The sequence below is a fragment of the Pseudoduganella aquatica genome (assembly GCF_009857595.1).
Taxonomy (GTDB): Bacteria; Pseudomonadota; Gammaproteobacteria; order Burkholderiales; family Burkholderiaceae_D; genus Rugamonas; species Rugamonas aquatica_A.
On record NZ_WWCU01000039.1, the window covers coordinates 1 to 57,073 of the forward strand.

Consider the following 57,073-nt stretch of genomic DNA (forward strand, 5'->3'; position numbering starts at 1 on the left):
ACATCGTCGGCTTCTATAACTGCAAGCGCATCAATTCAGCACTGGGCAATCTGCCGCCCGCCGTCTATGAACGGAAAATGGCAGTGCATGAACCTATCGTAGTGTCCGAAATTACTTGACCACCGCATTTTGCGTAGCCCAAGCGAGCTCAACGAGGTGGCCTCTCTCTATAAACGGACGATCCATGGCCATTAACCCTGCCCACTTCCATGCAGTGAACGTGGCGGACACATGCTCCGTTTGGAATATTCTGTCGTCTGAAACGCTACACTCCGCCGCAAAAAATGCCGGATGCTCCTTTTGCATTACAGATGTCGTCCGTTACGAGCTGCTTATCAAGCCCCGTTCCGAAGCGAAGGCGTCGGACATAGAGCTAAGAAAACGACTGGTGCGGGAGCAATCTCTGGGCGGATTTCCAAGCCACACTTGCAGCATTGACGACCTGCGCGTCGTCAGTTCGCTGGAGGGACGAAAGAAGCTTGGCAAAGGTGAACTATCCTCGATTGCCTTCGCGATGAGGATTCGCCAAGCCGTCATCACCGACGATGTGAAGGCTGCCAAGCTTGCTCGAGAATCGGGCCATGACCTCACCCAGACCACGCCCCACTTATTGGCTTGGCTGGATTTTAACGGCGCGCTCAGCGCTCCCGACAAAGTGGCGGTGCTGGCTCAACATGCTGATCTAAATGGCTCATTGGCCGGGCCATTCCAACGAGCGCTCGAGATGGCGAGCCAATGCAAAGCGAACGCTTCAACTACCGCGCCTACGCAGCCTCCGACGGCGCCGCCATCGCCCTAGACCGCTTTTGACGGCGCACCGCGCGTGCACCGCGCAATGGTGCGTCAGGTGTATCAGAAAAAACTCTCCGTATCCAATGGCTCTCGCTTCGCACGCGATTCCCGCTCCGTTGGCTGCCGACGCTTCGATCAGCTGGCAGATCGCGAGGAAGAAAGGCGTCGCCCTACACCTGTCCCTTTCGGATGGCCGCCTGCCTAACCGACTTCACCTTGTGCGCTTCCAGCCAGGCCAACAGGTCGCCTTTTTGATATAGACATTTTTGGTTGGCGCCGACCGTGCCTCTCGCGCCAAGCTGCACATACGTCGGCCCAGCTCCTTGCCGACGCAACGCTTCGAGCGCGCTGACCGAGCTTCGTAAGAACAACGCGGCCTCCCGCGTCGTCAACGGAGCGCTATCTGGTAGTCTGTGCAGGCGGTCCAGCGCCTCCCATGTCGTCGCCTCCATCTAAATCCAATCCAGCGCCTCTTCCATCATTCCTCGCCGCCGTCAATCCTCAAGATGGCCAAAAGTTCGTATCGCGAGCAGGCTGTGGATCACCCAGTTCGCCATGCTCAAGCCAAATCCATCGGAGCTCGCCAGTCCATGGGCAACCTTGTTTCGCAGATTGATCCCCTTGGGGCTGGTGTAGAGCGCTCGCATGTGCAATCGGAACTTCGGGTCCGCCTTCGCTTTGAAGACCTCGTTCATCAGCAGCGCGCCCATGCCGATGGACTCAAACCCTCCTTCTCGGGGATTATGCTTCATCGGGGACTCGCCGAACGCCCTTAGCATTTCGCGCAAACCCGCCTCCACCTGAGGCACGAGCACATGCGTGGCCTTGACGAAATCTCCCGCAAACCACGCCTCCACTCCAGCCTTGAGCAATCCAAGCGAGCTTTCAGGGAACAGCGGGCTTTGGCTCAGGAACGCCAGCAGCCCGTCGGCATCGACCTGCCAGCGCGCCTTGAGCCGTTGAAGCGCTTGATGAAGCCATGGGCTGGACGCGCCGATATAATTCGCCGCCATGTTGACGATCCGGCCCGGCATGTCGTCCTTGACCGAGCCGATAGTCGCCGCCGTAAACCCGTTGTCGTCCATGATTGCGATCGAGATGTTGGCGTGGATCGGCGCATTGGCGGCGTTTTCTTCCACTTGCTTCCGCATGTCCTCTGGCTTGGACATCAAATGGACGGCAATGCGCGCGGCCGCAAGTCTCGCCGAACCCGCTGTCAACGCGTCAAGCCATCGCTCCATCTCTTCCGCTGACACGTTGATCTCGGCAGAAGCAAGCTTCAAGGATTGCCTTGCCTCCTCCGATCGCTCGATGATGGCGGCGTCAACGCGGGAAGCGTCCTCGGCCAAGTTGCTCTGTCGGTAGCGGACGCTGAGGTCTTCAAGCCAAGCGGTCGCCGTCATGGCGTTGCTTTGTTTAGCAAACGTTTCAAAAGCCATCCCCGCCTTTTTTAGCGCGGCCACGCCCTGCTCCGGCTTACGCTCCTTGGCTCCCCACCTGGCTATTCTGTCGGCCGCCTGCAGCGCCTGATGCGGATCGAAGCGCTGACGATCCGATAGGTCGGCGCACACGGCCAACGACTCCTCAAGCCAGCCCAGCAACTCGGCCCGCTCAGCGTCCGCCAGCGTCAACCCCTTGCGGTCGAACGCGAAGTCATCGATCAACCACCACTGGCCCATCTGCCCTGCTGCTCGATTTGTCCGGTTGAAAGCGAAGGCCGCGAGCTTAGCGCGCTCAATCCGCGCGGCATCCTTGACGGATATCGCCAACCCCAACGCGCGGTCCAAGCACCGCCAGGCCTCAAGCAGCCTCAAGGGCTCCGCCGGATCAAGGAGCCTGAGAGAGTCCAAGTAGGCGTCAATTGCCCTCTGCGCCAGCTCGCGCGGCAACGCGATCGACGGCTCGGTCGGGCGCGCCCTATTCCATATCCTGCCGATTTCCCAAGCCAAATCCGCGTAGCGCGCCTGTAGCATAGGATGAGGGCTCTGCTCCGAACGGGCCTTCCAATATTCGATGACCTCGCGATCGATCTGTTCGGCGTCGGGGAAATGTTGCTCCGCTCCATTGGCGTCTAGCCCAGACGAGACGGGGCCAAAATAGGATTCCCAAGGGCCGCGATCCCCCGGCCTTGTGGCGACGAATCGGTGCCCGACGATCTCGGCCGCGCATCCGCGCCGCTCGTCTTCCGTCAACGAGGGCTCGCCAGGAACAAGCCTCTCAAGCTCCACGGAAAACGGGCGCAGCGCCAAATACCCAGATGTCGCCTCGACCTCGGCGATGCGACTCCGAATCGCGGGCAAAACAGATACCGGCATAGCTTTGCTGCCTTAGCAAACAGACGTCGATTCGCCACTTTAACGCAGAGTTGCCAGCGCGGCTATCGCCAACGTCCGGGACATTACCAACCGGAGCAGCCTAGAGCCCTCACGCCCGATTGCCAGCCACAGCAGGCTTCGTTGTTAACGGGTATAATGGCGCTCGCTTCCGCATTACAGTCTTTGGAGGTGTGGGCGGTTCGAACCCGCCGCTGCTGAGGTCTGCCATCTTGTGCATGATTTGCTTTGTTCTGTCGATCCCTCTGGATCAATTTGGACTTATTTTCAACGCAATTCTTAACTTTATGGGAGGCTTTACTATGGATACAAACACCATTTCAGCAGTTACACTCGTCTTATCGAAGTCATTGACCAGCGCCATTTGCGCTATCACGGCAGGCCTCGCAGCGAACGGTATTAGCCCTCACCTATAAAAAGCCCCGATTCGAATCGGGGCTTTTTTTCATTCTGCGGCTTGGATTTTCCCGACTGAGCCGCCCCAAGCCATCTCGTGGGAAGCTATTCCTTCTCGGGCGCCATATTGGTGTAGCGCGAGGTCGTCTGCCCTTCCTTGTGGTGCACCGTCCTGATCCCGCCCTCCTCGATCATGTCTCACTACCCATTTCTTCAAGTCTACACGTTCTTTCATCAATGGGACCTGCCACCATCTTGAGCAGGCATGTTGGCCTGCGCGGAAACGGTTTAGATGGTATATTTCTACCTTGAAAGATCCCGCGTATTTCGAGAGGTGGCTGTGAATATATTTCTGATCGATAGAAACATAGTAAGCGATATAAGAAAATACAATAAAGGCGGAAGGGATCACGATTTTAAATTGGCGTTATCTATTGATAAGTCCACCAATTTTGTGAGTCCACTTATGTCGATCATTGAGGGAAGCCTGAAGCAGCCTCAATCAATGACAAACATGCATGACGCACTTTCTGATGAAACGAACGAGATAGGTAAATTTTACAAGCAAGCAAAAACAGATGCGTTATTTTTGCAAAAAAATTCTTTTCAAATGATTGAGGCGTTTTCTGAAAAAACAAAAGACGACGTCGCCCAATATGCTCCACTAGTAAAATTCTTACAGAGAAAATTAGCTGATCCCGTTCCTCACGAACAAGCAAAAAAGGTCCGAACTGAAATATTGGATTTTGTTGTAGATAACTTTTACTACCCTGGCCACCCTATTGTCGTTTGCGGACTAGCTTGCCTGCACGGCAACATTGGAGCGCAAAAGGTATTAAAGCCGAACGCATCACCTCCCGATGGAGTTGAAAAGCATGCTTACAATGCCTTGCTTGATCTATTGCTTATTTCTCAATTAGCTTATATTCGCAGTCAACATCGAAACTCCCAAAATGTCAGATTTCTAACCCGAGACAAAGGTTTGCAAGATTTTCTTAGTCAAATGAAAGTCTCAGTGAAAAAGAAAATAGTGGATCACAGAGCTGACGTTGAGACCGTATCATACGATTGCACGTATCACATCAATCTTTTTCCGAATATTTTAAATGACAATAAAAAATATAGCATCCTCCTAGATGAAATTTCCATCTTGCAGAGGAAAATTCAATTAGCTAGACCAGTTTTGCGGCCTCTCGCCCGCTCTGTTAAAAATACTATTTCTTTCAAATTCAAAAAATAATAATGCATGGGGAATATATCGATGTGACGATCACGTATTCTCCCATGCATCTTTTTGATACACAATATTGGCACAGAGACCTATTTTGCTTACTCCTTCTCCGGTGCCATGTTGGTGTAGCGCGACGTCGTCTGCCCGTCCTTGTGGTGCACCGTCCAACGCAGCTCTTGCTCCGTCCTGATCCCGCCCGCCTCGATCATGTCGTTCTGGCGCACCCGGTCGATCGTGCGTTTCTCCAAATTCGACACGCTCCGCGCCCCGATCATGTCCGCGATCACCACCGACGACGAGGTGATGGTCTTCAGCACCCTTGAAATGAACGAGCGGCGCGTGTCGTGCATGTGGATGTCCTCCAGCTTCGCGCGCTCCAGCACGCGGCGGAAGTTGGTCTTGAAGCCCTCGATCTTGTAATGAAACACCCGCTCGTCCGTGACAGGGATCGCCTTGAACGCCTCCACGGCCTCGGGCAGCAGGATCACCAGGCGATCCTCGTCCGCCTTGGTTTGGTCCGGGTCAAGATTGATCACCCCGCGCTTGAGGTCCACCTGGCTCCACAGCAGCCCCAGCACCTCGGCCCTGCGCATGCCGGTGGACAGCGCCACGGCGAACACCAGCGGCATCTCCGGGTTCCGGCACCGACGCAGCTCCGTCAACAACGCCTCCTCCTCGGCCTCGGTGATCACCCGGCGGCGGCGCTTCTCCCCGCCCTTCAGCTTGCTCTTGTCGGCCAGGATGAAAGGGTTGTGGCCCGCCAGCCGCTTCCACGCCTTGTTGTCCGTGTAGCGCAGCTTGTTCACCACCGATTGCAGCGCGTAGACCTCCCGCTTCACCGTGCTCTTCGCCCGCCCCTTCCCCAATCTCGCGCTGATGTATTCCGTCGTATCTTGCTCCGTCAGCTCGTCGATATAGAAGTCGCCTATCTCCTTGAGCTCGCGCCCTTTCGCGAACTCCCCCAGCGTCGCCAGCGGCCCGCTCGGCGCGGAGAAGCTCAGCTTGTAGCTGGGGATCAAGACGCGGCGACATCCCATCAGCCGCGCTCTCGCCGCCTTGGCAGTTTGCCGCTCTTTGTCCACCTTCGAGTCCAGGCCCGGCTGCACGTAGGCCTTGATGTAGCTGTCGATGGCGTGGCCCAGGGAGCAGCGGCCCTCCTTGATGAACTCCACCGCCAGCCGCTCGACCTCGGACACCATGAGCGACGCGCGGTCCTTGCCCTGCGCGATCAGCAGCCGGCCTTGGGGCGTCTTGGTGTCTTCAAGGAACAGTTTGGCCCGCTCAAGCTCTTCGAAGGAGCGATCGACGACGAACTCGCCGCGCTCTACGCGCACTCGATAACGGATGGATTTGGATTTGTCGGCGTTTTTCCAGTCGATGACCCGGATGCCGCGAGGAATGGATGATGCCATGATGGCCTTTGGCGTTGGTGGAATCGTTTGTCGAATTCCCCTATTTTTGCGCCAAAAGCCCGGCTGGGCGTTGCTTCGAACCACTGCCGGCTAGCGCCAAGCCTTTGATTCCAAACAAAAATTCTGGTGGGAAGTGCAAGTTTCGAACTTGCGACCCCTGCAGTGTGAATGCAGTGCTCTACCCCTGAGCTAACCTCCCGTTGAGTGCGAGCATTATAGCGCACCGATTACATTTGTAAAAGGGCCCGCTCGAAAATTCTTACGCAGCCGGCAGGGCAAGCGCCGCGCGCCAGATGCAGCTGCCTTTCACCGCCTTGTCCAGGCCGTTGAGCGTGTCCTCGTGCGCGGCCAGTTCGTCGTCGCTGGCGGGCAGCACGATGATGTCGGCCAGCGGCACCGGCTCCAGCAGCACGCCGCCCACTTGCACTTCCTCTTCCACGTCCATGCCCAGGCTGTTCTGGCCGCGCGTCATGGACAGGTAGACGTCCGCCAGCAGCTCAGCATCCAGTAGCGCGCCGTGTAGCTTGCGGTGGGCGTTGGAGATGCCGAAGAAGTCGCACAGCGCGTCCAGCGAGTTGCGCTTGCCTGGACGCATTTCCTTGGCCACCGCCAGCGTGTCGATCACGCCGCTGATGTGGCCCTCGAGCGGCGGCATGTTCAGCAGCCGGTATTCGTGGTTCAGGAAGCCCATGTCGAAGGGCGCGTTGTGGATCACCAGCTCGGCGCCCTGGATATAGTCGTGGAAGCGCTGCGCAATCTCGCGGAATTTGGGCTTGTCGCTCAGGAACTCGGTGGTCAGGCCGTGCACGTTCAGCGCGCCCTCTTCCGAATCCCGCTCCGGGTTGATGTAGACGTGGAAGTTATTCCCGGTCAGCATGCGGTTGACCAGCTCGACGCAGCCGATTTCAATAACGCGGTTGCCCAGTTTGGGGTTGATGCCGGTGGTTTCAGTATCGAGTACGATTTGACGCATGGATTTCTTCAGGAAAGACTAAGAGCAAGCCGGGCAGTATAGCAAAGCCCGGCCACAGGGGCCGGGTTTGCCCGCCCCTTATTTGCGGACCGAGTCCACGCCCTTGTTGGCCAGCTGGTCGGCCCGCTCGTTGCCCGGATGGCCGTTGTGGCCGCGCACCCAGCGCCAGTCCACCTTGTGCACGGACTGCGCCTGGTCCAGCGCCTGCCACAGGTCGGCGTTCTTGACCGGTTCCTTGGCCGAGGTCATCCAGTTGCGCTTTTTCCAGCCGTGTATCCACTCGCTGATACCTTTTTGCACGTACTGGCTGTCGGTGTGCAGCACCACGTCGCAGGGGCGCTTGAGCGCGTTCAGCGATTCGATCACGGCGCGCAATTCCATGCGGTTATTGGTCGTATTCAGTTCGCCGCCAAACATTTCCTTCTCGGCGCCGTCGGCGCGCAGCCACGCCCCCCAGCCACCTGTGCCGGGATTGCCCTTGCATGCGCCGTCGGTAAAAATCTCAACCTTATCCATCCTGCTGTTCCCGCCTTTTGTTCGTTGCCGGCACGCCCGCCGGGGCGGTGGCCGTTTTTTTGGTCCATGCCGGACCGATCAGGTGCATGCCTTTAACGCGCTTGACCGCCTGCACCATGTACACCGCGCCCAGATACGGCCACGAGCGCGACCCCACCTTGTCCATGAAGGCGTAGCGCTGCAGCCATTTTTCGGTGCGGCAAGCGGGCGCGTAGCAGCCAAAATGGCTTTGCGTGGCGCCCAGATTCAATAATTTTAACCAGTCTTTCAGGCGCAGCATAGAGATGAATTCGCCATCGCGCGGCAGGAAATGGTTGCCGGTGATGCGCGCCGTCACTTGCCGCAAGCCCCACAAGCTGGCAGGATTGAAGCCGCAGATGATGAGCTGGCCTTCCGGCCGCAGCACCCGCTCCACTTCGCGCAGCACCTGGTGCGGTTCGGCGGCGAACTCCAGCACGTGCGGCAGCACCACCAGGTCCAGGCTTTGCGAGGCGAACGGCAGCTCGGCGTAGTCCAGCGTGACGGCCACCTGGCGCAGCTCGCTGCCGTCGGCCATGCGCAGCGGACGCGGGCGGGTATCGGCCAGCCATTTGCGCGGCATGCGGTTGGCGGCCAAGGCGTCGATTTGCGGCAGGCCGATCTGCACGGCGTTGAAGCCGAAGATGTCTGCCGTGAGCTCATCAAGGCGCGCCTGCTCCCAGGCGCGCACGTAGGCGCCCGGCGGCGTTTGCAGCCAGCCGTCCAGCGCTATAATGGATTTTTCGGATGCCGCGCTATCCATGCCGCTCTTTCCCTATGACTACTGCCCGCAAGCTTGCCGTCCTCACCGTTCCCGCCTTCAATGACAATTATCTGTGGTTAATCCATGACGGCGTCCACGCCGCCGTGGTGGACCCCGGCGATGCGCAACCCATCCTGGCCGCACTCAAGGCGCACGGACTGGCGCTTACCGCCATTCTACTCACCCATCACCATGCTGACCACACGGGCGGCGTCCCCGCATTATTGCAGCATTACGCCGTGCCCGTGTTCGGGCCGCGCAATGACGGCATCGCCGCTGTGACCCAGCCGCTGGCCGAGGGCGACACGGTGGCTGTGCCGGGGCTGGATTTGCAGCTGTCCGTGCTGGAAGTGCCGGGGCACACGCTGGGCCACATCGCCTATGTACGCTCCGGCGACGAGCCCTGGCTGTTCTGCGGCGACACCTTGTTCGCGGGCGGCTGCGGCCGCCTGTTCGAGGGCACGCCGGCGCAGATGGTGGACTCGCTGAACAAGCTGGCCGCCCTGCCCGCAGCCACCAAGGTGTTTTGCGCGCATGAATACACTTTGTCGAACCTGCGCTTTGCCAGCGCGGTGGAGCCGGGCAACACGGCGCTGCAGGCGCGCGTGGAGGCGGACACGGCCAAGCGCGAGCAAGGCGTGCCCACCGTGCCCAGCACCGTGGGCATGGAGCGCGAAACCAATCCCTTCCTGCGGTATGCCGAGCCGCAGATTGCAGCTCAACTGGTGGCGGCGGGGAAATTGCAAGGCGGCGAAGCGCCGGTGGCCGTGTTCGCGGCTCTGCGGCAGTGGAAAAACTCTTTCTAAGCGAGGCAGGATGAAGCACGTCACATGCTATTTCGACCCCATCAGCCCGTTCGCGTGGCTGGCCACCAAGGAAATCGGCCGCATTGAAGCGGCGGGATGCACGGTGGAGTTCGTGCCGGTGCTATTTGCGGCCATGCTCAATGCGCACGGGCAGAAAGGCCCGGCCGAGATTCCGGCCAAGCGCGTACACACCTTCCGCGATGTGATGCGGCTGGCGGCGGCCAAGGGCTTGCCTTTCGTGGGGCCGCCGGGGCATCCCTTCAATCCGTTGCCGGCCTTGCGCATCAGTACCGCGATTGGCGATGCGGCGGCGCGCAAGCGTTTTGTGCTGGCCATGTATGCGGCCTGCTGGGAGCGCGGGGCCGATGTGTCGGATATGGCGGTGCTGGCCGGGCTGGCCGACGGGTGCGGCCTGGATGGGGACGCGCTGGCGCAGGCTGCGGTGTCGCCGGAGGTGAAGCAGGCGCTGGCGGCTGCGACTGAACAGGCGATTGCGGCGGGCGTGTTTGGCGTGCCGACGTTTGCGTTTGAGGGGGAGTTTTTCTGGGGTGCGGACCGGATTGATTCGCTGCTGTGGCGCCTGGCGGGCAACCATATTGACGAAGTTGCGCTGCAGGCGTTTTTGGATAGGCCGGCGCTGGCGCAGCGCAGGGCTGCTTGACGCTAGCAGCCTGCATTGGCGGGTTACGCTGCGCTAACCCGCCCCCCGCAATTGCACGATGCACGATGCACGAATGATGCGTAGGGCGGATTAGCGGTGGAGCCGCGTAACCCGCCAGCTCGCTTAGATTTCTTCGTACAGCGGCAAGGTCAGGAACTCTGCAAACGCGGTGGACGTCGACATCTCTTCAAAGATCTCGGCGGCGCGCTCGTAGTTCATGCTGCTGCCGTCCGGCGCCGACGCCTTCACCTTCGGCAGTTCCTCGGTAATCATCGCGCGCACCATCTCGGCGGTCACTTTGCGGCCGTCTTCCAGCGTGCCCTTGGACGAACGGATCCATTGCCACACTTGTGAACGGCTGATCTCGGCGGTGGCCGCATCTTCCATCAGGTTGTGGATAGGCACGCAGCCATTGCCGCCCAGCCAGCTGCCCAGGTAGTGGATGCCCACGTTGATGTTGTAGCGCAGGCCCGCTTCGGTGATCGGCGCTTCCGGCTGGAAGTTCAACAGGTCGGCGGCAGTCACTTCCACGTCGGGACGCAGCTTGCCAATCTGGTTAGGCGCGTCGCCCAGCACTTTCTTGAACTCGCCCATGGCCAGGTCCACCAGGCCAGGGTGCGCCACCCAGCCGCCGTCGTAGCCGTCGGTCGCGTCGCGCGCCTTGTCATTGCGCACGCCGCCCATGGCCACGTCGTTCTTTTCCGGATCGTTCTTGATCGGGATCAACGCGGCCATGCCGCCAATGGCCGGCGCGTTGCGCTTGTGGCAGGTCTTCAGCAGCAGCAGCGCGTAGGAGCGCATGAACGGCGCCGTCATGGTCACTTTGGCGCGGTCCGCCAGGCAGAAGTCCTTGTCCAGCTTGAATTTCTTGATGCAGGAGAAGATGTAGTCCCAGCGGCCGGCGTTCAGGCCCGAGCTGTGCTCGCGCAGTTCGTACAGGATCTCGTCCATTTCAAACGCGGCCAGGATGGTTTCGATCAGCACCGTGGCCTTGATGGTGCCTTGCGGCAGGCCCAGTTCGTTCTGCGTCATCACGAAGATGTCGTTCCACAGGCGCGCTTCCAGGTGCGATTCCATCTTCGGCAGGTAGAAGTACGGACCGGCGCCGCGCGCCAGCTGCTCCTTGGCGTTGTGGATCATGAACAGCGCGAAATCGAAAATGCCGCCCGAGATGCGCTTGCCGTCCACCAGCACGTGCTTTTCATCCAGGTGCCAGCCGCGCGGACGCACCACCAAGGTGGCGGTCTTGTCGTTCAGCTTGTACGATTTGCCGTTCTGCTCCAGCGAGATGGTCCGGCGCACCGCGTCCATCATATTGACCTGGCCGCTGATCTGGTTGTCCCAGTTCGGCGTGTTCGAGTCTTCGAAGTCGGTCATATAGCTGTCGGCGCCGGAGTTCAGCGCGTTGATGACCATCTTGCGCTCCACCGGCCCGGTGATTTCCACGCGGCGGCATTCCAGCGCTTTCGGAATCGGCGCAATGGTCCAGTCGCCGGCGCGGATGTGCGCGGTTTCCTTCAGGAAGTCCGGACGCTCGCCTTCATCCAGGCGCTTGGCACGCGCCACGCGGATCGCCAGCAGTTCCTGGCGGCGCGGCTCGAACTCGCGCGACAGCTTGGCCACCAGGGCCAGCGCAGCGGGAGTCAGTACGGTTTCGTAGCCGGGCTTGATGGCGCCGGTAATTTCCATGCCTGCTGGCAGAGTGAGGGTGGCTTGCGTCATGAGATCTCCGATGGTGGTAGGTGTGAATGCCTCAGTATAGGCGCTAGGCGTCTTGCTGTTTTTTCCAGTATATTCACTAAATAGTTATGCAAACAAGACTAAAAATCACTTCATCTATGCGTTTTTTGCACAAGTGAAGAAAAAACAGAGGCTGGAACATCGATGGGACAATTCAGGCAGATCTCCACTTTTGTGGACGTGGTGGCCAAGGGCAGCTTGTCGGCCGCAGCGCGCGCGGAAGGCATAGCGCCCGCCGTTATTGGGCGCAGGCTGGATGCGCTGGAACAAAGGCTGGGTGTGAAACTGCTGCAGCGCACCACCCGCAAGCTGGCGCTGACCAATGAAGGCGCGGCGTTTCTGGAGGACTGCCAGCGCATCCTCACCGAGCTGGAAGATGCCGAAGCGGCGGTGGCGGAACGCAGCGCGCGCGCAACAGGTCACTTGCTGGTGTCCGCGCCGGCCGGGTTTGGGCGGCAGCACGTGGCGCCGCTGCTGCCCTCCTTCCTGTCCGAACACCGCGACGTGCGCGCCACGCTGAACCTGAACGACCGGGTGGTGGACATTATCGGCGAAGGGGTGGATGTGGCGATCCGCATCGCCTCGTTGTCGGATTCCAGCCTGGTGGGCGTGAAGCTCGCCGACAACCAGCGCGTGCTGGTGGCAACGCCTACCTATCTGAAGCGGCACGGCACGCCGCGCTCGCTGGACGACCTTAACAAGCACAACTGCCTCGCCATCAGCAGCGACGGTTCGCAGCGCGGCTGGACGTTCCGGCACGAGGGCAAGATCGTTACGCTGAAAGTGAGCGGAAATATGGGCTGCAACGACGGCGCGGTGCTGCACGACTGGGTGCTGGCCGGCAGAGGGCTGGCGTGGCGTTCGATGTGGGAGGTGGGCGGCGATATCGAGGCCGGACGGCTGCGCACCGTGCTTGACGAGTATGCGGCGCCGGGGAATGATATTTATGCGGTGTTCGCGCAGCGCAACCATCTGCCGCTGCGGATCAGGGCCTTCGTGGACTTCCTGCGCCGTACCTACGCGCAGCCTGGTTACTGGCGCAACGGCAGGGGTCTGACCCCAGGGGTCTGACCCCAGAAGCCACCAAACGTACAGACGAAAAAAAATCCTCGGAAACCGAGGATTTCTTCATCTCGTAAGATTCAGCGTATTACAGTGGCTGAATGTTCGAAGCTTGCTTGCCTTTAGGGCCGGCGGTTACTTCAAACGAAACGCGCTGGTTCTCTTGCAGCGATTTGAAGCCAGCCGATTGGATAGCCGAGAAGTGAGCGAACAGATCTTCGCCGCCTTCGTCAGGGGTAATGAAGCCAAAACCCTTCGAATCATTGAACCATTTTACGATACCAGTTGCCATTACAATTCCTATTTCAGTTAAGTTGGGCTTGCGCCCGTGATATCGTTTGAAGCAAGTAAGAAATGACAGACAAACTGCACTACTCTTGAATCTAACGATCCCGCATTATACCGAATAAAACGAAAAAATCTCGTTTTCACGAAAATAAATGCAAGGATGTGACTTCGGTGGTGTAGCCATCTAGCCAGATCTCCCCGAGCACAAATTCGCGCGGCATAAGTGTCACTATAGACAAGATCCGGAGATCGCGCTTGAGGAAAATCAAACGAGCGCGAAGAAACTTCGGTTTCAGGCCTCGAAAACCGGCGCTTTAGGATCTCGCGCCGCCCAGGCCAGGTAGCGCTCGACTTGCGCCGCCAGCGCCGCCCAGCCGGTCAGCTCGTCAGGACGTTTCCCCAGCAACGGCAAGAGCTCCTGCTCCAAGCGGCGCGCTTCGGCGCCAAACGCGGCGTAGCCGAATGTCGCCGCCGAGCCCGCTACACCGTGCAGCAAAGCGTGCAGTTTTTCCAGCGCGGCGGCATCCGCGTCGGCGTTGCGGCAAAGAGACAAGGCAGCATTAATCGCTTGCAGCGTGGCGGGTATGCCCGCAGCGTACTTGTCGCCCAGCGCGGCCAGCCGCGCACGGAAGTTCGGATCCACCAGGGTCGCCACGCTCTGCCCTCTCCTTCTTACTTGGTGCCGAAGATGCGGTCGCCCGCATCGCCCAGGCCGGGCACGATGTAGGCGTGCTCGTTCAGGTGGCTGTCCAGCGAGGCGCAGTAGATCTTCACGCCGGGATGGGCCTTCTGGAACACTTCAACGCCTTCGGGCGCGGCCACCAGGGCCAGGAAGATAATCTGCTCGTCCGACACGCCGCGCTTTTTCAGCACGTCCACCGCGTGCACGGCGGAATTGCCGGTGGCAACCATCGGGTCGCACAGGATGAAAGTACGCTCGACCAGGTCCGGCAGGCGCACCAGGTATTCCACAGGCTGGTGGGTGTCCGGATCGCGGAACACGCCGATGTGGCCGACGCGGGCCGATGGAACCAGGCTCAGCAGGCCATCGCTCATGCCGATGCCGGCGCGCAGGATGGGGACAATGGCCAGCTTGCGGCCGGCGATAACGGGCGCAGCTATGGTCATCAGCGGGGTTTCGATCTCGCGGGTGCCCAGCGGCAGGTCGCGGGTGATCTCGTAGCCCATCAGCAGGGTGATCTCTTTCAGCAGCTCGCGGAAGGTGCGGGTAGAGGTCGCCTTGTCGCGCATATGGCTCAGCTTGTGCTGGATCAGCGGATGGTCGGTGATGAACAAATTGGGGAAGCGCGGGTCTTGTTTCATGGGGTGCTCATATCTAATCAGTTATAGGCCGCATTATCCCAGCCATCCGGCCCCGGTGGAAAGCTTTTGGACAAAATATTCCAGCCCCCGCCGGATGCCCGTTTTTGCGGCAACTTTGCCCATCTGCTACTCTGTAAAAGGGCTTTTTCGAGCCGCCCCAGGGCTTTTTTGCAAAACATGCATAGATGTTGTCATTTTTCATGTTTTTCGCGCGCCAACAGTGATACATTTCGTTTTGGTTTTGCAACAATAGTTCTGAAAGATAGACTGACACAATGCTATCCAGTGCCCCATCATTGCCCCTGCGCGCCAGCCACAACGAGATGGACAGCCTCATAGAGGAGGCTGGCGATGTCGTTTTCCGGCTCAATTTGCAAGGCGTAGTGCTCTTTGCCAGCAAACGCGCGCAAACGCTGGCGGGCCTGGAACTGGATGGCAAGCCCCTGGCCAACGTCACCAGCGAGACGGACCTGCCGGCGCTGAAGGCGGCGCTGACGGAACTGGTTCAGTCGGCCACGGCAGGGTGCGTGGAACTGCGCCTGAAGGGCGAACAAAACGAAGTCTGGTTCGAGCTGCGCCTGTCCGTGTACGGCCAGGGCGGCGCCGCGCCGGGCATCCTGGTGGTGGGCCGCGACCTCACCGCCCAGCAAGCCACCGAAGAACGCCTGCGCCACATGGCCACCCATGACGCGCTGACCGAACTGCCCAACCGTTTGCTGCTGTCCGACCGCATCCGCATGACCATCGCCCAGGCGCGCCGTTCCGGCCAGGGCTTCTCGGTGGCGACGGTGGGCATAGACGGCTTCAAGAAAGTCAACGATGGCCTGGGCCACCCGGTGGGCGACGCGGTGCTGCGCATGGCAGCCGCGCGCCTGCGCAAGACCCTGCGCGACTCGGACACCCTGGCCCGCGTCGGCGGCGACGAGTTCGTGGCCGTGCTGCCCGGCACCGCCACCGAAGCCCAGATCAAGCTGGTCACGGGCCGCTTGCTGGCCACGCTGCAGGCGCCGTTTGAAATCGACAGCCACACCATCTACCTCGGCGCCTCGGTCGGCGTGTCGGTCTATCCGCAGCACGCCGAAGACGAAGTGCGGCTGGTGGCCCTGGCCGACGCCGCCATGTCGCGCGCCAAGGAAACCGGCAAGGCGCGCTGCGTGGTCTACAGCGCCCGCCTCAGCGGCCCGCCCGAGCACGACATTTCGCTGGAAGCGGCCATGTTCCAGGCCGTGCGCGAAGGCGAATTCATGCTGTACTACCAGCCCATCGTGGACGCCCGCACGCGCGAGATCGAAGGCTTTGAAACGCTGATGCGCTGGAAGCACCCTACCCTGGGCATGGTGCCGCCGGTGCGCTTTATTCCGATCGCTGAAACCAACGGCCTGATCAACCTGCTCGGCGCCTGGGCGCTGAAGGCGGCCTGCGTGCAGCTCAAGCAGTTCGAGGAGGTTGCCAAGCGGCCATTGTATATTTCTGTTAACATTAGCCCTCGGCAATTCCGCAACGACAAATTCCTCGACGTACTGGACGACGCAATGGCGTTCTCCGGCCTCCCAGGTGAGCAATTGGTACTAGAAATTACAGAAGGCACGCTGATGATCGATCCGGCCCACGCCGAAACGATCCTGACCCGGATGGCGGAGCGCAAGGCGCGCATCGCCATTGACGACTTTGGCACCGGCTACTCCTCGCTGGCCTACCTGAAGCGCTTCCCCATCTCCGTGCTGAAAATCGACCGCGCCTTCATCCGCGACCTGCCCGGCTCGCAGAAGGATGGCGCCATCTGCAACGCCGTGCTGGACCTGGCCAAGCACCTGGACCTGTCCGTGGTGGCCGAGGGCGTGGAAACCGAAGAGCAACTGGCCCATTTGCAGGAGCGCGGCTGCCAGTACATCCAGGGCTACCTCACCGGCAAGCCGATGGCTGCCCACGTGGCCATGGCGGCCCTGCGCGAGCGCACTTACGCCAATCTCGTGCCGCAGGAGACGCGGCTGGATTCCAGGCCGGATCCGAGGCAGGTGCAGGCATGAACCAGGCGCAGACAGCCGACGGCGCCAAGACCCTGTCCCTGCTGTGGGACCGCACCCGCATGCAGGGCGACATGCCCGGCTTCGCCAAGGCGATTTCCGCCATCCTCGGCGCCATGCGCGGCGAGGACGAGAGCGATTTCAACATGACGCAGACGGTGCTGTCGGACCCGGTCCTGACGCAGAAGGTACTGCGCCTGGCCAACAGCGGCATGTATTCGGCCTTCGGCCAGCACGTCAACACCGTCAGCAAGGCGGTGCTGGTGCTGGGCACGGAGGCCATCGGCCACCTGGCGCTGGGCCTGAAGCTGATTGAAGAACTGTCCGCCACCTCGACCGACTCGGTGGCCGGCTCCTCCTGCGCCCATATTGAAATGGAAAAGGCCGTGCTGGCCGGCATGGTGGCGCAGCAGGTGGCCACCAGCGCCAACAGCCGCCACGCGGAAGAAGCCGTGGTGTGCTCGCTGCTGCACACGCTGGGCCGCATGATGATCACCTTCTACATGCCCGAGCGCTGGAGCGAAATGCAGAAGCTGGCCGGCATCGACAAGGAGAACGACGCCGCCATGCAGGTGCTGGGCTTGAGCATGGAAGACGTGGGCAGCGCGGCAGCAGCCCACTGGGGCCTGCCGAAAAATCTGATCAGCGGCATGCGCAGCGTGGCGCCGCCCGAAGATGGCCAGGAAGTCAGCCACGCCGACTGGATCGCCGGCCTGTCCACCATGTCGGCCCGCTGCGCGGACGCGCTGTGGCACGACGACGAAGCCGGCGCGGAGGAAGTCAAGCGCATCACCGAAAGCTACTCCGGCATGCTGGGCGTGGACGCCGAAAAAATGAGCGCGGCCATAGAACGGGCCAAGGAAGTGGCGGCCAATGACTTGTCCATCGCGCCGCTGTCCAAGCCGGCCGAACGCCGCGCCAAGGCCCTGGCCAAGACGCGCCAGCGCGCCGCCGGCAACAACATCCTGCTCAGCGGCCTGGCCGATATGCGCGACCTGGTCGACTCGGCCAGCCCGGGGCAAATGGTCTCCATCGCGCTCGAGACGGTGTACAAGGGACTGGACTTCTCGCGCGCCGTCGCCTTTGTGCGCAACCACCGTGAGGGCCGCTACGCCGCCAAGATGTGCTTCGGTGAAGGCGTCAAGGACAAGCTGGGCGAAATGGTGTTCAACGAAGCCTATGAACCCAACGTCTTCCACGCCGCACTCAATAGCGACCGCGTGATCTTCATTGAAAACGCGCGCGATCCTAAATTCGCCACCAAGCTGCCGGCCTGGTGGAAGTCCACCCTGTCCGAAGCGCGCAGCTTCGTCATCCTGCCGCTGCAATCGAACTCGCAGCCGGCCGGCTTTATCTACGGCGACTGGGACGAATCCTTCCCGCCCATCCAGCTCAGCCAGACCGAATTCAGCCTGCTCAACGACATGCGCGCCCTGGTCGTCAAGGCGGTGGAGCGCCGCTTGCACTTGGAGACGGTGGGCAACCGGGTCGCGTAAAGTGTCGAAAAACTTTACACGTTACAGAATAAAGATGCCCCATGACACAATTACTTGCCTATAAGTAACTGCATTTACGCAACTTTCTCGTCGGGCAAGCCTCCTGGCTTGCATCTTGCTTGTTATGCCGCACTGCATCGCGCACGCCACCCTGACCCCATCCTATCCACCACCGGGCGGCGTTACCTTTTCCGGCGCCGGCACCCAGGGCGCCACCGGCGGCCGCACCAACACCTACAGCGGCTTCAACACCAGCGCGTTCGGCCAACTGTATTGGGGCGCCAGCACGGCGTCCCTGCCAGGCGCTGCGCTGGACGGCTCGGTCGACCCGCTGACCTTCAGCAGCATCAACGGCACCACCGCCACCTGGACCGGCGTCACGAACTGGTACGACCAGCAAAATGGCGTCACCGGCACCGTGCAGATGCGCCTGTTGATCGACATCGGCGGCCTGGGCGCCACCCCATGGCTGCTCGCCAGCGCCATTGCCGACATGAATGCGGCCGCCGGCGCCGTGGTCAACGTCAGTTCGGCAGCCAGCTTCACCGCCAACCTGCAATTCCAGGCCAACACCGGTTCGGGCTTCCAGGCTATCAACAATATCAGCGTACTGCAGGGCAACACCCGCACCAGCTTCGGCGGCGCGTTCTACGCAACCCCGGCACAGACCAGCAACGTTCCTGAGCCTGGCTCGCTGGCCTTGGCCTCCCTGGGCCTGGGTGCGCTGGCCCTGATCCGCCGCCGCAAGGCAGCAGCAAACTAAGCGCCGCTGCTTCCGCTGGCGGCCTGGCCCTGCCTCTGCCAGCGGAACGACAGCCCCGCCGCAACGGCCGCGCATGCGGCCAGCGCGGCGGCCACGTAGTAGATCGATTCCGCCCCCAGCCTTTCCCAGCACTGCGACAAGCCCAGTCCGCCCAGCGTGCCGCCCACCCCATACGAAATGCTGATGTACAGCGCCTGTCCGCGCGCCTGCAGCGGCCCGGCGAACCAGCGCTGCATGGCCAGTACGGACGATGAATGGTGCAGCGCAAACGTGGCAGCGTGCAGCAGCTGGGCCAGCACCAGCAGCGCCAGCCAGTGCGCGCCGGTACCTATCATGATGAAGCGCACCACGGCCGCCGCGAACGCCAGCATCAGCATGCGCTGCGCGCCCCAGCGCTTGAGCAGCGGCGCCTGGAAATAAAACAGCAGCACCTCCGCCACCACACCCGTCGACCACATGGCCCCGATCACCGTCTTGCTGTAGCCGGCCCGCTCGAGGTAGAGCGAATAAAAGGTGTACAGCGACGTATGGGCGGACACCATCAGCGCGGTGGACGCGAAGAAGGCCAGCACCTCGCGCTGGCGCAGCACGGCCAGCAGCGCCGGGCGCGGCCCCGCGTGCTGCATGCGCGGCACCTCGCGCATGCGGAAAGCCGCCACTATCACGCACACCAGCAGCGCGCCCGCAGCCCAGGGCAAGGCGCGCGTGCCCCAGTAGTCCAAGGCGTAGGCGGTCAGCATGGTGGCGATGATGAAGCCGATGGAACCCCACAGGCGGATGCGGCCATAGTGCGTCAGGTCGCCGCGCATTTCGGACAGCATCAGGGCCTCGCAGATCGGGCCTTGCGCGCTGGTGAACAGGTTGAGCAGCACCATGGCCGCAAAGAAGTGCGCGAAGGTGGAGCCGATGAAGAAGCCGGAGAAGGCCGTGAGCGCCGCCAGGCCGGTCATGCGCAGCACCACCACGCGGCGCTCGGTGTGGTCGGCCACCCAGCCCCACAGGTTGGGGCCGAAGATGCGCAGCACCTGGATCAGCGACATCAGCACGCCGATCTGCGCCACCGTCAAGCCCTTGTCCGCGAAGAACAGGCTGGCGTAAGTGGAGAAAGTGCCCGCGTGGGCGTAGTAGAAAAACAGGAAGGAGCCGAAGCTGAAAAACTGTGTGGGCATATAGGGGACTGCAGACTGCTGGGGTCAGACCCATCGGGTCCGACCCCTGACCTTGCCTCAGATTCCGCGCGCGATATCCGGCGTGGCCACGCGCACGTCGCCGCACTGGGCGCGGTGCATCAGGGCGTGGTCCATCAGCACCAGCGCCAGCATGGCTTCGGCGATCGGCGTTGCACGTATGCCTACGCAGGGATCATGGCGGCCGAAGGTCTCCACCATGACGGGATTGCCTTCCTTGTCGATGGAGCGGCGCGGCGTGCGGATCGACGACGTGGGCTTGATGGCGATCGACACCGTGATGTCCTGCCCGGTCGAAATGCCGCCCAGCACACCGCCGGCGTTATTGCCGATGAAGCCTCCCGGCGTCAGCTCGTCGCCGTGCTCGGTGCCGCGCTGCGCCACCGACTTGAAGCCCGCGCCTATCTCCACGCCCTTCACGGCGTTAATGCCCATCATGGCGTAGGCGATGTCGGCGTCCAGCTTGTCGTAGATCGGCTGGCCCAGGCCCACGGGCACGTTCTGCGCCACCACGTCGATGCGCGCGCCGATGGAGTCGCCGTCCTTGCGCAGCGCATCCATCGCGTCCTCCATGCGGGCGATCAGCGCCGCGTCGCCGCTGGCGGCGAAGAAGGGATTGTTCGGCACATGCTCCCAGCCCTCGAACGGCACCGGAATGTCGCCCAGCTGGCTCATGCAGCCCTTGAACACCGTGCCGTACTGCTGCTGCAGCCATTTCTTGGCCACCGCCGCCGCGCCCACGATGGGCGCCGTCAGACGCGCCGACGAGCGGCCGCCGCCGCGCGGGTCGCGCACGCCGTACTTGTGCCAGTAGGTGTAGTCCGCATGGCCAGGGCGGAAGCTTTCGGTGATGTTGCCGTAGTCCTTGCTGCGCTGGTCCTCATTGCGGATCAGCAGCGCAATCGGGGTGCCGGTGGTCACGCCCTGGTACACGCCGGACAGGATCTCCACCCGGTCCGGTTCCTGGCGTTGGGTTACGTGGCGCGAGGTGCCGGGCTTGCGGCGGTCCAGCTCGGGCTGGATATCGGCTTCGCTCAGCGCCAGGCCCGGAGGGCAGCCGTCAATTACGCAACCGATCGCAATACCATGCGATTCGCCGAAAGTGCTTACAGAAAACAGCTTGCCAAAGGAGTTGCCGGACATAGGTAGAAGTATGAGTGGACTGAGGGAATCCTTCAATTCTACCAGTCCCCCGCCTTGCCCGTGGCAATCATGCCAAAACAGTACGTAAAAGTACTAAAACTTGCAATATATAAATCCAAATTTAACAATGCGCTTGCTATAACGATAAAATGTCGTTATTGGTACTAGGAAAGTACTGAAATGATCGTTCTCTTTAACAATTCGCTATATACTTGAACCAAGAACACCGAGATATCTGGAGAAGCGACACATGCCCGCACCGATCACGCCCCTTGACCAAAACAAGGACGATCAAGACGATCTGGTATTCTTAGAAGAACATCCGGCCGAGCCGGCGGCGCACCCCACCCGCGAGGTCTGGCGCGTGATGATTATCGACGACGACGAAGACGTCCACTCGACCACCACCTTCGCGCTCGGCAATCTGGACATGCAGCAGCGGCCGCTGGAATTCGTGCACGCCTACTCCGCCAGCCAGGCCCGCGAAATGCTCAAGCATGAGCAGGACATCGCCGTCATCCTGCTCGACGTGGTGATGGAACAGGACGACGCCGGCCTGCACCTGGTGCGCTACATCCGCGAAACGCTGAAACTGGCCGACGTGCGCATCATCCTGCGCACCGGCCAACCCGGCTACGCGCCGGAAATCGACGCCATCCGCGACTACGACATCAACGACTACAAGACCAAGTCCGAGCTGACCCGCATCAAGCTGTTTACCACCGTCACGGCGGCGATACGCTCCTACGAACAAATCCGCAAGATCAGCAACAGCCGGCGCGGCCTGGACCAGATCGTCCACGCCAGCACGGAGCTGATGTCGCTGCACGGCGTGCACAACTTCGCCGCCGGCGTGCTGGCGCAGATCGCCTCGCTGCTGCACCAGCCGGCGCACGGCGTGCTGTGCGTGCAGGAATGCCCGGACAGCGGCTGCCACGAACTGATGGCCATGGCCGCCGCCGGCAGTTTCTCCCACCTGGACGGCCTGCAGGTCACCAGCGCCAACGACCAGCGCGTCTCCGAGGCCATGGAACACACGCTGGACGAACGCCGCAACCACTACGGCAATGGCGCCATCACGCTGTACTTCGCGGGCAAGGCCAGCCGCGCCTTCGTGGCGTATTTGCTGGTGGACCGTCCCATCAGCGAGATCGAGGAGAGGCTGCTGGAAGTTTTTTGCAGCAACGTGGCCGTGGGCCTGGACAACGTGGAGCTGGTGTCGCACCTGCACAATGCGGCCTTCTACGACCAGCTCTCCAAGCTGCCCAACCGCACCCGCCTGGTCGAAATCCTGGACGCGGCGCTGGCCGGTCCGGCCAAGCAGGACGCCAGCCTGGCGCTGGTGGACCTGGACCATTTCGCCGAAACCAACGACGCCCTCGGCCACCAGTTCGGCGACTTGCTGCTGCTGGCCGTGGCAGACCGCCTGCAAACCAGCCTGGGCCAGCAGCTCACGGTGGCGCGCATCGGCGGCGACATCTTCTGCGTGCTGGGCGACGCCGCGCAAGTGAATCCGGCCATGATACTGGCGCTGTTCCAGGTGCCGTTCAGCATAGACGGCCAGGACGTGCAGCTGTCCGCCACGCTGGGCCTGGTGCGCCTGGGCGAGCATGACGGCACCGGCGCCGACGCGCTGAAAGACGCCGACATCGCCCTCAAGCGCGCAAAGACCCAGCAGCGCGCCGGCCACTTCTACTTCTCGCGCAGCATGGGCGTGGAGATCCGCGAGCGGGTGCGCATGATGCATGCGCTGCGCACCGGCTTCAGCCAGAACCAGCTGTTCGTGGTGTACCAGCCGCAGATCGACCTGGCCACGCGCCGCCCGGTCGGCGCCGAGGCGCTGCTGCGCTGGCAAACGCCGGACGGCAAGTTCATCTCGCCGGACCGCTTCATTCCGATTGCCGAGTATTCCGGCCTGATTATCGACCTGGGCGAGTGGGTCATGCGCACCGCCTGCCGCGAACTGGTGACGCTGCGCGCCGCCGGCCACGACAACTTCACCATGTCGATCAACGTATCGCAGGTGCAGTTCCGCCATCCCTACTTCCTCGAAATGCTGCGCCGCGCGCTGGCCGACACCGGCGCGCCGCCGGAGTTCGTGGAGCTGGAGATTACCGAGTCCATGGCGATGGAAGAACCGGACCTGCTGATCAAGATGCTGGGCCAGATCAAGCAGACCGGCGTCAGCATCGCGATAGACGATTTCGGCACCGGCTTCTCGTCGCTGTCTTATCTGCAGCGGTTGCAGATCGACCGGCTGAAGATAGACCGGGCCTTCGTCACCGAGATCACCGGCTCGGCGCGCGGCAGCAGCATCGCCGAGATGGTGATACAGCTGGGCCGCAACCTCGGCCTGGCGGTGATTGCGGAGGGCGTGGAAGACGAACGCCAGGCGCAGATCCTGCAAGCGCTGGGCTGCCCGCTCGCGCAAGGCTTCCTGTTCGCCCGCCCGATGACGGCGGACGCCCTCAACGGCTGGCTTAGCAACGACGCGCTGGAAGGCGTCGCGTAACGCTGGCGGGTTACGGCTACGCCTAACCCGCCCTAAGCCTTCCCGCCAGCCAGCAAAGTACCCATTCACGTAGGGCGGGTTAGGCGGCACGCCGTAACCCGCCAAACCGCGGCGCAAACAAAAAAACGCTATCCGAAGATAGCGTTTTTTGTTTGCGGAGCCGGTTTAGTCCGCCGGCTGTTCTTCCTCGGCCGGCCAATCGCGGATGTAGGCTTTCAGCATGCGGTTCTCGAAGCTCTGCTGCTCCAGCACCGCGCGCGCCACGTCGTAAAACGAGATCACGCCCAGCAGGGTTTTCGCGTTCATCACCGGCAGATAGCGCGCGTGCTTCTCCAGCATGATGCGGCGCACTTCGTTCACTTCGGTATCCGGCGTCACGGTGATCGGGTGGTCCTCCATGTGCTTGCGCACCGTGCCGCCGCCCACCGAGCCCTTGTTCTCATGCAGCGCCTTGAGCACTTCGCGGAAGGTCAGCATGCCGACCAGATCGCCGAACTCCATCACCACCAGCGAACCGATATCCTTTTCCGCCATCGTCGTGGCGGCGTCGGCCAGCGGCTGATCAGGCGTGATGGTGTAGAGGATATTGCCTTTAACTTGCAGAATTTCGGAGACTTTCATTTTGGGCCGTCCTGTCCGTGTGAATGGGGTTTTGTAGTTATTGTAAGCCTTACTGCGAATGTAGCGTATGCCCGGCAAAAAATCCAGCATTGCGCAATATCAAATATTGCACGCTGTTGCTGCCAGCCGAATCGCGGTAGGATCTTGCCACGTCAATAACCATAACGAGACATTCATGAGCGGTCCCCACTACCCTGGCTTCGATACGCTTGCCTTGCACGCTGGCGCCGCGCCCGACCCGGCCACCGGCGCACGTGCAACCCCCATCCACTTCACCTCCTCCTTCGCCTTCCGCGACTCGGACCACGCCGCCGCCCTGTTCAATATGGAGCGCGCCGGCCATGTTTATTCGCGCATTTCCAATCCCACCAACGCCGTGCTGGAAGAGCGCATCGCCGCGCTGGAAGGCGGCGTGGCGGGCATCGCCACCGCCAGCGGGCAGGCCGCCATGCACCTCGGCCTGGCCACCATCGCCGGCGCCGGATCGCACATCGTCGCGTCGCGGGCGCTGTACGGCGGCTCGCACAACCTGCTGGGCTACACGCTGAAGCGCTTCGGCATCGCCACCACCTTTGTCGACCCGCGCGACATCGACGCCTGGCGCGCCGCCATCCGCCCCGAGACCAAGGTGCTGTTCGCCGAAACGCTGGGCAATCCGGGCCTGGACGTGCTGAACGTGCCCGCCGTGGCCGCGCTGGCGCACGAGCACCATCTGCCGCTGATGGTAGACTCCACTTTCACCACGCCATATTTGCTCAAGCCCTTCGACCACGGCGCCGACCTGGTGTTCCACTCCGCCACCAAGTTCCTGTGCGGGCACGGCACCGCCATCGGCGGCCTGCTGGTGGACGGCGGCACATTCGACTGGCAGGCCGCCTACGACCAGACCGGCCGCTTTGCCGAACTGTGCGAGCCGTATGACGGCTTCCACGGCATGGTGTTCGCCGAAGAGTCCACCGTGGCGCCGTTTGCGCTGCGCGCGCGGCGCGAGGGCCTGCGCGACTTCGGCGCCGTCATGAGTCCGCACAACGCCTTCGCCGTGCTGCAGGGCATAGAGACGCTGGGCCTGCGCATGGAACGCCACGTCGCCAACACGCGCAAGGTGGTGGAATTCCTGCTGGCGCATCCGGCGGTGGAATCGGTGTCCTATCCCGAGCTGGAATCGCATCCGGACTACGAGCTGGCCAAGACCCTGCTGCCCAAAGGCTGCGGCGCCGTGTTCACCTTCACCATCAAGGGCGACCGCGCCGCCGGCCGCCGCTTTGCCGACAGCCTGGCCGTGTTCTCGCACCTGGCCAATGTGGGCGACGCCAAGTCGCTGGTGATACATCCGGCGTCCACCACGCACTTCCGCGTGCCTGCCGAGCAGTTGGCTGCATCCGGCATTGCCGAAGGCACCATGCGCCTCTCCGTCGGCCTGGAGGACGCGGACGACCTGATCGAAGACCTGGCGCGCGGCCTCAAGCTGTCGCAGAAAGGAGGCTGAGATGCTGTTCGACATTGATGGCGCGGCCGCGTACTGCTACACCGGCGGAAAAACCTTCGACCCCGCCCTGCCCACGGTGGTTTTCATCCACGGCGCGCAGAACGACCATTCCGTGTGGGCGCTGCAAAGCCGCTACCTGGCGCACCACGGCTACGGCGTGCTGGCGGTTGACCTGCCCGGCCATGGCCGCAGCAAGGACGAGGCAAAGCGCAGCGTGGAGGAGATGGCGGACTGGCTGCTGGCGGTGCTGGACGCGGCCGGCGTGGTGCAGGCCGCCCTGGTGGGCCACAGCATGGGCTCCTTGATTGCGCTGGAACTGTCGCAGCGCGCGCCGGAACGGGTTGCCAAACTGGCCCTGCTGGGAACGGCCTATCCGATGAAGGTGTCCGACGCGCTGCTGAACACCTCGCGCGCCAATGAGCAGGCGGCGATCGACATGGTCAACATCTACTCGCACTCCAGCATGGCGCAGAAACCATCTTGTCCCGGTCCAGGCTTTTCCGTCATGGGCGGTGCGCAGCGGCTGATGCAGCGCATGTCGGCACTGAATCCGGAGCAGCTGTTCTATACCGACTTCCATGCCTGCAACGCCTACGCCAACGGCGAAGCGGCCGCGCAGGCGGTGCGCTGCCCCACCCTGTTCATCCTGGGGTCCAAGGACATGATGACGCCGGCCAAGGCCACCAAGCTGCTGACCACCGCGATCCCGCATGGCCGGGTGGTGCAGGTCGATGCGGGCCATTCCATGATGGCGGAGCAGCCCGACGCCGTACTGGACGCGCTGATAGCCTTCCTGCGCTAACGGCAAGCCCGCTGGGGCAGCCCGTGGATGAAATCTATGGCCGCCCCGGCCACGGCCGGCGCCAGCGGCAGGGCCGGATTTGAGTAGGAGGCCATCTGCTGGCCCATATCAGCCGGCACCCGCTTGAGCACGTGGTTCACGCCATCCGCCAGCACCAGGCGGCTTGCCGGATTCGCCTTGTGCAGCAGCGTGGCCTGTTCGGCGCCAACCTGGATATCGGTCGTGCCCTGTACGATCAGCGCAGGCATGCGCAACTTGGCGAATTCCTGGGACGGCACATATTTGAACCACGAAATCATATAGGGCTGCACGCTAGGACGGTAGATGGCCTGCAGCTCCGTCGGCAGCGTAGCCGGGCGCTTGCCGCTTTCAAGCGCAGACAGAATCCGGTCGTTGGCCTGCGCCAGCTCGGCGGGCAGCTTCGAGTCGAGCTGGCGGCGCAGCAGCAGTGACGCGCGCTCCGCAGGGCCGGACAGCGAGATAAACCCGTCCGCCTTCGCCGCGCGCGCGGCCAGCATGCCGATCAGCGAGCCTTCGCTGTGGCCTATCACCGTGACGGATGAGTAGCGCCCTTCCTGCCTGAGCTGATGCACCCAGGCGGCGGCGTCGCCGCTATAGGTCTCAAAGCGCAGCTGCGCCTCGCTGGCTGCGGCGCGGGCGCTGGCGCCGATGCCGCGCTTGTCATAGCGCACACTGGCAATGCCCGCTTCCGCCAGCGCCTGGGCCAGCATCTTCAGGCTGTTATTCGCGCCGGGCGCCAGCTTGCTGTTGCCGTCGCGGTCCGTCGGCCCGGACCCGGCAATGATCAGTGCAACCGGCGCGCAGCCAAGCGGCAGCGGCACCATCAGCGTGCCTTGCACGTCGCCGCTGGGCGTGGACAGCGTGGCGGCACGCGGCAGAGCCGTATATTCCGCCGCCGTGCAAACCGATGCCAGGCCGAGCGCAGCGCCTGCCAACATGATGAGTTTTCCTTGCACGCGCAGTCTCCTGTGGTTCCAGGCCCGATCCTCGGGCCGCGATAATTATGGCCGCGACAAATCTATGCCGTACAGCGCCAGCCCCTTGCCTGCGCCGTCGTCGGCCTGCAGCTGCGTTATATTGTCCAGCCCCGCCGCGCGCGCCAGCTCAAGCTTGCCGGGCGCGGAATGGAACACCACCGGCCCCTTGGTCCGCACGGCGGCAAAGCGCCAGCTGCGCGCGGCGCCGTGGGTGGCGCGCAGCAGCGTCTTCGTGCGCTGGATGTAGGCGATCAGCACATCCCGGTTGGCGTCCGGCGCCGAGAAGATGGTGCTGCGAGCGTCCACGCCGGGGAAGGAGCCGCCGCCGGACGCGCGGTAGTTATTGGTCGCCACCAGGAATTCCTGGCCCGGCTGGACCGGCTTGCCCTTGTAGCTCAGGCCCTGTATGCGGCTGCCTTGCGGCTGCGTCACGTCGATGCGGTAGCTTACGTCCGGGCTGCTCAGCATGTCGAAGTTATAGCCCGCAAAGCCGGGATTCACCAGCTCCTGCGGCGCGGCCTTGTCAGGGTCTATCGTGTTGAAACGGCTGGCCGCTTTTTCCAGCCAGGCTTTCAGGCCCGCGCCGTCCACTTTGACGCCGGACAGCGTGTTCGGATACAGATACAGGTCGGCAGCGTTGTTCAGGGCGATGGCGCCCAGCTTCACATCGGTGTAGTCGCCCGGCCCGGCAGCGCCAGACTTGAACGGCGCGGAGACCGACAGCACCGGCAGCTGCGCGTACTGCGGCAGATTGGCGCGCACGTAGCCGGCAAGGTAGGCTGCCTGCGCTTCGTTCACCGCCTGCACGGCGCTCACGTCGCCCACGTCCGCAAAATAGGAAGTCATGGGGAAATCGGTCGTACCCAGCGGCGTTTGCACATAGCGGATGGTGGCCGCATGCTCGGCCGCCACCAGCGGGGCGATGGCCGGGTCGGGCTCCACGTAGCGCTTCGCGCCGGTGTTGGCTGCACTGGCCGTGCTGCGGGCCTCCACCGTGGTGCTGGCCTTGTCCAGCACCCAGCGCTGCCCCTCGCGCTGCAAGTGCAGGCCGATCACGCCGAGATGCTTGCCCCACAGGCTGGCCATCACGGCCGGCACGCCATGCACCGTGCCCTTTACCTTGTCCACGCCGGGCAGGCTGAATGGCGCGGACGTGCTGGCCGCGTTCGGGAAGGCTTCGTGCGCGTGCCCCAGCAGCATGGCGTCTATGCCAGGCACTTGGGCCAGGTACAGGCCCGCATTCTCCATCTGCGGCGTGTACGGCGCGCCGTCCAGGCCGCCGTGCAGGATGGCCACCACGATGTCGGCGCCCAGCGCGCGCATCTGCGGCACGTATTTGAGGGCAGATTCGCGCACGCCTTCCGCGTACACGCGCCCTTCCAGCCAGCGCTTGTCCCAGCCCAGTATGCCCGGCGGCGTGAAACCGATCAGGCCCACTTTGAGCACCGCCTGCACCGGCTTGCCGTCCGTGCCGGTGGCGCTGATGCGCTTGTCGATAATGGTGTAAGGCTGGAACAGCGGCTGCTTCGTCTTGCTGCTGTAGATATTGGCCAGCACCAGCGGGAAGGCAGCACCGGCGCAGCGAGGCGCGCCCGGGTCCAGTCCGTCCACGTCAAAACGCGCGCCCGTCACCTGGCTCAGATAAGGCAGGCCGTAGTTGAAATCATGGTTGCCCAGGCCGCCGCCCTCCACGCCCAGCAGGTTCAAGGCTTTGTAGACCGCCAGCGTTTCACCGCAGGACAGCGGCGCGGCCAGCGCCTGGTAGTCCGCAAGCGCCGTGCCCTGGATGGTGTCGCCGTTATCGAGCAGCATGCTGTTCGGGAATTCCGCACGCGCCTGGCGGATCAGCGTTGCGGTGCGCTCCAGGCCCAGCGACGCATCGGGCGCCAGCTTGTAATAGTCGTAGCTCAGCACATTGGCGTGCAGGTCGGAGGTTTCGAGCAGCGCCAGCGTGGCCCGCGTGCCGTCCGGAACTGCCGGTAGGCCGGCGTCCAGCGTACTGCATCCAGCCAGGGCGGTCAGGAACAATGGGAGGGAAGACCGGCGCAAAAAGGACATCTTGATATAGGGCAAAGTATTCGGACGGGCCATCATACGCTGCGGACACCCCTGCCGCAATCCCTGCCAAGTCAAGGAATATCGCTGGTAAAAATGCGATGTGCGGAAATGCGACGATGTTAAAAAGAAATGTATTGATGACAATTTATCGGGCGTATGATCTCAGCGGTGACCAGGGCATTTCCGGCTATTAATTTGCTAGGGAAGACATCGACATGTACACGATACGCTCCGTTTTACTCGCCGCCGCGCTGTTCTGCGCCTCCCCGCTGCCGCATGCCACCGAACTTATCCAGAACGGCAATTTTGAAGGCGCCGACAAGAGCATGTGGCTGCTGTCCGGCGATTCCTTCTACCAGCTGTACGCCCTGGACACGAGCGGCACGCCGCTCGCCAACCCGGCCAACAATGTTTTCGCGGATGGCAATTACCTGTCGCCCGGCGTCATAGGCCAAAAGATCAACACGCTGGCGACGGCGACCTATACGCTGAGCTTCGACTTCCAGCGCTACAGCCTCCCGAACGACCCGGTGCAAACCGTCTTCCAAGTCAAGTTCAACGGCGTATCGCTCATGCTGGAAAGCGACATCACGTCCGACTGGCTGCACGTTGTCATCCCCAACCTCACGGCCGCGACCGGCGAGTCCCTGCTGGAGTTCTACAACCTGAACGCCAGCTACTACAACCAGCTCGACAACATCTCGCTGTTTGAAACCCGCGACGGCACGCCAACCGACCCGACCGGTCCTGGCACCGTGCCGGAACCGGCCACGCTCGCCATTCTGGCAGCAGGACTGGCACTGATGGCCGGCGTCCGCCGCCGCGCATCGCGCCCATAAGCAAACCACCCTCGGGAGGCACCCATGTCCAACCCCTATCTCGGAGAAATCCGTCTGGTATCGTTCAACTTCGCGGCCAAGGGATGGGCCAGATGCGAAGGCCAGCTGCTGTCCATCGCGCAGAACCAGGCTCTATTTTCACTGCTGGGCACGACGTATGGCGGCAACGGCCAGACCACCTTCGCCCTGCCCGACCTGCGCGGACGCGTTCCGATGCACATGCACAGCAACTACCCCCAGGGCATGGCCGCCGGCTCCACCGTCAGCACCCTGACTGCGGCGGAAATGCCGGCCCACACCCACGCCGCCATGGCCTCACCCACGGTAAGCCATTCGGCTGACCCGGCCGGACGCGTGCTGGGCTCCGTTGAGGCCGGCGCGCTCAACATCTACCGCCCTGCCGACGGTAGCGCCGCCTTGCATCCGAGCACCCTCAGCAATGCAGGCGGCTCGCAGCCGCACACGAATATGCAGCCCTACCTGACGATGACCTTCATGATCGCGATGGCGGGCATCTTCCCTTCACGCGATTGACGCCAACCAACCGGAGCGCATCATGGGTCAACCCTATATAGGCGAAGTTCGCATGTTCGGCGGCAATTTCGCTCCACGCGGCTGGGCTTTCTGCAATGGCAGCCTGGTGCCGATAGCCGAATACGACGCCCTGTTCAACCTGATCGGCACCACCTATGGCGGCGACGGCCAAACCACCTTCGGCCTGCCCGACTTGCGCGGACGCGCGCCCATGCACCAGGGCACGCAGCAGGGCAACACCTACCAGATGGGAGAATCCGGCGGGGTGGAGCAGGTCACCCTGACGGTGGCGCAGATCCCCAACCACTCGCACAGTGTGGGCGCGAGCAGCGCCGCGCCCGCTGCCGCAGGCGCCGGCGTGGACCTGCTGGGTGCGGTCGCCTATGTGCCGTCCTCGCCCACGCCCAAGCCTAAGATGTACGCCCCGCCGGGCGCCACCGTGGCCATGGCGAGCGCTGCCATCGCCCCCGCCGGCGGCAGCCAGCCGCACAACAATATGGCGCCCTTCCTGGCGGTCAATTTCATTATCTGCCTGGAAGGCATCTTCCCGTCACAGTTCTGAGGAGCATGCCATGTCCGATCAATTCGTCGCAGAAATCCGCATGTTCAGTGGCAATTTCGCGCCTACCGGCTGGGCCATGTGCAACGGCCAGTTACTGCCGATCTCGCAGAATACCGCCCTGTTCTCCCTGCTCGGCACCACCTATGGCGGCGATGGACGCACCACTTTCGCCCTGCCCGACCTGACGCAGCGCATACCCATCCATCCGGGCCAGGGGCCGGGCCTGAGCGAGCGTTTCCTGGGCGAGGCAGGTGGGGAAGCGGCGGTGACGCTGACCATCAGCCAGTTGCCGGGACACAGCCATGCGATGCAAGCCTCGTCCGCTGCGGCAACCCTGAACGCGCCGGGCGGCAACCTGCTGGCAAAACCGGTCGTGCCGAGCCCGCCTTATCACGATCCGGTCAGCCTGGCGGCCATGCCGCCTGGACTGATAGGCACGGTGGGGACTGGTGTGCCGCACAACAATCTGCAGCCCTTCCTGGTCGTCAATTTCATTATTGCGCTGCAGGGCATCTTCCCGCCGCGCAGTTGACGCCCCATGGACAGCGCCACGCTGGCCTTGCGCCCCGCCACCGACGGCGACCAGCCCTTTCTGCTGGCGCTGCTGGCAAGCACGCGGCCGGAACTGTCGCTGCTGGACGAAATCCAGCGCACCATGCTGCTGCAGATGCAGTTCAGCGCACAGCGCTCGCACTACCGGCAGCAGTATCCGCATGCCGAACACAGCATAGTGATGGCCGGCGGCGAGCCTGCCGGGCAGATGCTGGTGGCCCGCTCCGATGCCGAACTCAGGCTGGTGGACGTCAGCCTGCTCCCGGCTTGCCGGGGCCGGGGCGTGGGCTGCCAGCTACTGGCGGCCTTGCAGCAGCAGGCTGCGCAGGCGGGACTGCCGCTGCGCCTGCAAGTGCTGCACAATAATTCAGCCCGCCGGCTCTATCTCCGGATGGGCTTTGTACCGGGACTATCCGAAGGCGTGCACGAAACCATGGAATGGCGCGCCGCTGTCAACTTCATAGGGGAACCGACATGAAACGCCGTACCTTCATCGTGGCAAGCGGCAGCCTGCTGGGCGCAGCCAGCCTGGGCCGGGCCGCCACCTTGGCCGGCGGTCTGCCGGCCGCAAGTTCCGTCCGCATGGCGGCTTTCAGCGGGCTGGAAGGCGCGAGTTTCAGCGCCACCCAAAACCGCCGCAGCACCGAACTGCGCCTGGTCTCGGTCAAACAGGCGGCCTCGTCGCCGGGCATCGAGCAATTTTCCCTGGTATTTAGCGCCGGCGCCCCGCTGGCCAGCGGGCTGTACGAGGTTGAACAGGCCGCTACCGGCACGGTCGCCATGTACCTGGAAGCGGCCGGCGAATCGCCCCAGGGCCAGCTCTGCCGGGCCGATTTCAGCCTGCTGGCGTAAAACTGCGGCAGGGGACGCCGCGGCGGGCCGCGACACTGGTCAACTGGGGTATAATCGAAGGTTTGATTACACCACTAAAAGACTAGAAGATCATGGAAGCCGAACGCATCAACGCCCTCTCCGCCCTGCTCGCCGATCTGACGACCCGCGAAGCCGAACTTCGGAGGTATCTTTGACTTCACTGTCAAAGAAGAGAAGCTCGAACAAGTAAACGAAGAACTGGAAGACCCCACCGTCTGGAATGACCCGAAACGCGCCCAGGATCTGGGCCGCGAGAAGAAGGCGCTGGAAGCCATCGTCCATACGCTGACCAAGGCCGACGCCGACCTGAAGGACATGGCCGACCTGTTCGCCATGGCCAAGGAAGAAGGCGACGACGACACGTTGGAAGCGGTCATCACGGACACCGAGGAAATCAAGACCGTCATCGAAGGCATGGAATTCCGCCGGATGTTCAACAATCCGATGGACCCGAACAACTGCTTTATCGACATCCAGGCCGGCGCCGGCGGCACCGAGGCCCAGGACTGGGCGTCCATGCTGCTGCGCCAGTACCTGCGCTATTGCGAGCGCAAGGGCTTCAAGGTCGAGGTCATGGAACAGTCCGACGGCGAGGTGGCCGGCATCAAGACCGCCACCCTGAAGGTCGAGGGCGACCACGCCTACGGCTACCTGCGCACGGAAACCGGCGTGCACCGCCTGGTGCGCAAGTCCCCGTTCGACTCGGCCAACGGCCGCCATACCTCGTTCACGTCGCTGTTCGTGTACCCGGAAGTGGATGATTCGATCGACATCGAGATCAACCCGGCCGACCTGCGCATCGACACCTACCGCGCGTCCGGCGCCGGCGGCCAGCACATCAACAAGACCGACTCCGCAGTGCGCCTGACGCACGGCCCGTCCGGGATTGTGGTGCAGTGCCAGAACGACCGCTCACAGCACCGCAACAAGGCCGAGGCGATGGACATGCTGAAGGCCAAGCTGTACGAACTGGAACTGCGCAAGCGCATGAGCGAGCAGCAGAAGCTGGAAGACTCCAAGACCGACGTGGGCTGGGGCCACCAGATCCGCTCCTACGTGCTGGACCAGTCCCGCATCAAGGACTTGCGCACCGGTTTCGAAACGGGCAACACCAAGGGCGTGCTGGACGGCGACCTGGACGAGTTCATCTCCGCATCCCTCAAGCAAGGCGTCTAATGGCACAAGCTCAGCGCGCGTTCATCTTCGACATGGACGGCACCATCGTGGACAACATGGCCTTCCACACCAAGTCGTGGCTGGCCTTCTTTGAACGGCGCGGCCGCGCGCTGGACGCGGACGCCTTTTTCCGCGACACGGCCGGCCGCCAGGGCCATGAGATCATGCGCCTGTACATGGGCGACCACCTGACCAAGGAAGCCAGCGCCGAGCTGGACGCCGAGAAGGAAGCGCTGTACCGCGAGCTGTACGGCCCGCACCTGGAAACCGTGCCCGGTTTCGACCAGCTGATCGCCACCGCCCAGGCGGACGGCGTGGCGCTGGCCGTGGCCACCGCCGCGCCGAACGACAACATCGTCTTCACGCTGGACGGCCTGGACCTGCGCAAGCACTTCAAGGCCGTGGTGGGCGCGGCCGACGTGGCGCGCGGCAAGCCGAATCCGGACGTGTTCCTGCTGGCCGCCGAGCGCTGCGGCGTGGCGCCCGAGCACTGCATCGTGTTCGAGGACGCGCCGCTGGGCGTGGAAGCGGCGCGCCGCGCCGGCATGCGCGCGGTGGTGCTGACCACCACCCTGCCGGCCGAAGCGTTTGCCGAATTCGACAACGTGATCTGCGTGGCGCGCGACTTCAGCGAGCTCAATATCGCCGAGCTGTTTGCAGCCGAAATTAATTAATCTACCAAATACAATCATGACTACGGATATCCAAGAACAAGCAGCCGCCCCGCAAGACGAGAACAAAATCATCGCCGAGCGCCGCGCCAAGCTGGCCGCCATCCGCGAACAGGGCGTCGCCTTCCCGAACGACTTCAAGCCGCAGCACAAAGCCGCCGACCTGCACATCCAGTACGGCGAGAAGACCCGTGAGGAACTGGAAGCCAATCCGGTGACCGTGGTGCTGGCAGGCCGCATGATGCTGAAACGCGAAGCCGGCAAGAAAGCCGCCTTCGCCACGCTGCAGGACGCCTCCGGCGCCAAGGCCGACGGCCGCATCCAGATCTACGCCACGCTGGACCTGACCGGCGAAGCCGCCATGGCCGCCCTGCACCACTACGACCTGGGCGACATCCTGGGCGTGACCGGCACCCTGTTCAAGACCAAGACCGACGAACTGACCATCAAGGTCACCGAGCTGCGCCTGATCACCAAGTCGCTGCGCCCGCTGCCGGACAAATTCCACGGCCTGGCCGACCAGGAAACCAAGTACCGCCAGCGCTACGTGGACCTGATCATGAGCGAAGAGACGCGCCGCACCTTCAAGGCCCGTACCGCCGCCATGTCCTCGATCCGCCGCTTCATGGAGAAGAACGACTTCATGGAAGTGGAAACGCCGATGCTGCACACCATTCCAGGCGGCGCCGCAGCCAAGCCTTTCATCACCCACCACAACGCGCTGGACATGCAGATGTTCCTGCGCATTGCGCCCGAGCTGTACCTGAAGCGCCTGGTGGTGGGCGGTTTCGACCGCGTGTTCGAGATCAACCGCAACTTCCGCAACGAAGGCGTGTCGATCCGTCACAACCCTGAATTCACGATGATGGAGTTCTACGCGGCCTACACCGACTACAAGTGGCTGATGGACTTCACCGAAGCCGTCATCCGCCAGGCCGCCATCGACGCGCACGGCACCGCCACCCTGACCTACGGCGGCCGCGAGCTGGACCTGGCCAAGCCATTCCACCGCCTGACCATCGTGGAAGCAATCAACAAGTACGCGCCGGGCTATACCGACGCGCAGCTGAACGACGCGGAGTTCATCAAGGCGGAACTGAAGAAGTTCGGCGTGAAGCCGCACGCGCACTCGGGCCTGGGCGCGCTGCAGCTGGCGCTGTTCGAAGAAACCGCCGAGTCGCAGCTGTGGGAACCAACCTACATCATCGACTATCCGGTTGAAGTGTCGCCGCTGGCGCGCGCTTCGGACACCCGCGAAGGCATCACCGAGCGCTTCGAGCTGTTCATGGTGGGCCGCGAGATCGCCAACGGCTTCTCGGAGCTGAACGATGCGGAAGACCAGTCGGCGCGCTTCCTGGCGCAGGTTGCTGCCAAGGAAGCGGGCGACGACGAAGCCATGTTCTACGACGCGGACTACATCCGCGCGCTGGAATACGGCATGCCGCCGGCCGGCGGCTGCGGCATCGGCATCGACCGCCTGATGATGATCATCACCGACTCGCCGAACATCCGCGACGTGCTGCTGTTCCCGCACTTGCGCAAGGAAGAGTAATCGCGTAGCGATTACGAACACTTTTGGCTTTTGTAAGAAGCCGCCCGGCAAGCAAGCCCGGCGGCTTTTTTTACGCCTGCTTGCGCTGCCTCAGCAGGCGGCCGGGTTCGCTTGACGCCCTGCGGGGCACGGCGCAGCATCAGGGAATGAACGGGCCGCCCTCACGAGAAGAAGTCGATACCAAGCTGGACAATGTTCGCATGTCCGCCGAGGTCTTTTTCGCCCGTATGGACGCACGTTGCGCAAGGATGGAGGCAGCCTTCGAACTGCACCTGCGGGAAATGGACTTGAAACTCGCCAAGATCACGGAAGAGTTTGCAGCTAAACTGGACGCAAAAATCGCTGCCCTCTACAAGGCAATGATCATCACCGCCATCACCTCCACGCTCACCATCATTCTCGGCGTGGGCGCCATCAACGCGACGGTGTTCACCGGCATGCTGGCTGCGCTGGACAAGGGCGAGGAACTAGGCACCATGTACACCAAGCTGGGCCAGCGCATGCTGGAGCAGGATGCGCAGTTCAACCGGATGATGCTGAAGCAGCGCGAGGACTTTGCGCGCATGGAAGCCAAGCTGGAGGCCCACATCGCTGAAGAAAAGGCCGAGCGCGCGCGCCAGCAAAGCCAGCGCGCGCCCCGGCGTTAGAGCACTACTGGACGATGCGGTAGCAAGGCGTGTAGGCCTTGCCCGCCAGTTTCATGCGGCTCTGCGCCACAAAGGACGCCAGCAGCGAGTCCATCGGCCCCATGATGGCCGGGTCGCCGTGGATCTCGAAGTGGCCGAATTTCTCGATGGCGCGTATGCCCTCGTCCTTCACATTGCCCGCCACCACGCCCGAGAACGCCCGGCGCAGATTCGCCGCCAGCAAGTGCGTGGGCTGGTTCTTGTGCAGGCTCAGGTTGCGCATATTCTCATGCGTGGGCGCGAACGGCTTCTGGAACTCCTGGTCGATTTTCAGCGCCCAGTTGAAATAGTAAGCGTCGCTGCGCGCCTTGCGGAACTCGCGCACTTCCTTGATGCCGGCCTGCATTTCGCGCGCCACCAGTTCCGGGTCGTCCACGATGATCTTGTAGCGCTTCTGCGCCTCGGGTCCCAGCGTGTCGGCGATGAACTGGTTGATCTGCACGAAATACTCGCGCGACGTTTCCGGGCCGGTGAACACCAGCGGGAACGGGATTTCCGCGTTCTCCGGGTGCAGCAATATGCCCAGGATGTACAGGATCTCCTCGGCCGTGCCGGCGCCGCCGGGGAACACCACGATGCCGTGGCCGGTGCGCACAAAGGCCTCCAGCCGCTTCTCGATGTCCGGCATGATGATCAGGTCGTTCACGATGGGGTTGGGCGACTCGGCCGCGATAATGCCCGGCTCCGAGATCCCCAGGTAGCGCCCCTGGTGGGTACGCTGCTTGGCGTGTCCGATGGTGGCGCCCTTCATCGGCCCCTTCATCGCGCCCGGACCGCAGCCGGTGCAGATGTCCAGGCCGCGCAAGCCCATCTGGTAGCCCACTTCCTTGGAATAATTGTATTCGGCGCGGTTGATCGAGTGGCCGCCCCAGCACACCACCAGGTTGGGATTCAGGTGCGGCTTGAGCACGTTGGCATTGCGCAGGATATGGAACACCGCGTCGGTAATGCCGTCGGTGCGGCTCAGGTCAAACTTCGGATTGTCCGTCACCTCGTTGCTGACGAAAACAATATCGCGCAGCACCGCGAACAAATGCTCGTGTATGCCCTTGATCATTTTGCCGTCGACAAAAGCAATCGCCGGCGCGCCCTTGATTTCCAGCTTGATGCCGCGCTCGCGCTGCATGATGTTGATGTCGAACGATTTATAGCGCTCCAGCAGTTCCTTTCCATCGTCGATAGTGCTACCGCAGTTCAGCACCGCCAGGGCGCAGTTGCGGAAGATGTTATACAGCCCGCCCTTGCCGGAATCGAGCAACTTTATTACTTCCGCCTTGGAAAGCACCTCCAGCATGCCTTCAGGGGAAATCAGGGTATCGACAACGTCATGTTCCATGATACGAATTCCTTATTCAGTTCCACACAACCACAACAACTCTTGAGCCTGCGACACCAATATACGACAAAGGCACCGTTTTGGGGCCAGTGTTTAATAGGAAACGGCTATCGCAAATGGACATCCAGCGAATAGCCGTTGCAAGTTTAGCCACATTGCTGCGGCGCAGCAAGCGAATTGCTGGACATAAGTGCGCGGTAGATTAAAATGGCGCCCTGTTGGGACGCGGACTACCGGCAACCACGCTACAAGCGCGCTTGCTTAGCCCGGTCCCATATTTTTTTATCTAAACAGAAAATTTTTCAGGAGAAGCCGTGAGCGGAGCAACTACGCAAAGCCCGGAAGTCAAAATCCCGGAGTTCAAACAGATCCTGGGCCATCCGGCCCCGCTGTGGATGCTATTCATGACAGAGTTCTGGGAGCGCTTCGCGTTCTACGGCATACGCTGGGCTTTGGTGCTGTACATCGTGGCCCAGTTCTTCGGCGGCGACGCCTCCGGCCAGCAAACCGCCAGCGCGCTGTACGGTTCCTACCTGGCGCTGGTGTATGCCGCCGCGCTGTTCGGCGGCTACGTGGCCGACCGCGTGCTCGGCTACCAGCGCTCCATCCTGGTGGGCGCCGTGTTCATGGCCGCCGGCCTGTTCGCCATCGCCATCCCTGACGACACCATCTTCAAGATCGGCCTGGCCACCATCATCGTCGGCAACGGCCTGTTCAAACCGAACATCTCCACCATGGTGGGCAAGCTGTACTCCGTGGCCGACCCGCGCCGCGACTCCGGCTTCACCATCTTCTACATGGGCATCAACACCGGCGCCCTGATCGCCCCGGTACTGACCCAGATCCTGGCCGAGAAGGTATTCGGCGCCGAAGGCATGCCTTCGTACAAAGTGGTCTTCATGGCCGCAGGCGTGGGCATGATCATCAGCCTGGTCTGGTTCTTCATCGGCCGCGCCCAGCTCAAGGGCATCGGCGCGCCGGACCCTGCCGCTCCCGGCATGAACCGCGTCGCCTACGTAGTGCTGGGCGGCCTGGCCGTGATTCCTGTGTTCTACCTGCTGCTCGCCGTGGGCGCCAACCAGCTGCAAGTGGTGCTGACCGTGCTGTTCCTGATCCTGGCCGCCATGCTGCTGCTGGAAGGCTTCCGCAACGGCGCCGTGGCGCGCGACAAGGTCATCGCCATGATGGTGATCTTCACCTTCAACATCATGTTCTGGATGTTCTTCGAACAGGCCGGCAGCTCCTTCACCTTCCTGGCCGATAACATCGTGCGCCGCGACTTCGGCGGCTGGACCTTCCCGACCGCCTGGTTCCAGACCGTGAATTCGATCGCCATCATCGCCTGCGCACCTATCGTGGCTGCTGCATGGGTGTTCCTGGCCAAGCGCAACGCCAATCCATCGATCCCGCGCAAATTCGGTCTGGGCATCCTGTTCAACGCCGCCGCCTTCGGCCTGCTGTGGTTCTCGCTGTCCTCGCTGGTCGGCGCCGACAGCAAGATCCCGTTCTGGACCCTGTTCATGGTCTACGTGATCCAGTCGGTTGGCGAGCTGTGCCTGTCGCCTATCGGCCTGTCCATGGTCACCAAGCTGGCCCCTACCCGCCTGGTTGGCCTGGGCATGGGCGGCTGGTTCCTGTCCACCGGCATCGGCAACAACCTGTCCGGCATCTTCGCCTCCCACGCCTCCGGCGAGAGCGGCATGTCGGTGACCACCGCCCTGTCGGCCTACACCCAGGGCTTCTGGATACTGATGGCCGGCGGCGTGATCCTGTTCCTGGTCGCACCGCTGATCCAGAAACTGATGCACGGCGTGAAGTAGGCTTCAGCGCTTCATGGAAAACGGCAGCCGAGGCTGCCGTTTTTTTTGCGCGGGCGCATGCTGGCGGGTTACGGCGTGCCGCCTAACCCGCCCTACGGCCGCGCTATCGTTAGCACGTAGGGCGGGTTAGCGAAGCGTAACCCGCCTATGCCGGCAAGGGATGCGCGGCCATCCATGCCGCGAGGCGCGCTTCCGCGCCCTCGGGCACGTGCAGGCCAAGCTTGGAGCGCCGCCACAGGATGTCCTGCGCCGCCGTAGCCCATTCGTAGCGGCGCAGGTAGTCCACTTCCACCGCATACAGGCCGGGCTCCACTTCCGCGCCCATGTCCTCCAGCTTCACGCGCCCCGCCAGCAAGGTGTGGATGCGGGTGCCGTAAGCGCGGGCATAACGCGCCACCAGCACGCGCGGCAGCCAATCGTACTGCTGCAGCAGCTTGTCGCGCCATTCGTCGTAACGCAGCACGGCGCAGTTCTGCGGCGTGTCGCCGAACAGGTCGCCGCCCGGCAGGCAGGCTTTCGCCGTCCAGCCCGGCTGGCGGTTGCCCAGCGCCTTGCACAGCATGTCCACCGCTTCCTCCGCCAGCTTGCGGTAGGTGGTGATCTTGCCGCCGAAAATACTCAGCAGCGGGGCCGCGCCGCCATCGTCGTCCAGCTCCAGCCGGTAGTCGCGCGTGACGGCCTTGGCGTCCTGCGCCTCGTCCTCCACCAGCGGGCGCACGCCTGAATAGGTCCACACCACATGCTCGGGCCGCACCGGCTCCTTGAAGTACTGGCTCACCAGCTCGCAGAGATAGGACACTTCGTCCGGCGTGATCGCCACCGCGTTCGGGTCGCCCTTGTAGTCCAGGTCGGTGGTGCCGATCAGCGTGTAGTCCTGCTCGTAGGGAATCGCGAACACGATGCGGCCGTCGCGGTTCTGGAAAATGTAGGCGTGGTCGTGGTCGAACAGCCGCTTGACCACGATGTGGCTGCCCTTGATCAACCGCAGATGCTGGCTGCTGCGCTGAGGCAGCGCCTGGCCCAGCAGGCTGGCGGTCCATGGCCCGGCCGCGTTGACCACGCTGCGGGCGCGCACCACCGTGTCCTGCCCGTCCGCGCCGCGCAGCGTGGCGTACCACAGGCCGCCCTCGCGCCGCAGGGCCGTGCAGGCGGTGCGGGTCTTGATGGCGGCGCCGTGCATGCAGGCGTCCATGGCGTTGAGCACCACCAGGCGGGCGTCGTCCACCCAGCCGTCCGAATAGACAAAGCCGCGCGTGAACTCGGGCTTGAGCGGCCGCCCCGCCACGTGGCAGCGCAGGCCGATGCCGCTGGAACCGGGCAGCAGCTCGCGCTTGGCCAGGAAGTCATACAGGAACAGGCCGGCGCGTATCAGCAGCGCGGGCCGTTGGCAGGGCGCATGCGGCATCACGAAGCGCAGCGGATGCATGATGTGCGGCGCGGCGCGCAGCAGCACTTCGCGCTCGATCAGCGCCTTGCGCACCAGCGAGAATTCATAGTATTCGAGGTAGCGCAGGCCGCCGTGTATCAGCTTGGTTGACGCGGACGAGGTGTGCGACGCCAGGTCGTCCTTCTCGCACAACACCACGCACAAGCCGCGCCCTGCGGCGTCGCGCGCTATCCCGGCGCCGTTGATGCCGCCGCCGACCACCAGCAAATCGCATTCGATATCGTGCACCGCAGCCGTCATTCCATTATCCGAGATGTTGCCGTGGGATAAAGATACGCCATTTATGAAGAATCTGGCAACCCCTATCTGGGCGCCTGTTCCGGCGCCGGCGAGCAAGCCGCCAGCGCGCGCTGCATTTCCGCCATTTCGTCGGCCAGCCAGGCGCGGAAACGCTCGATCTTCGGCATGCGTTCCTTGTTGATGTTGACCAGGAAGCGATAGCCGGAGGTGTAGGATATGGGGCAGGCGGCGATCATGTGCAGGTCGCCCCGGCGCAAGTCCTCGTAGACGATGCTGAACGCGGCCAGCGCCACTCCCTGCCCCGCCACCGCCGCCTGCGCCAGCACGCCCCAGTGGCTGTAGCCGCGCGAGACCTTGTAGCCGCCCCTGGGCAGGCCGTTGGCCTCCACGTAGCGGTCCCAGTACACATTGCTGCCCTCGTCCAGCAGCGGCAGGCTGCGCAGGTCCGCCAGCGTGAACTCGCTGCGGCCCGGCGGCAGGATGTCCGGGCTATAGACCGCCACCAGGCGGTCCGAGAACAGCATGGCGGGGTCGCCCGGCTCGTACAGGCCATAGCGGATGGCCACATCCACGCTGTCGTCCTCCAGGCTCACGTTGCGGTCGCTGGCGTCCAGCCGGATATCGATGTCGGGATGCAGGCGCGTGAAATGCGTCAGGCGCGGGGCCAGCCATTTCAGCGTGAACGAGTGCGTGCTGGAGATGCGCAGCACGCACTCTTCGCCGCTCTTTTGCAGCGCCGCCGCCTTGGTGCGCAGGTCGCCCAGCACGCGCGCCACCGTGGCGGCGAAATCGCGCCCCTTCTCCGTCAGCGCCACGTGGCGCGGATGGCGCAGGAACAGGGCGAAGCCGAGTTCCTCCTCCAGGTTCTTGATCTGCTGGCTCACGGCGGCCGGCGTCTTGTGCAGCTCCTCCGCAGCCAGCTTGAAGCTGCCCCAGCGGGCTGCGGATTCCAGGTCGATCAGCCCGGACAGGCTGCGCAGCGGTTTGGCCATGCACGCTCCATGAATTAGTTTAACTTGTTCTCAGACTGGCAATTTTCTCGTTTGATCGCCACCCGGGCAGGAAGGACAATGAATCCATACTAACAGGAGATTATCATGCACAAGAATATCTTGGCGATCGGCGGCACGCGCTATTTTGGCAAATTATTGGTCCAGAAGCTGCTGGACGCTGGCCACCGCGTCACGCTGGCCACGCGCGGCGTCAGCGCGGACGGCTTCGGCAGCCGCGTCCAGCGCATCCGCGTGGACCGCCGCGACCATGCCGCCATGCGCGCGGCCTTCGCCGGCAGCCAGGGCTACGATATTGTGTATGACCAGACCTGCTACAGCCCGCTGGACGCGGCCATCGCCATCGAACTGTTTGCCGGCAAGGTCGAGCGCTACGTGATGGCGTCCACCATGGAGGTGTACCGCAAGCTGCTGGGCCGCCAGGACGGCGCCTTCGAGGAGCTGGACCTGGACCTGAAAGCGCAGCGCATCGACCTCGCGCATCCCTGGAACGACCCGCTGATGGCGGATGAGAATTACGCCGAAGGCAAGCGCCAGGCCGAGGCGCTGCTGTACCGCGACGGCAAACTGCCCGTGGTGACGGTGCGCCTGACCCACGTGCTGGGCGGCGACGACTTCACGGGACGGCTGGCCTATTACGTGGCGCTGGCGCAGGCGGACCAGGCGCTGCTCTACGCCAGCGCCAGGGCGGCCACCTGCTTCATCAGCGCGGAGGAAGCGAGCGATTTCCTGCTGTGGACCGGCATGCAGGATTTTCTCGGCCCGGTGAACGCGGCCGACAGCGGCGCGCTGTCGGCACTGGACCTGTACCGCCGCGTGGGCAAGGTGCTGGGACTGAAAGTGCGCGCGCTGCCGCACATCACGCAGGGCGGACTGAGCCCCTTCGACTACCCGGTGCCCTACCTGATGGACACGGCGCGCACCCGCTGCCTGGGCTACCGCTTCGGCGACAGCGCCAACTGGCTGGACCTGGCGATCCACCAGCTGCAGCCGGAGCTGGTGTGCGGCGGTCTTGCCCCTGTCTCAGCGCTTGAAGACCACGCCGTCCTTCATCACAAAGCGGACCTGCTGCAGCAGGCTGATGTCTTTCAGCGGGTCGCCGCTGACGGCGACGATGTCGGCGGCGTAGCCCGGCTCCACCGAGCCTAGGCGGCTGCCCTGGTTCAGCAGCTCGGCCGCGTTCAGCGTGGCCGAGCGTATCGCCTCCAGCGCCGGCATGCCCGCTTCGACCATATAGGCGAACTCCTTGGCGTTGTCGCCGTGCGGGAAAACGCCCGCGTCGGTACCAAAGGCGATCTTCACGCCGGCCTTGTAGGCACGGCCGAAAGTGGCCTGTATCAACGGGCCGATGGCTGCCGCCTTGGGCCGCACCACAGGCGAGAAGAACTCCGGATCCTTGGCCTTGTCCGCCACGTAGCGCCCGGCGCTGATGGTGGGCACGTAGTAGGCACCCTGCTTCTTGAACAGGGCGATCGCCTCGTCGTCCATATAGGTGCCGTGCTCGATGGAGTCGATGCCCGCGCGCAGTGCGCGCTTGATGCCCTCCACGCCGTGCGCATGCACGGCCACGCGGAAGCCGTAGTCCTTGGCCGTGGCGGTGATGGCTTTCAGTTCCTCGTCCGTGAACTGCGAGTTCTGGCCGCTGGCGGCCTGGCTCAGCACCCCGCCGGTGGCGGTGATCTTGACCAGGTCCGCGCCCTCCTTGTAGCGGGCGCGCACCGCTTCGCGCGCCTGGTCCGGGCCGTTGATCACGCCGTCGTACGGCGTTGGATGCCCCACCGCCTTGCCCAGTTCCCGCGACAGGCCGTTGGTGCCGTCGCCGTGGCCGCCGGTGGTGGAGATGATGGTGCCCGCCGTGTACATGCGCGGCCCGACAATGGCGCCGCTGGCGATGGCGCGCTTGAGCGATATATTCAGGCCGTCGCCGGCGCCCAGGTCGCGCACAGTGGTGAAGCCGGCCTTCAGCGTGCGCTCGGCGTAGGCCACCGAGCGGAAGGCGTCGTCCGCCACGTCCTGGCTCAGCTTCATGCGCAGCGACTCCACTTCCTTGTGCGACTCGCCCGTCAGATGCACGTGCATGTCAATCAGCCCGGGCAGGCAGGACTGGCCGCTCAGGTCGATATCGCCCTTGGCCGCGCCGGTCGGCGCCACCGACTTGACCACGCCGCCGTCCACCACCACGGTCACGCGTTCGCGCCAGACGCCGGCCTTCACGTCCAGCAGGCGGCCGCAATCAAGCGATTGCGGGGCAGCGGTGGCGGTCGTGGCAACAGCGGCGCCGTTCAATAACAGCAGCAGACCCAGGGCAGACTTGGCACGCATAAGCGGATTCCTGTAAAAATTGGTGTGCGGCAAGCGTAGCATAAGAACAAGCTGTGGCGGAATGGGCTTGGACTATAATTGCCCGCATCCGCAAACCTTGCGCAACCATGAGTACCCGTTTTGACTGCCAATTCTCCTGCCTTGCCTAAGTGGCTCACAAAGTGTCTCACCCGCCGCAACGCCATCCGCGCCCTGGCCGCAAGCGGCATCGCCGCCGCCGTGGGCGCCGCCCTGCTGGGCGGCTACATGGTGCTGTTCATTGCCCCCAAGCTGCCTGCGCTGGATGCCGTTACCGACTACCGGCCCAAGATCCCGCTGCGCATCTACACGGCGGACAATGCGCTGATCGGCGAGTTCGGCGAGGAGCACCGCGACTTCGTGGCCATCAAGGACGTGCCGGAGATGATGAAGAAGGCCATCCTCGCCATCGAGGACAAGCGCTTCTACGACCACGGCGGCATAGACTGGATACGCGCGCTGGGCGCAGTCAAGTCCAATCTGCGCGGCAGCTTCCGCCAGGGCGGCTCCACCATCACCATGCAGGTGGCGCGCAACTTCTTCCTCACCCGCGACAAGACGCCGGCCCGCAAAATGACCGAAGTCATGCTGGCCTACCGCATCGAAGCGGCCCTGAGCAAGGACCAGATCCTGGAGCTGTACCTGAACCAGATCTACCTGGGCCAGCGCTCCTACGGTTTCGCCAGCGCCGCGCAGGCCTACTTCAGCAAGCCGCTCAAGGAACTATCCATCGCCGAAATGGCGATGCTGGCCGGCCTGCCGCAAAACCCCGCGCGCCACAACCCGGTGGCCAATCCCAAGCGCGCGCGCCTGCGCCAGCACCTGGTGTTGAAGAGCATGCGCAGCCAGGACGTCATCACCGAAACGCAGTACCAGCAAGCGCTGAAAGAGACTCTGCACGTCAGCAACAAGGGGCAGGAGTTCGACACCCACGCCGAATACGCGGCCGAGCTGGCGCGCCAGGCGGTGTATGAGCAGTACAAGGAAGAGTCGTATTCGCGCGGCATCAGCGTCTATACCACCATCCTGAAGGCGGACCAGGACGCGGCCTACGAGTCGGTGCGCCGCAATGTGCTGAACTACGACCAGCGCCACGGCTACCGTGGCCCGGAAGCCTTTATCGACCTGCCTTCCGACCCGGAAGACCGCGAGGACGCCATCGACGAGGCGCTGCAGAAGCGCCGCAGCAGCGACCGCCTGATCCCGGCCGTGGTGCTGGCCGCGTCGGCCAGGAGCGTGACGGTGGAGACCATAGACGGCGAAGAGGTGGAGATCACCGGCGACGGCCTGAAGCTGGCCGCGCCTGGGCTGAGCGAGAACGCCAAGCCCGGCCTGAAACTGCGTCCCGGCGCCATTATCCGCGTCTCGCAGGGCGACAAGAAGCGCTGGGCCATCACGCAGGTGCCGCAAGTGGCGGCGGCCTTCGTGTCCATGGATTCGGCCACCGGCGCCTACCACGCCATGGTGGGCGGCTTCGACTTCAACCTGCACAAGTTCAATCACGTGACGCAGGCATGGCGCCAGCCCGGCTCCTCCATCAAGCCTTTCGTCTACTCGTCGGCGCTGGAAAAGGGCTATTACCCCGGCACCCTGATCAACGACGTGAAACTGTCCGAGACCGGCGTGGACAGCGGCGGCTGGGATCCGCAGAACGACGACAACGTCTACGACGGCCCCATCTCCATGCATGTGTCGCTGGCCAAGTCCAAGAACGTGACCTCGGTGCGCCTGCTGCGCGCGGTGGGCGTGCCGTATGCGCACGGCTTCCTCGAAAAATTCGGCTTCACCCCGGCCAAGCACCCAACCAACCTGACCATGACGCTGGGTACGGGCGCGGTCACGCCGCAGCAGATGGCGGGCGCCTACTCGGTGTTCGCCAACGGCGGCTACCAGGTGCAGCCCTACCTGATCGCCCGCATCGTGGACGGCAACGGCAAGGTGCTGTCCGAGACCAAGCCGCAGCAGGCCGCGCAGGAAAGCAACCGCGTGCTCGACCCGCGCAACGTCTTCATCACCGACTCCATGCTGCGCGAAGTGGTACGCAGCGGCACCGGCGCGCAAGCAGGCGCGCGCCTGGGCCGCCCCGACCTGGCCGGCAAGACCGGCACCACCAGCGACGCGGTGGACGGCTGGTTCGCCGGCTACGGCGACGGCGTGGTCGGCGTGGCGTGGATGGGCTACGACGATCCGAAATCGCTGGGCGGGCGAGAATTCGGCGCCACCCTGGCCATGCCGATCTGGATAGACTACATGCGCGTGGCGCTGCAAAAAGCGCCGCCGCGCGAACGCCCGGTGCCGGAAGGCGTGGTGCAGGCGGAAGACGGTTCATGGATGTACGCCGAATACATCAACGACGCCTCGGTGCGCAGCATCGACCTGAACGCACAGCCGGCGCCGGCGCAGCCACAGGAGCCCGGGGCAATAAACGTCCAACCCACCACGCCGTAGGGCGGGTTAGGCGCGGGCGCGCCGCAACCCGCCAACACCAAGCTCAACAATGCTACACTCTTGCCAATTCAATATCACGGCTATCCGGGTGTGCAAGCATGGCGATGTCACGACTCAGCGTTACGATTACCGCGCCCATCGTGCTGATTTCGGCGCTGGCCATCGGCCTGACGGTTTTCCTCAACGTGGGAAAGCTGGACCGCACGCTGGGCGAACTGGAAGACTCGCGGCTGCGCTTCACCATCAACGTGCTGCGCCAGAACCTGGAGACGGGGCTAGACCTGGGCCTGCCGGTGCGCGGCCTGGGCAACGCGCAAGCGGCCATCGACTTCGAAACGCGGCAAGACCCGGACATCGTGGCCATCGTCGTCAAGGACGAGCGCGGACGCCCCGCCTTCACCACCGGCCGCCCCGCTGAACGCAACAGCGTCACCGTCAGCACGCCGCTGTCCAACAACCTGGGCGTGACGGTGGGCGCCATCGAACTGCACTATTCCCGGCGCGGGCACGACCAGTTCGTGGCCGGCATTTCGCGCCAGCTGCTGCTGGCGGGGCTGGTGGCCACCGCTTTGTCCACGCTGCTGGCGGTGCTGGGCACGCGGCTGTGGGTGCGGCGCATAGGCCGCACGCTGGGCAGCATGGAACACGCGCTGGACGCCAGCGCGCCGCCGGTGGCGCGGCCGGACCGGCACGCAGCCGCGCTGGCGGAACTGGCTGCGCACAGCGCCGGCCAGGCCTTGCGGGAGCTTGAGCAGGCGCAGCACGCCATCACCAGCAAGGACGTGGCGGGGGAAAAGCTATGAGCCTGGCCGCGCCGCTCACCGTGGCCCACGAGGAGCGCCTCTACACGCGCCCCGTGCGGCGCCTGTTCGTGTTCACGCTGGCGCTGCTGCTGGCGGTGCAGCTGGCGCTGTCGCTGTATGCGTGGTCGCTGTCCGAGCGCGCGCTGCTGCCGGAGTTCGGCCGCAAGGCGCAAACCACCGGCACGGCGCTGGCGGCGCAACTGGCGCGCGCGCTGGACTACGGCATCCCGCTGCAGCGACTGGAAGGTGTGCCGGAATTCTTTGCCGACGTGCTGAAGCAGAATCGCGACCTGGCCTATCTGCGCATCGTGGACGGCAGCGGCAAGGCACTGTTTGGCAGCACGCAGGCCGAGAGCAGCGCACCGGAGCAGTTCCTGGATACGGCGCTGCCGCTGATGCACAAGGGACAGGCGGTGGGCCGGCTGCATGTGGGTGTGGACAAGAACTACATCGCCGCGCGCGTGCGCGAGCTGCGCTACGACATCGGCATTGTGCTCATCACCAGCCTGCTGATTGCTTTCGAAATCCTGTGGTTCGTGGTGACGCTCACCTTCACCGCGCCCATGCGCCAGATCCTCGGGCTGATGACCAGCATGGCGGCGGGCGACTTCCGCCAGCGCGCCGCGCCGGAAGCCGGCGCCGCCATCGCCGTCCGCCTGCACACGCTCAGCGCGCGCATCAACCACGGCTTCGGAGAACTGGTGCGCAGCGCAGCAGCGCTGCGCCAGACCAGCCCGCAGCAGGCGGCGCATGCCGAGCCGCTATTGCAGCGGCTGCGTCAGGCTTACTCCTTCGGCGACGCCGCCGCCGATCCCGCCCAGGCGCCGCGCATCGTGCTGGTGCGCGTGCTCAGCTTCCTGTTCATGTTTGCCGAAATGCTGTCCCGCCCCTTCCTGCCGGTGTACGCGGCATCGCTGCCGGCCGGCGCGGCCGCCGGGTCCCTGCACGCCAGCCTGCCGGTCACCGCCTTCCTGCTCGGCGTGGCGCTGAGCATGCCCTTTGCCGGCCGCTGGTCGGACCGGATGGGGCGGCGCAGCAGCTATATCGCCGGCGCGCTGGCCGTCATGGCGGGACTGGCCGTCACAGGGCTGGTGCCGGATTACTACGCCCTCGTCGTCGCGCGCGCACTCACCGGCGTGGGCTACGCCATCATGTTCATGGCCTGCCAGGGCTTCGTGTTCGACAACACGGACAGCAGCAACCGGGGCAAAGGCATGGCGCTGTTCGTGGGCGCCATCATGGTGGCCGAGATCTGCGCACCCGCCGTGGGCGGCATCCTGGCGGACAGGGTCGGCTACCGCATGGTGTTCCTGCTGGGCGCGGCCGTGGCGCTGGTGGCGGCCGCCATCGCGGCGGCGGTGCTGAGCAAGGGCGTGCCGGCGGGCGTTCAGCAGACGCCGGCACGGCAGCCCCAGTCCCAGCCGCCGCAGGCTTCGCTTCTGGCGCGGCTGGTGCGGAACCGGCGCTTCCTGGCGTTGTCCATCCTGTCCGGCGTGCCCGCCAAGTTCCTGTACTCCGGCTTCCTTATCTTCCTGGTGCCGGTGCTGCTGTCCGGCCTGGGTTTGTCCAAGTCGGAAATCGGCCGCTACACCATGCTGTACGGCCTGAGTTCCCTGGCCCTGGCGCCGCTGTTCGCGCACCTGGCCGACCGCTACAACGCCTACGCGCCGCTGGTGGCGGCCGGGGGCGTGCTGACCGGCCTGGGATTGCTGCCGGTGGCATGGGGAGCCAGCGGGGAGCTGGTCATGCTGGGCATAGGCGCGCTGGGTGTCGGCCAGTCCATGAGCATCTCCGCCCAGCTGGTGCTGGTGGCGCGCGTGACGGCGCAGGAAGCGCAGGACGCGGGCACCGGCCCCATCGTCGGCCTGTTCCGGCTGCTCGAGCGCCTGGGTGCGGCGGCCGGGCCGGTGGCCACCGGCGCGCTGGCGGCGCGCTACGGCGCCGCCCACGCCATGGCCTTCCTCGGCGTGTTCGCGCTGGGCGCCTCGCTGCTGTTCTCGCTGGTCTTCGCTCTGGCCAGCCGCGCGGCCGGAAAACCGGCCGGCCCGCCGGCGGAGGCATCGGCATGAGGCGGCGTTCCATTTGCGGCGCGGCGGCCGCACTGGCCCTGGGCTGCGCCCTGCCGCGCGCGCTGGCGCAAAGCGCGCAAGCGGCGCCGCGCCCGCCGCGCATCTACATGATACTGTTCCGCGGCGAGACCGCCGTGGAAAAAGGGTTCCGCGACTACTTCGCCGTGAACGGCATGCCGGTGGAGCTGATCGTGCGCGACGTGGCGCTGGACGTGGGCAAGGTGCCGCAGCTGATCGCCGAAGCGCGCGCCATGAAGGTGGACCTGATCTACACCTGGGGCACGCCCATCACGCTGGCGGTGGCGGGCAAACAGGGCGCGGTCGATCCAAGCCGCCACGTCACCGACATCCCGGTGGTGTTCACCATGGTGGCCTCGCCGCAGGGTTCGGGGCTGGTCAAGTCGCTGGTCTCGTCGGGCCGCAACATCACCGGCGCCTGCCACGTGGTGCCGCCCAGCCAGCAGCTCAGCGCCATCCGCGCCTACCGCCATTTCGACCGCCTGGCCATTATCTACAACCCGGCCGAACCGAACTCCGTGCAGAACGTGAAGGACTTGCGCGCGGTGGCCGCCAGCGAGCGCTTCCAGCTGCTGGAGCGCCCGGTGCCGCTGGACGCCAAAGGCCAGCCGCTGGCGTCCGAACTGCCCGCCATGGTGGCGGAACTGGCGCAGCAGCGCGTGCAGCTGCTCTACATCGGACCGGACAGCTTCCTGGCCGCCAACCGCAAGCTGCTGACCGAAGCCGCGCTGGAGCAGCGCCTGCCCGCCTTCTCCGCCACCGAGATCGCCGTGCGCGAAGGCAAAGCGCTGTTTGGCCTGGTGTCCGGCTACGAAAGCGTGGGCCGGCTCACGGCCCACAAGGCGGAACAGATCCTGCGCCAGCACATGGCGCCTGCCGCCATACCGATTGAAACGCTGGCGCGTTTCTCCTACCTGGTAAACATGCCTGTAGCCGCCCAGCTCGACCTCTACCCGCCGCTCAAGGTGCTCAACTACGCGGAGCTGCTGAAATGACTTCCTGCTCGAACGATCCGCAATTCCGCTGGCAGCAGATGCGCCAGGACGAGGCGGCCGAGGTACACCAGCTGCACCTTGGCGTGCTGGCGCAGATGCCCGCCGGCCTGGTGCGGCCCGATGAACTGAGCCACTTCGAACAGCACGCGCAGGCCCAGGGCCGCATCCTGTGCTGCCGCGCGGACGGAGAGCTGGTGGCCTACGGCGTGCTGGGGATGGACTCGCACACGGTGGACCACATGGCCGAGCTGCTGCATGCCGGCCCGGCCGGGCGCGCGCGCATGTGCGTGCTGGACGGCGCCGCCTCGCTGCCCGAATGGCGCGGGCGCAGGCTGCATTGCGCGGCCATCGAAGAACGCATGGCGCTGGGCCGGGAGCTGGGCCGCACGCTGGTGGTGGCCACGGTGGCGCCGGAAAACATGCGCAGCCTGCGCGGGCTCACGCTCGAGGGTTTCTGCGTATCCGGCTACGCCATCGTCTACGGCGGCCTGGCCCGGCTGCTGGTGCAGCGCGACCTGCTGCAGCCGCAGGCGCCCTGGATCGCCTGCCGCCGCGTGGCCCATGGCGACCACGCAGGCCACCAGCGCGCGCTGGCGGACGGCCTGCGCGGCTTCCAATGCTGGCAGGACGAGAACAATCACTGGTCCGTGGAATACGGCGTGCAGGCCTCAGGCTAGCGGCACGCTCTGCTCAAAGCGGAACAGATTGTGCGGGTCCACGCGGCGCTTCACTTCCGACAGCCGCTTCAGGTTCGTGCCGTAGTAAGCCTGCGCCCAGTTCTTCAGGTCGCGGTTGGGGAAGTTGACGTAGGACTCGGGCTGCAGGAAACGCTGCATGTCGTCGTAATAGTCCTTCAGCCAGGCGCGCTGGCGCTGCACCGTCTCCGGCTTGTCGATCGGCCCCCACGAAGCTTCCATTTCGAAGATGTAGTTGGAATCGCGGTGCACATAGGCCGTGGCGTTGCTCGGCACCTCCTTCACCTTGCCGCCGATGGCGAACAGGATGCCCATATTCTCCTGCAGCAGCGAGCCGCCCGGCCAGCGCGTCATCCAGTTCAGCATATTGTCCAGCGCCGCCTCGCTCAGCTCCTTGTGCACGAAGCTGCAGCGGATGTCGTACAGGCCGTTCGGATCGTCGGTCAGCAGGTAGTCGCGGCCGCGCCAGTAATCGACTTCATAGATGTCGGCAATCTGCGGCACGGCGACGGCGTACAGCGGCGCCAGCATCTCGCGCAGCTCTTTTTCGCCGCCCCAGAACTGGCCCAGCGTTTCCACGTACAGGCTGTCGCGCGAAGGACGCGGGCCGGCGGCCAAGGGCAGCGCCTTGCTGCGCGTGGAAATCCGGGTTGGGTGCGCCAGCTGCAAGGCCTGCAAGGCGCGCAGCAATTCGATCTGCTTGCCCGGCGCCCACGTCAGGTTGAAGGTGGTGACCGTGCCCACCGGGTGCACATTAAAGGTAAAGCCGGTATGGACGCCGAAGTTGCCGCCGCCGCCGCCGCGCACCGCCCAGAAAAGTTCACTGTCGCTATTGGCGTCGATGCGGCGGGATGCAGCGCTGGCGACCACCAGCTCGGTGCCTACCAGGCTGTCGCAGGTCAGGCCCCTGTGCGTGGCGGCAAAGCCCCAGCCGCCACCCAGCACCAGGCCGCTGGTGCCCACCGTGGGGCAGCGCCCCGAAGGAATGGCCACGCCGTAATTGCGCAGCGCCGCCGCCACGTCGTTATTGTTGGCGCCGCCCTGCACCCACGCGGTCTGGTTCTTCAGGTCCAGCTTCACGTTGTTCATGGCTTTCACGTCGATCAGCAAACCGGCCGTGGTGGAGAAGCCCGCGTAATTGTGGCCGCCGGAGCGGATGGCGAAAGGCATGCGCGTGTCGCCTGCCAGGCGGATGCAGCGCTGCACATCGGCCTCGGTGGCGCACATGGCCACAGCCTGCGGCTGCACGCCGGCCCAGCGCGCGTTGTTCGGCCAGGCGGCCAGCGCAAAGCCATCTTCGCCCGGCAGTATCAAGCGTCCCTCAAAGTCCCGCGCCAGGGAGCGCAGGCCGTGCGGCCCCAGCTTCAGCGCAGGCTTGGCCAGTACCGCCGCCGGCGCCAGGCCCAGTGCTGCGGCGCCTAAAGCGCCTGCCTGCAGAAAGCCGCGGCGCGTGTTCACGATTTCATTCGTCATCCTGTTGATTTTCCTTTGATTGATGTCCAAGTTTACCTCTCTGCTTCTCCCGCTCCCGCTGCCGCAGCACGTCTATCATGACGTTGAAGGTGCGCGCCAACCGGCCGATTTCATCGGTGCTGGTGACCTTGATGCTGGCGCGGTCGTAGTCGCCGTCCTTGAGCGCATTGGCCGCTTCCGTCAGCCGCACCACGGGACGCGTAATGCTGCGCGCGAACAGCACCGCCAGGATCAGGAACACCAGGCCCACAGCGGCCACGCTGTACAGCACATTGACGAACAGGCGCTGCAAGGGCTCTTCGAAGCGCGTGCGCGACTCGGTCACGCCCACCACCCAGTTGTGGCCCTGCACCGGCGCGTAGCCCGCGTGTTCGTCCACGCCGCTCAGCGTGGAGTGGTAGCTGATATTGCCCGCCGTCCTGGCGCCTATCAGCACCTTGGCCAGCTCCGGCATGTCCACGCTTTCTATGCGGTGGCGGCGGAAGCGCTGGTCGGCCACGATGCGGCCCAGCGTGGCCTTGGGCAGCGGCGCCAGGCTGCGGTACAGCTGGTTCTGGTCCGGGTAGTGCACCAGGATGCCGTCGCCGTCTATCATGAAGGGCACGCGCTTGCCGTTCCCGCCAGCGCCGGCATCGTTGAGGATGGACGATATCGTGCCGCCCTTGATGCGCAACACCACCACGCCTATCACCTTGTTCGCGTTGTCGAACACCGGGTTGGCGTAGTACACGCCGGGCTTGCCCGCCGTGGAGCCGATAATCACGCCGGTCATGAAAGGATGGCCCTTCATGGCCTCCTGGAAGTACTCGCGGAACTTGAAGTTCACGCCCGCCACGCCAGGCTCGCTGGACACCAGCGCCGTGCCTTCGCTGTTCATCAGGAAGATCAGGTGCGCGTCCGGATTGGTCTTGATCAGGTTGGCCAGCTTGGCGCTCACCACTTCCCGCTTCGCATCGCTGGGCGCGCGCAGGTAGTCGATAAAGGCGGAATCGGTCGCCAGGTAGCTGGCCTGGTAGCGGCTGTCCAGTATCAGCTGCGAGATGCGGCCCGCCGTCGCTTGCGCCAGGCTCTCCAGGTTGCGCAGCTCGCTGGCCGACACGGCGGCCACCGAACCGTTCAGGTTGTAGTAGGCGGTAATCGTCATGGGCAGCAGCGCGGCCAGCATCATGGCGATGGTCATCTTCACCACCAGCGGCCACGAGGATGGCCGCCAGATGGCCTTGCCCAGCTTGCGCACGCCTTTCGTCAGCCGCCGCTGGCCTTCCAGGTCGCCCACGCGCAGCGCCTCCTGCAAGCCCAGGCTGCCGGCATGCGAGGCGAACAGGCTTTGCGAGAGCTCCGCGATGCTTTGCGGACGCTGCTTGGGATCGACCACCAGCGCCCAGTCCACCGCCATCAGGAATTCTTCGCTGTAGCGGCCCTTGCCCGCCTGCGTGGCGGGAATGTATTCGGCCACGCCGCTCTGGCGTTCCGGCGCGGGCGCCGGCTTGGCGCCGGTGATCATCCAGTACAGCGTGGCGCCGATGGCGTAGATATCGGTCCACGGCCCCTGTTCGCCGCCCTGGTACTGCTCCAGCGGCGCGTAGCCGGGCGTGACCACGTCGGCCATGGTTTGCAGGCCGCCCACGGTCTGGCGCGCGGCGCCGAAGTCGAGCAGCACCCAGCTGCCGTCTTCCTTGCGCACGTAGATGTTATCCGGCTTGATGTCGCGGTGGAGGTAGCCCGACTCGTGCACCAGCGACAGGCCGTCCAGCAGCGGCTGCACCAGCGACAGCAACTGCTGCTCGCCCATGTTCTTCTGCTTGTCCCACCACTGCTTGAGCGGCTGGCCGCGCTCGTATTCAAGCACCATGTAGGCGGTGCGGTGCGCCTCGAAGAAGCGCGCCACCCGCACGATGTTGGAGTGCCGGAAGGTGGCCAGCGTGCGCGCTTCGACCAGGAAGCATTCCAGGCCGTTCAGGTAGAAGTCGTTATCTTCGGGCCAGCGCGGCGAGACCGACTTGTCGCTGGCGCGGGTGGCGAAATCGGCCGGCAGATACTCCTTGATGGCCACGCGCACGTTCAGGTTCACGTCCGTGGCCAGATAGGTGATGCCGAAGCCGCCCTGCCCCAGCACCGCGTCGATGCGATATTCAAACAGTTCGAAACCCGGCGCCAGGGCCAGCGGCGTGGAAATGCCGGGCGCGATGGAGCGGTTGGGCGCGGCGGGCAAAGCCGGCAGCTGCGAGCGCACCGGCTGCGAAGGCGGCTGCGAGCGGCCCAGCGTGGGCGTGGTGCGCTGGGTGTGCGAGGGCTGCCCGGCATCCGCGTGCGCAGGCGTGGCCTCCCCGCCGCCCTGGCGCGCCGGTTCGCGCGTGCCGTCGGGGCGGTAGTGCGGCACGGGGATGGTGGCGTCGTCGTCATGCGCGTACTGCGCGCTGTGCGGGCGCGGGACAGTGATGTCGGCCTGGCCGTCGCGCGCGGCCAGCTGGTCCGTCGCTGCGCGGGCCGTCATTTCCTGCACGTCGCGCATGCGGCGTTCAACCGCCACCACGGCTTCCAGCGCAGCCACGCGCCGCGCCAGGATGGCCGCGCGCGCCTCGGCGGCGGCGTTGCGGCCTTCATTGGCCGTTCCCTCTGCTCCGTCCGCTCCGTGCTGCTGCCCGCGCTGTTCGCTATCGTCCATGCATCATCCCGCCATTCATTTTTCACCACGTGGCGCCATAGAGCGCATTGCGCATGCTAGCATGCAGTTATGGCCTTTGTGACAAAGGCCTGGAGACAATTTCTACTACTGGAGACACCTTGGGCAATTGGAAGCAATTATCACCGTCGGCGCTGCACCGCCTCGACCTGGGCCTGGCCTACGGCCTGACCGATGTTGGCACCGTGCGCGAGTCCAACCAGGATAATTTCTTCATCGCTCCCGAACTTGGCCTGGTGGTCGTGGCCGACGGCATGGGCGGCCACGAGGCGGGCGAAATCGCCAGCGCGGACGCCATCCGGCTGCTGCACAGCTTCCTGCGCGCATCGCACGGCGACCAGCAGTCCTCGCCCGGCGACGCCAGCGACGCCACCGTGCCCGCCTTCCACGCCAGCGCCTTCGATCCGGTGCAGGCCGACCCCGACGCCACCTGGACCGACGCCACCATGCGCGCCATGATCACGCTGCACGACGCGGTGGAATTCGCCAACGAGCGCATGTACCAGACCAACAGCGCCAACGACCAGGCCGACGGCGCGGGCATGGGCACCACGCTGACCGGCATGTGGCAGGTGGCGCAGGACGGGCCGGTGTTCATCTTCCACATCGGCGACAGCCGCCTGTACTGCTTCCGCAATGGCCGCCTGAACCAGCTTACGCGCGACCAGACCTTGTACCAGCAGGCGCTGGAGGCGGGCATGGCGGAGCCGCTCCCGGCGCGCAACCTGCTGCTCCAGGCGCTCGGCCCGGCGCCGCTGATCAAGCCGGACCTGCAGACGCAGGCCGTGTCGCCGGGCGACGTCTACATGCTGTGCAGCGACGGCCTGTATGGCAACTCGCCGCCGGA

General features: G+C 64.0%; 48 protein-coding genes, 1 tRNA gene and 1 pseudogene (1 of these 50 cut by a window edge). 29 read left to right on the top strand and 21 right to left on the bottom strand.

Features of this window, described 5'->3' with window-relative positions; all coding sequences use genetic code 11:
* Positions 1 to 184 precede the first annotated feature (184 nt).
* A complete protein-coding gene (locus GTP77_RS24535) occupies positions 185 to 799 on the top strand; it encodes a hypothetical protein (RefSeq protein WP_161074785.1) in 615 nt (204 codons plus the stop codon).
* Between the two features lie 487 nt (positions 800 to 1,286).
* Here the strand turns inward: GTP77_RS24535 and GTP77_RS24540 are convergent, their stop codons facing one another.
* On the bottom strand, positions 1,287 to 3,107 hold the full coding sequence (locus GTP77_RS24540) for a DUF4209 domain-containing protein (RefSeq protein ID WP_161074786.1): 1,821 nt from the start codon (positions 3,105 to 3,107) through the stop codon (positions 1,287 to 1,289).
* Between the two features lie 754 nt (positions 3,108 to 3,861).
* On the opposite strand from GTP77_RS24540, the gene GTP77_RS24545 reads away from it, so the two are divergent.
* Positions 3,862 to 4,761: a hypothetical protein gene (locus tag GTP77_RS24545; protein WP_161074787.1), complete on the top strand. Its 900-nt coding sequence runs from the start codon at positions 3,862 to 3,864 to the stop codon at positions 4,759 to 4,761.
* Between the two features lie 89 nt (positions 4,762 to 4,850).
* Here the strand turns inward: GTP77_RS24545 and GTP77_RS24550 are convergent, their stop codons facing one another.
* The 5 genes from GTP77_RS24550 to GTP77_RS24570 form a co-directional block, all read right to left on the bottom strand.
* The gene (locus tag GTP77_RS24550; protein WP_187358841.1) at positions 4,851 to 6,164 is read right to left on the bottom strand and encodes a site-specific integrase; all 1,314 of its coding nucleotides are present in this window, start codon (positions 6,162 to 6,164) and stop codon (positions 4,851 to 4,853) included.
* A 124-nt stretch (positions 6,165 to 6,288) separates the two neighbouring features.
* Positions 6,289 to 6,363, bottom strand: a tRNA-Val gene (locus GTP77_RS24555).
* Positions 6,364 to 6,423: 60 nt separating this feature from the next.
* A complete protein-coding gene (gene dnaQ, locus GTP77_RS24560) occupies positions 6,424 to 7,137 on the bottom strand; it encodes a DNA polymerase III subunit epsilon (protein ID WP_161074788.1) in 714 nt (237 codons plus the stop codon).
* Between the two features lie 78 nt (positions 7,138 to 7,215).
* Complete coding sequence (gene rnhA / locus GTP77_RS24565) at positions 7,216 to 7,653, bottom strand: ribonuclease HI (protein WP_161074789.1); 438 nt, start codon at positions 7,651 to 7,653, stop codon at positions 7,216 to 7,218.
* On the bottom strand, positions 7,646 to 8,434 hold the full coding sequence (locus GTP77_RS24570) for a class I SAM-dependent methyltransferase (protein WP_161074790.1): 789 nt from the start codon (positions 8,432 to 8,434) through the stop codon (positions 7,646 to 7,648). The genes rnhA and GTP77_RS24570 overlap by 8 nt, the downstream gene beginning before the upstream one ends.
* 14 nt (positions 8,435 to 8,448) lie before the next feature.
* Between GTP77_RS24570 and gloB the strand changes: the two genes are divergently transcribed.
* The gene (gloB, locus tag GTP77_RS24575; RefSeq protein WP_161074791.1) at positions 8,449 to 9,240 is read left to right on the top strand and encodes a hydroxyacylglutathione hydrolase; all 792 of its coding nucleotides are present in this window, start codon (positions 8,449 to 8,451) and stop codon (positions 9,238 to 9,240) included.
* A gap of 10 nt (positions 9,241 to 9,250) precedes the next feature.
* Complete coding sequence (locus GTP77_RS24580; RefSeq protein WP_161074792.1) at positions 9,251 to 9,901, top strand: 2-hydroxychromene-2-carboxylate isomerase; 651 nt, start codon at positions 9,251 to 9,253, stop codon at positions 9,899 to 9,901.
* A 123-nt stretch (positions 9,902 to 10,024) separates the two neighbouring features.
* Here the strand turns inward: GTP77_RS24580 and aceB are convergent, their stop codons facing one another.
* Positions 10,025 to 11,623: a malate synthase A gene (gene aceB, locus GTP77_RS24585; protein ID WP_161074793.1), complete on the bottom strand. Its 1,599-nt coding sequence runs from the start codon at positions 11,621 to 11,623 to the stop codon at positions 10,025 to 10,027.
* Between the two features lie 162 nt (positions 11,624 to 11,785).
* Here aceB and GTP77_RS24590 point away from each other — a divergent pair, with 162 nt between their 5' ends.
* The gene (locus GTP77_RS24590; protein ID WP_161074794.1) at positions 11,786 to 12,712 is read left to right on the top strand and encodes a LysR family transcriptional regulator; all 927 of its coding nucleotides are present in this window, start codon (positions 11,786 to 11,788) and stop codon (positions 12,710 to 12,712) included.
* Between the two features lie 79 nt (positions 12,713 to 12,791).
* On the opposite strand, the gene GTP77_RS24595 is transcribed toward GTP77_RS24590, so the two are convergent.
* The 3 genes from GTP77_RS24595 to upp form a co-directional block, all read right to left on the bottom strand.
* A complete protein-coding gene (locus GTP77_RS24595; RefSeq protein WP_008448165.1) occupies positions 12,792 to 12,995 on the bottom strand; it encodes a cold-shock protein in 204 nt (67 codons plus the stop codon).
* A gap of 288 nt (positions 12,996 to 13,283) precedes the next feature.
* Positions 13,284 to 13,646 (bottom strand): Hpt domain-containing protein, encoded by a 363-nt coding sequence (locus GTP77_RS24600; protein ID WP_161074795.1) that lies wholly within the window; start codon positions 13,644 to 13,646, stop codon positions 13,284 to 13,286.
* 17 nt (positions 13,647 to 13,663) lie between these two features.
* Positions 13,664 to 14,314: a uracil phosphoribosyltransferase gene (gene upp, locus GTP77_RS24605; protein ID WP_161074796.1), complete on the bottom strand. Its 651-nt coding sequence runs from the start codon at positions 14,312 to 14,314 to the stop codon at positions 13,664 to 13,666.
* A gap of 275 nt (positions 14,315 to 14,589) precedes the next feature.
* Here upp and GTP77_RS24610 point away from each other — a divergent pair, with 275 nt between their 5' ends.
* From GTP77_RS24610 to GTP77_RS24620, 3 genes are all read left to right on the top strand, one after another.
* On the top strand, positions 14,590 to 16,341 hold the full coding sequence (locus tag GTP77_RS24610; RefSeq protein WP_161074797.1) for a putative bifunctional diguanylate cyclase/phosphodiesterase: 1,752 nt from the start codon (positions 14,590 to 14,592) through the stop codon (positions 16,339 to 16,341).
* Positions 16,338 to 17,834, top strand: a complete 1,497-nt coding sequence (locus tag GTP77_RS24615) for an HDOD domain-containing protein (protein WP_229202356.1) — start codon at positions 16,338 to 16,340, stop codon at positions 17,832 to 17,834. Before GTP77_RS24610 ends, GTP77_RS24615 begins: the two co-directional genes overlap by 4 nt.
* 124 nt (positions 17,835 to 17,958) lie before the next feature.
* Positions 17,959 to 18,597, top strand: a complete 639-nt coding sequence (locus GTP77_RS24620; protein WP_161074798.1) for a PEP-CTERM sorting domain-containing protein — start codon at positions 17,959 to 17,961, stop codon at positions 18,595 to 18,597.
* Here the strand turns inward: GTP77_RS24620 and GTP77_RS24625 are convergent.
* Entirely contained in the window at positions 18,594 to 19,766 is a 1,173-nt protein-coding gene (locus GTP77_RS24625) for an MFS transporter (RefSeq protein WP_161074799.1), read from the bottom strand. The genes GTP77_RS24620 and GTP77_RS24625 overlap by 4 nt on opposite strands.
* 57 nt (positions 19,767 to 19,823) lie before the next feature.
* A complete protein-coding gene (gene aroC, locus GTP77_RS24630) occupies positions 19,824 to 20,927 on the bottom strand; it encodes a chorismate synthase (protein ID WP_161074800.1) in 1,104 nt (367 codons plus the stop codon).
* A 250-nt stretch (positions 20,928 to 21,177) separates the two neighbouring features.
* Between aroC and GTP77_RS24635 the strand changes: the two genes are divergently transcribed.
* Positions 21,178 to 23,439: a GGDEF/EAL domain-containing response regulator gene (locus GTP77_RS24635; RefSeq protein WP_161074801.1), complete on the top strand. Its 2,262-nt coding sequence runs from the start codon at positions 21,178 to 21,180 to the stop codon at positions 23,437 to 23,439.
* A gap of 165 nt (positions 23,440 to 23,604) precedes the next feature.
* Here GTP77_RS24635 and GTP77_RS24640 read toward each other — a convergent pair whose 3' ends face one another.
* Positions 23,605 to 24,060: a CBS domain-containing protein gene (locus tag GTP77_RS24640; protein WP_161074802.1), complete on the bottom strand. Its 456-nt coding sequence runs from the start codon at positions 24,058 to 24,060 to the stop codon at positions 23,605 to 23,607.
* A 175-nt stretch (positions 24,061 to 24,235) separates the two neighbouring features.
* On the opposite strand from GTP77_RS24640, the gene GTP77_RS24645 reads away from it, so the two are divergent.
* Complete coding sequence (locus tag GTP77_RS24645; RefSeq protein WP_161074803.1) at positions 24,236 to 25,546, top strand: O-acetylhomoserine aminocarboxypropyltransferase; 1,311 nt, start codon at positions 24,236 to 24,238, stop codon at positions 25,544 to 25,546.
* A gap of 1 nt (position 25,547) precedes the next feature.
* Positions 25,548 to 26,348, top strand: coding sequence for an alpha/beta fold hydrolase (locus GTP77_RS24650; protein WP_161074804.1), 801 nt, complete (start codon positions 25,548 to 25,550; stop codon positions 26,346 to 26,348).
* Here the strand turns inward: GTP77_RS24650 and GTP77_RS24655 are convergent.
* Together GTP77_RS24655 and GTP77_RS24660 are read right to left on the bottom strand one after the other, a co-directional pair.
* Positions 26,345 to 27,307 carry an alpha/beta hydrolase gene (locus GTP77_RS24655; RefSeq protein WP_161074805.1) on the bottom strand — a complete coding sequence of 321 codons (963 nt, stop codon included), beginning with the start codon at positions 27,305 to 27,307 and terminating at the stop codon, positions 26,345 to 26,347. The genes GTP77_RS24650 and GTP77_RS24655 overlap by 4 nt on opposite strands.
* 63 nt (positions 27,308 to 27,370) lie before the next feature.
* Positions 27,371 to 29,404 carry a bifunctional 2',3'-cyclic-nucleotide 2'-phosphodiesterase/3'-nucleotidase gene (locus GTP77_RS24660; RefSeq protein ID WP_187358842.1) on the bottom strand — a complete coding sequence of 678 codons (2,034 nt, stop codon included), beginning with the start codon at positions 29,402 to 29,404 and terminating at the stop codon, positions 27,371 to 27,373.
* A 215-nt stretch (positions 29,405 to 29,619) separates the two neighbouring features.
* Here GTP77_RS24660 and GTP77_RS24665 point away from each other — a divergent pair, with 215 nt between their 5' ends.
* The 10 genes from GTP77_RS24665 (at position 29,620) to GTP77_RS24710 (ending at position 36,810) form a co-directional block, all read left to right on the top strand.
* Positions 29,620 to 30,243, top strand: a complete 624-nt coding sequence (locus tag GTP77_RS24665) for a PEP-CTERM sorting domain-containing protein (RefSeq protein ID WP_161074806.1) — start codon at positions 29,620 to 29,622, stop codon at positions 30,241 to 30,243.
* A 24-nt stretch (positions 30,244 to 30,267) separates the two neighbouring features.
* Entirely contained in the window at positions 30,268 to 30,777 is a 510-nt protein-coding gene (locus tag GTP77_RS24670; RefSeq protein WP_161074807.1) for a phage tail protein, read from the top strand.
* Positions 30,778 to 30,799: 22 nt separating this feature from the next.
* Positions 30,800 to 31,339: a phage tail protein gene (locus GTP77_RS24675; RefSeq protein ID WP_161074808.1), complete on the top strand. Its 540-nt coding sequence runs from the start codon at positions 30,800 to 30,802 to the stop codon at positions 31,337 to 31,339.
* Positions 31,340 to 31,349: 10 nt separating this feature from the next.
* Positions 31,350 to 31,871 (top strand): phage tail protein, encoded by a 522-nt coding sequence (locus GTP77_RS24680; protein ID WP_161074809.1) that lies wholly within the window; start codon positions 31,350 to 31,352, stop codon positions 31,869 to 31,871.
* Positions 31,872 to 31,877: 6 nt separating this feature from the next.
* Complete coding sequence (locus tag GTP77_RS24685) at positions 31,878 to 32,369, top strand: GNAT family N-acetyltransferase (RefSeq protein ID WP_223149396.1); 492 nt, start codon at positions 31,878 to 31,880, stop codon at positions 32,367 to 32,369.
* Positions 32,366 to 32,743 carry a DUF6916 family protein gene (locus GTP77_RS24690; RefSeq protein ID WP_161074810.1) on the top strand — a complete coding sequence of 126 codons (378 nt, stop codon included), beginning with the start codon at positions 32,366 to 32,368 and terminating at the stop codon, positions 32,741 to 32,743. Before GTP77_RS24685 ends, GTP77_RS24690 begins: the two co-directional genes overlap by 4 nt.
* Positions 32,744 to 32,835: 92 nt before the next feature.
* Positions 32,836 to 33,940, top strand: a protein-coding gene (prfB, locus tag GTP77_RS24695; RefSeq protein ID WP_161074811.1) for a peptide chain release factor 2 whose coding sequence is annotated in 2 segments (ribosomal slippage) — positions 32,836 to 32,916 and positions 32,918 to 33,940 — 1,104 coding nt in all. Because the reading frame shifts where the segments join, the coding sequence is not laid out codon by codon here.
* Entirely contained in the window at positions 33,940 to 34,614 is a 675-nt protein-coding gene (locus GTP77_RS24700; protein ID WP_161074812.1) for an HAD family hydrolase, read from the top strand. The genes prfB and GTP77_RS24700 overlap by 1 nt, the downstream gene beginning before the upstream one ends.
* 16 nt (positions 34,615 to 34,630) lie before the next feature.
* On the top strand, positions 34,631 to 36,163 hold the full coding sequence (gene lysS, locus GTP77_RS24705; protein ID WP_161074813.1) for a lysine--tRNA ligase: 1,533 nt from the start codon (positions 34,631 to 34,633) through the stop codon (positions 36,161 to 36,163).
* 287 nt (positions 36,164 to 36,450) lie between these two features.
* Positions 36,451 to 36,810, top strand: coding sequence for a hypothetical protein (locus GTP77_RS24710; protein ID WP_161074814.1), 360 nt, complete (start codon positions 36,451 to 36,453; stop codon positions 36,808 to 36,810).
* 4 nt (positions 36,811 to 36,814) lie between these two features.
* Here GTP77_RS24710 and ppnN read toward each other — a convergent pair whose 3' ends face one another.
* A complete protein-coding gene (gene ppnN, locus GTP77_RS24715) occupies positions 36,815 to 38,185 on the bottom strand; it encodes a nucleotide 5'-monophosphate nucleosidase PpnN (protein ID WP_161074815.1) in 1,371 nt (456 codons plus the stop codon).
* Positions 38,186 to 38,499: 314 nt separating this feature from the next.
* Here ppnN and GTP77_RS24720 point away from each other — a divergent pair, with 314 nt between their 5' ends.
* Positions 38,500 to 40,005: a peptide MFS transporter gene (locus GTP77_RS24720; RefSeq protein WP_161074816.1), complete on the top strand. Its 1,506-nt coding sequence runs from the start codon at positions 38,500 to 38,502 to the stop codon at positions 40,003 to 40,005.
* A 145-nt stretch (positions 40,006 to 40,150) separates the two neighbouring features.
* Here GTP77_RS24720 and glpD read toward each other — a convergent pair whose 3' ends face one another.
* Positions 40,151 to 41,692: a glycerol-3-phosphate dehydrogenase gene (glpD, locus tag GTP77_RS24725; protein WP_161074817.1), complete on the bottom strand. Its 1,542-nt coding sequence runs from the start codon at positions 41,690 to 41,692 to the stop codon at positions 40,151 to 40,153.
* A gap of 62 nt (positions 41,693 to 41,754) precedes the next feature.
* The gene (locus GTP77_RS24730; RefSeq protein WP_161074818.1) at positions 41,755 to 42,684 is read right to left on the bottom strand and encodes a LysR substrate-binding domain-containing protein; all 930 of its coding nucleotides are present in this window, start codon (positions 42,682 to 42,684) and stop codon (positions 41,755 to 41,757) included.
* Positions 42,685 to 42,789: 105 nt separating this feature from the next.
* Between GTP77_RS24730 and GTP77_RS30755 the strand changes: the two are divergent.
* Positions 42,790 to 43,293 (top strand): annotated as a pseudogene (locus GTP77_RS30755) (NAD(P)H-binding protein); the annotation flags it as partial.
* Between the two features lie 432 nt (positions 43,294 to 43,725).
* On the opposite strand, the gene GTP77_RS24740 reads toward GTP77_RS30755, so the two are convergent.
* A complete protein-coding gene (locus tag GTP77_RS24740; RefSeq protein ID WP_161074819.1) occupies positions 43,726 to 45,024 on the bottom strand; it encodes a metal-dependent hydrolase family protein in 1,299 nt (432 codons plus the stop codon).
* A 120-nt stretch (positions 45,025 to 45,144) separates the two neighbouring features.
* Between GTP77_RS24740 and GTP77_RS24745 the strand changes: the two genes are divergently transcribed.
* The 5 genes from GTP77_RS24745 (at position 45,145) to GTP77_RS24765 (ending at position 52,052) form a co-directional block, all read left to right on the top strand.
* A complete protein-coding gene (locus tag GTP77_RS24745) occupies positions 45,145 to 47,490 on the top strand; it encodes a penicillin-binding protein 1A (protein ID WP_161074820.1) in 2,346 nt (781 codons plus the stop codon).
* A 98-nt stretch (positions 47,491 to 47,588) separates the two neighbouring features.
* The gene (locus GTP77_RS24750; RefSeq protein WP_161074821.1) at positions 47,589 to 48,293 is read left to right on the top strand and encodes a hypothetical protein; all 705 of its coding nucleotides are present in this window, start codon (positions 47,589 to 47,591) and stop codon (positions 48,291 to 48,293) included.
* Positions 48,290 to 50,362 (top strand): MFS transporter, encoded by a 2,073-nt coding sequence (locus GTP77_RS24755; RefSeq protein ID WP_161074822.1) that lies wholly within the window; start codon positions 48,290 to 48,292, stop codon positions 50,360 to 50,362. Before GTP77_RS24750 ends, GTP77_RS24755 begins: the two co-directional genes overlap by 4 nt.
* Positions 50,359 to 51,375 (top strand): ABC transporter substrate-binding protein, encoded by a 1,017-nt coding sequence (locus tag GTP77_RS24760; RefSeq protein ID WP_161074823.1) that lies wholly within the window; start codon positions 50,359 to 50,361, stop codon positions 51,373 to 51,375. The genes GTP77_RS24755 and GTP77_RS24760 overlap by 4 nt, the downstream gene beginning before the upstream one ends.
* Complete coding sequence (locus tag GTP77_RS24765; protein ID WP_161074824.1) at positions 51,372 to 52,052, top strand: hypothetical protein; 681 nt, start codon at positions 51,372 to 51,374, stop codon at positions 52,050 to 52,052. The genes GTP77_RS24760 and GTP77_RS24765 overlap by 4 nt, the downstream gene beginning before the upstream one ends.
* Here the strand turns inward: GTP77_RS24765 and GTP77_RS24770 are convergent.
* Entirely contained in the window at positions 52,044 to 53,543 is a 1,500-nt protein-coding gene (locus GTP77_RS24770) for an FAD-binding oxidoreductase (protein WP_161074825.1), read from the bottom strand. The genes GTP77_RS24765 and GTP77_RS24770 overlap by 9 nt on opposite strands.
* A complete protein-coding gene (locus GTP77_RS24775) occupies positions 53,533 to 56,208 on the bottom strand; it encodes a protein kinase domain-containing protein (RefSeq protein WP_161074826.1) in 2,676 nt (891 codons plus the stop codon). Before GTP77_RS24775 ends, GTP77_RS24770 begins: the two co-directional genes overlap by 11 nt.
* A gap of 119 nt (positions 56,209 to 56,327) precedes the next feature.
* On the opposite strand from GTP77_RS24775, the gene GTP77_RS24780 reads away from it, so the two are divergent.
* Positions 56,328 to 57,073, top strand: partial view of a PP2C family protein-serine/threonine phosphatase gene (locus tag GTP77_RS24780; protein ID WP_223149397.1) — the 5' portion only. 136 nt of this gene lie beyond the right edge of the window; 746 of the gene's 882 nt are visible here — the first part of the coding sequence; its start codon is at positions 56,328 to 56,330; its stop codon lies beyond the right edge, outside the window.

Bases quoted from the DNA above. Each gene is read 5' to 3' on its own strand.
- GTP77_RS24535 (WP_161074785.1), top strand. From the start codon at position 185: ATGGCCATTAACCCTGCCCACTTCCATGCAGTGAACGTGGCGGACACA.
- GTP77_RS24540 (WP_161074786.1), bottom strand. From the start codon at position 3,107: ATGCCGGTATCTGTTTTGCCCGCGATTCGGAGTCGCATCGCCGAGGTC.
- GTP77_RS24550 (WP_187358841.1), bottom strand. From the start codon at position 6,164: ATGGCATCATCCATTCCTCGCGGCATCCGGGTCATCGACTGGAAAAAC.
- dnaQ (WP_161074788.1), bottom strand. From the start codon at position 7,137: ATGCGTCAAATCGTACTCGATACTGAAACCACCGGCATCAACCCCAAA.
- rnhA (WP_161074789.1), bottom strand. From the start codon at position 7,653: ATGGATAAGGTTGAGATTTTTACCGACGGCGCATGCAAGGGCAATCCC.
- GTP77_RS24570 (WP_161074790.1), bottom strand. From the start codon at position 8,434: ATGGATAGCGCGGCATCCGAAAAATCCATTATAGCGCTGGACGGCTGG.
- gloB (WP_161074791.1), top strand. From the start codon at position 8,449: ATGACTACTGCCCGCAAGCTTGCCGTCCTCACCGTTCCCGCCTTCAAT.
- GTP77_RS24580 (WP_161074792.1), top strand. From the start codon at position 9,251: ATGAAGCACGTCACATGCTATTTCGACCCCATCAGCCCGTTCGCGTGG.
- aceB (WP_161074793.1), bottom strand. From the start codon at position 11,623: ATGACGCAAGCCACCCTCACTCTGCCAGCAGGCATGGAAATTACCGGC.
- GTP77_RS24590 (WP_161074794.1), top strand. From the start codon at position 11,786: ATGGGACAATTCAGGCAGATCTCCACTTTTGTGGACGTGGTGGCCAAG.
- GTP77_RS24595 (WP_008448165.1), bottom strand. From the start codon at position 12,995: ATGGCAACTGGTATCGTAAAATGGTTCAATGATTCGAAGGGTTTTGGC.
- upp (WP_161074796.1), bottom strand. From the start codon at position 14,314: ATGAAACAAGACCCGCGCTTCCCCAATTTGTTCATCACCGACCATCCG.
- GTP77_RS24610 (WP_161074797.1), top strand. From the start codon at position 14,590: ATGCTATCCAGTGCCCCATCATTGCCCCTGCGCGCCAGCCACAACGAG.
- GTP77_RS24615 (WP_229202356.1), top strand. From the start codon at position 16,338: ATGAACCAGGCGCAGACAGCCGACGGCGCCAAGACCCTGTCCCTGCTG.
- GTP77_RS24620 (WP_161074798.1), top strand. From the start codon at position 17,959: ATGCCGCACTGCATCGCGCACGCCACCCTGACCCCATCCTATCCACCA.
- GTP77_RS24625 (WP_161074799.1), bottom strand. From the start codon at position 19,766: ATGCCCACACAGTTTTTCAGCTTCGGCTCCTTCCTGTTTTTCTACTAC.
- aroC (WP_161074800.1), bottom strand. From the start codon at position 20,927: ATGTCCGGCAACTCCTTTGGCAAGCTGTTTTCTGTAAGCACTTTCGGC.
- GTP77_RS24635 (WP_161074801.1), top strand. From the start codon at position 21,178: ATGCCCGCACCGATCACGCCCCTTGACCAAAACAAGGACGATCAAGAC.
- GTP77_RS24640 (WP_161074802.1), bottom strand. From the start codon at position 24,060: ATGAAAGTCTCCGAAATTCTGCAAGTTAAAGGCAATATCCTCTACACC.
- GTP77_RS24645 (WP_161074803.1), top strand. From the start codon at position 24,236: ATGAGCGGTCCCCACTACCCTGGCTTCGATACGCTTGCCTTGCACGCT.
- GTP77_RS24650 (WP_161074804.1), top strand. From the start codon at position 25,548: ATGCTGTTCGACATTGATGGCGCGGCCGCGTACTGCTACACCGGCGGA.
- GTP77_RS24655 (WP_161074805.1), bottom strand. From the start codon at position 27,307: ATGTTGGCAGGCGCTGCGCTCGGCCTGGCATCGGTTTGCACGGCGGCG.
- GTP77_RS24660 (WP_187358842.1), bottom strand. From the start codon at position 29,404: ATGTCCTTTTTGCGCCGGTCTTCCCTCCCATTGTTCCTGACCGCCCTG.
- GTP77_RS24665 (WP_161074806.1), top strand. From the start codon at position 29,620: ATGTACACGATACGCTCCGTTTTACTCGCCGCCGCGCTGTTCTGCGCC.
- GTP77_RS24670 (WP_161074807.1), top strand. From the start codon at position 30,268: ATGTCCAACCCCTATCTCGGAGAAATCCGTCTGGTATCGTTCAACTTC.
- GTP77_RS24675 (WP_161074808.1), top strand. From the start codon at position 30,800: ATGGGTCAACCCTATATAGGCGAAGTTCGCATGTTCGGCGGCAATTTC.
- GTP77_RS24680 (WP_161074809.1), top strand. From the start codon at position 31,350: ATGTCCGATCAATTCGTCGCAGAAATCCGCATGTTCAGTGGCAATTTC.
- GTP77_RS24685 (WP_223149396.1), top strand. From the start codon at position 31,878: ATGGACAGCGCCACGCTGGCCTTGCGCCCCGCCACCGACGGCGACCAG.
- GTP77_RS24690 (WP_161074810.1), top strand. From the start codon at position 32,366: ATGAAACGCCGTACCTTCATCGTGGCAAGCGGCAGCCTGCTGGGCGCA.
- GTP77_RS24700 (WP_161074812.1), top strand. From the start codon at position 33,940: ATGGCACAAGCTCAGCGCGCGTTCATCTTCGACATGGACGGCACCATC.
- lysS (WP_161074813.1), top strand. From the start codon at position 34,631: ATGACTACGGATATCCAAGAACAAGCAGCCGCCCCGCAAGACGAGAAC.
- ppnN (WP_161074815.1), bottom strand. From the start codon at position 38,185: ATGGAACATGACGTTGTCGATACCCTGATTTCCCCTGAAGGCATGCTG.
- glpD (WP_161074817.1), bottom strand. From the start codon at position 41,692: ATGACGGCTGCGGTGCACGATATCGAATGCGATTTGCTGGTGGTCGGC.
- GTP77_RS24730 (WP_161074818.1), bottom strand. From the start codon at position 42,684: ATGGCCAAACCGCTGCGCAGCCTGTCCGGGCTGATCGACCTGGAATCC.
- GTP77_RS24740 (WP_161074819.1), bottom strand. From the start codon at position 45,024: ATGCGTGCCAAGTCTGCCCTGGGTCTGCTGCTGTTATTGAACGGCGCC.
- GTP77_RS24750 (WP_161074821.1), top strand. From the start codon at position 47,589: ATGGCGATGTCACGACTCAGCGTTACGATTACCGCGCCCATCGTGCTG.
- GTP77_RS24755 (WP_161074822.1), top strand. From the start codon at position 48,290: ATGAGCCTGGCCGCGCCGCTCACCGTGGCCCACGAGGAGCGCCTCTAC.
- GTP77_RS24760 (WP_161074823.1), top strand. From the start codon at position 50,359: ATGAGGCGGCGTTCCATTTGCGGCGCGGCGGCCGCACTGGCCCTGGGC.
- GTP77_RS24765 (WP_161074824.1), top strand. From the start codon at position 51,372: ATGACTTCCTGCTCGAACGATCCGCAATTCCGCTGGCAGCAGATGCGC.
- GTP77_RS24770 (WP_161074825.1), bottom strand. From the start codon at position 53,543: ATGACGAATGAAATCGTGAACACGCGCCGCGGCTTTCTGCAGGCAGGC.
- GTP77_RS24775 (WP_161074826.1), bottom strand. From the start codon at position 56,208: ATGGACGATAGCGAACAGCGCGGGCAGCAGCACGGAGCGGACGGAGCA.